Here is a 57,671-nt window from a genome sequence, read left to right on the forward strand (position 1 = left end):
GCGGGAGGGTATGCGTTGGATAAAGTTAGGAGATAGCGAACATTCGAAGCACCGAAAGAGGCATCTAACCGGATAAAATCAGGAGAACGCTAACCTACAGAATCCCGAAAGCCACCCTCGTTTAAATAAGCCGATCCAGTCACTTCACCGAAATACCCGCATCCCAAAATAAAAATACAATCTAGAAAATGCCCCAGCCCCATACTCATCCACCCACATCTAGCCTATACTTAATATCAAACACCAAATGAGAAGGGGGTTTAAACATGCAAAAAAGATTAAAAGATTATGGAATTCAAATCGGTACCATACCGACAGGTCCTTTCAATAAAATCACAGATGTAAAGGGAGTGAGAGTCGGTCACTCCACGATATCAAACGGAGAGATTCAAACTGGTGTGACAGCAATCATCCCACATGAGGATAATATTTTTAACAATAAAGTAGTTGCAGCCTCATATGCTATGAATGGGTTCGGTAAAACGATGGGGACCCTTCAAATCGATGAACTTGGGACGATCGAAACACCTATTCTCCTAACAAATACACTAAGTGTGGGGGTGGTTGCAAATCATCTTATCGGCTATAGCTTAGAGCAAAATAAAGAAATTGGCGACACTACTGGAACTGTAAATCCTGTTATTGGTGAATGTAATGATATGTTTTTAAATAATATCCGGAAACAGTCCATTACGGGAAATCATGTCCAAGAAGCCCTAGAAACAGCAACCACTAATTTTGAAGAGGGAAGTATCGGGGCAGGTACAGGAATGAAATGTTTTGGTTTAAAAGGAGGAATTGGTTCGTCATCGAGGATCCTCACATACCCATATGGTACTTATACTTTAGGGGTATTGGTGCTCTCGAACTTTGGAGAAATCGATCAGTTTCGTTTAAATGGAATTCAGGTGGGGCCGGTGATCAAATCCAAACTTCTTGAAACAAATCTAGATGGTGACAAAGGCTCCATAATGATTATTATTGCAACCGATTTGCCCGTGTCATCACGCCAATTAAAGCGAATCATCAAACGTGCTTCAGTCGGACTAAGCAGAACTGGATCTTTTATAGGAAATGGGAGTGGTGATATTTTCATTGGCTTTTCAACAGCAAATAAAATCAGTCATGAAAATAACAACACACTACAGACATTTAAAGCAGTCCATGAAGATGACCTTGATCAAGCGTTTTTAGCAACAGCCGATGCAACAGAGGAAGCCATTCTACAGTCATTACTAATGGCTAAATCAACTACAGGTCGTAATGGAAATACACTTTATTCTTTAGCGGATTATATGGATGAGATACTTTCAAAATGAGGAGGAATCGTCATGACTAAACCGATTATTGGTGTTACCTCACATGTTGAGTTAGATTCTAAACATACTTTGTCGAATGATTATATTCAAGCGGTTATTCAAGCAGGGGGAATTCCGGTTATTTTGCCAATCGGGATTGATGAAGATGTATCACAGCTTGCTAATAAAATAGATGGACTCCTTTTAACAGGAGGAGGGGATATTGACCCAACCCTATTCGGGGAGGAACCGCATCCAAAGCTTGGAACGATTTCCCCTGGAAGAGACCATTTGGAACCAGCTATTATAAAAGAGATGCTCGCCGCAAATAAGCCAATCCTCGCGATTTGTCGAGGTATTCAAATTTTGAATATTGCGCTTGGAGGGGATATGTATCAGGATATTTATTCACAGCATGAGACCCAATTGCTTCAGCATTCTCAAAGAGCAACAAGGCATCATCTTGCCCATTTTGTAAAAGCGAAGGAAGGTAGTTTACTAGCATCAGTTGCCGGGACTACCGAGTTTAAGGTAAACACGTATCATCATCAGGCTGTTCGCCATGTGCCATTTCCACTTGATGTGTCTGGGGTGGCTTCGGATGGAATAATTGAGGCTATTGAAAGTACGGGGCACTCTTTTGTACTGGGAGTTCAATGGCACCCTGAAGGATTGGCGGTTAACGGGGATGATATTTCAAAGCGTATTTTTTCTAGATTTGTAGAGAGTTGTTAAAAAAGGAGTTTAGCGTGGCTAAACTCCTATCTCCAGTACTCCAAATACTCATAATTGTCGGTGGGAACTTTTTTAATCACTTCGTTTGCTTCATTTCGGTAAATCTCAAATTCCCGGTAGACTTCAACCTTATTTCCGTTCACAATTTCCGTATCAACAAACTGCATCTCCAATTCAGGAATGAGTCCCTCTACCGAGTTTTTCTCTTCTGGATTTACAGAGACCTCCTCATCGGAAGGTAGACCAGAAACAGAAATCGCATTTTTGTATTCGAAGACATCATCCGCTTCAATTACACCGGTTACAAATATAATAAAAAGAATCCCAATTGCAGCCAAAAATTTATTCAATGCTACCAAACTCCTTTTTCAAAGTCTACTACTCATCTATATGCATCCTGAAAAAAGATTAGGACAACTAATCCTACATAAGCAAAAGGTAGTTTGGTAAATAAAACGAGGAGCCAGGAGAACCGTCCCCGCGGTCCCTAGCGGATGTTGGCTTTGCGGATTCCGTCAAAGATGTTGATGGCTGCAGAAACGATGAATGAGATGAGTAAAGTTGCAATGAACCATGTTTTAAATTGGTGATCCTGAGTGTCAAATAGGTTTGTCATCTGCTTGATAAAGTTTTGGTTTAAGATATTGGGATTTATGAAGATTACGATGAATACAAGGGTTGAAAAGACTTGAAGGACCGTATTGTAAATAGCCATTCTTTTCGTCCATTGTCCTTTGATAAATTTATATAGGGTCAATCCGATTTCAAAACCAATCACAACTAGAACAATCGGCCAAAATCTAAGCAATAACTCTTGATTTAAAGCGGGAGTTACAAATTCGAGACCATCATTTTCGCCTTTATAGATACCTAGAAGTTGATTGGCATAAAAATATAGGGTTGCCCAGATTGCAGTCCATAATAGAGCACCAAATACTTCACATTTTGAAATCGCCTTTTTCTTTGGGATATAGGTGATATTTTTTAAATCATCCGGAGTCCATTTTTTTAGGCCGGTGGTTAGTCGCTGATCATCTTTTCCTTTATCCATTCTTTCAATAATGGCGAACACTAGTGTAAACCAAAAGAATGTTTGCATCGAAACGTCAATCATTCTCCAAATCCCCAAACCAATTAAGTCCAACACCACATTAATGACGGCTTCTTCCCCTTGATACCCGATAAAAAATTCGGCAACCACGGAGATGAGTGCAACTACAGCGGCAATCGGTACAATCATTTTGAGTAAGCTTACATACACGTCAAAATAACGTGGACCAATAAGGTGCATGGGTCGGTCGCGATAATTATTAGCTAATTTTACAGGACTTCCTAATTTCTCTAGTACAGTTTTTACATCTTCTTCGTTGTAATCATCAGGCAACATATCCTCAATGGTCGACCGTAGTTCAAGTGCGATATCTTCACGCATTTTTTCAGGAAGTCGTCTCGTAACCTCCTTAATGTAGATGTCAAACAGATTCATAATCTTCCTCTCCCTCTAAAAGTCTGTATAGCTCTTTTGAATTTTGAATCCATTCCTTTTTTAGCTGTAGAAAGATCTCGAGCCCGTATTCACTTAATACATAGTACTTACGGGGTCTGCTTTCAGTTGTATCCCAGCTGCTTGTCACCAATTCTTGTTTTTCCAGTCGTCGAAGCAAGGGATATAAGGTGCTTTGGTCAATTGAAATTCCAGAACCCTCTAATAATTGAACAAGAGAATAACCATATTGTGGGGTTCGTAATTGACTTAAAACTGCTAGTGTCAACGTTCCTCTTCTAAGCTCTGTCATTAATGAGTTTAATAAGTTACTCATTCACCCACCTCATTTTTAATTACTATATGTCATACAGTATTTAGTCTATACTATGTGTCGTACACTATTGTTGTTCCGAAAGCAATGACCCATTTTAAAATAATGACAGAATTTTTTCGTATGGTATAATAAAGACAATTAAATATGAGTAGGGGAGCTCACACATGTGGGCTGAGAGTAAGCGAAATGTAGCTTAGACCCTTTAACCTGATTTGGATAATGCCAACGTAGGGAATTTGTGTAAGTATGTGCGTTCATGCGGTATATCTATTTTAGGTATACCGCATTTTTATTTTGGATAGGAGGATGAAGGATGTTTGAAAAGATTTTAGCTAATGTTAAGGAAAAAACACCGCTTGTACATAATATTACAAACTATGTGACGGTGAATGACGTTGCAAATATTGTTCTTGCTTGTGGGGGTTCACCAATTATGGCGGATGATCCTAAGGAAGTGGCAGATATTACAAGCATTTGTAACGCTCTTGTCATCAATATTGGAACATTAAACGAGCGTACGATTGAATCCATGATTTTAGCAGGAAAAGCTGCAAATAAAATAGGGAACCCGGTTATTTTAGACCCAGTTGGGGCGGGGGCATCAAGCTTACGAACCAATACGGTTTATCTCCTTTTAAAAGAAGTTGAGTTTGCTGTTATCAGAGGAAATTTATCAGAAATAAAGACCGTACATGCTGGCAGTGGAAATACAAAAGGTGTCGATGCAGCAGCAGAAGATGTCATCAACGAAGGAAATATCGCTGAAATGGTTCAATTTGCAAAAGAGGTAAGCAATCAGACAGGTGCCGTTATTGCTATCACGGGCGCGATTGATATCGTTGCAAATCAGGATGAAGCTTTTATAATCCGCAATGGCCACCCAATGATGTCAAAAATTACTGGAACCGGGTGCATGCTTTCAGCAGTTGTAGCTGCTTATTGTGGGGCAAACCCTCAGGACATGTTAAAAGGCACGGCCGCTGCGGTTAGTGCGATGGGGTTATGCGGTGAATTGGCATATCAAAAAGTAGAAAAATTAAATGAAGGAACGTCATCACTGCGCACGTATTTGATTGATGCGATGAGCAACTTAGACTTTATACAACTACAAGGTGGGATGAACATTGAAAATCGATAAAAATGCAATGCTTTTATACGCAGTAACCGATCGTGCTTGGACAGGCAATCAGACATTAGTTGAACAAGTAGAAGCTGCACTAAAGGGTGGAATTACGTTCCTACAGCTTAGAGAAAAAAATCTTGGATATGATGAATTTTTACAGGAAGCCATTGAACTTAAGATGCTAACCGCGTTCTATGATGTTCCATTTGTAATTAACGACAATGTCGAGATCGCACTAGCGTGTGATGCAGATGGCGTGCATGTTGGGCAAGAGGATATGTCGGTTGAAAAGGTCCGCGAATTGATTGGAACAGATAAAATTCTTGGTGTGTCTGCACAAAATGTGGAACAGGCTATTGCCGCTGAAAAAGCTGGAGCCGATTATCTTGGGATTGGTTCTGTTTTTCCAACAAGCACAAAGTCGGATGCAAAACCGATGGCATTTGAAACTGTTCAAGAAATATGTAAAAGCGTATCAATTCCAATTGTTGCAATTGGCGGAATTACAAAAGGGAATATTTTAGAGTTAGCGGGTAGCGGGGTGGACGGAGTAGCCGTTGTATCGGCAATCTTTGCGCAGTCAACTATCACCGCTGCAACCGCAGAATTAAAAGAACTTGCAACTGAAATGGTAAGGAGTGACAGAACATGAAAAAGGTACTGACAATTGCTGGCTCTGATTGCAGTGGGGGAGCGGGGATTCAAGCGGATATTAAAACAATTACCGCCCATAAAATGTATGCAATGAGTGCAATCACGGCTCTCACTGCTCAAAACACAACAGGTGTTTACGGGGTGCTTGATTCTACACCGGAATTTGTTGGCCAGCAGCTTGATTGCATCATGACTGATATTTTTCCTGATAGTGTAAAAATTGGGATGGTGTCCTCACCTGAAATTATTCATAAAATCGTAGAGAAGCTTGAAGAATATCAACCTCAAAATATTGTCGTGGATCCAGTCATGATTTCGACAAGTGGAAGTAGACTATTAAGTGAATCAGCGATGGATGCCCTAATTACTAAATTATTTCCACTGGCAACTGTGATTACACCAAATCTACATGAGGCTGAGGCGCTTTGTGGAATGGAGATTCACACAAAGGAAAACATGCAAGTGGCGGCCGGGAAATTGTCCGAAATGTATAAGGGTGCTATTTTAATCAAAGGGGGTCATCTTGAGGATACAGCGGATGATCTCTTATATAGCGATGGGGAATTTACATGGTTCCCGGGAGCACGTATTGATAATCCGAATACCCATGGCACAGGCTGCACACTTTCATCAGCCATTGCCTGTAATTTAGCTGAAGGGTTGGATATAAAATCAAGTATTCAAGAGGCCAAACGCTATATTACGGGAGCGCTAGAAGCGGGACTTGACCTAGGAAAGGGAAGCGGGCCGTTGAATCATTGTTATGCTTTATAAAGCGCAATTCTGACGGGCTAAAACGCAATTCTGCAAAATAAAGCGCAATTCCACCAGATTAAAACGCAATTCCATCACACACACCGCAATTTTGGTGTGCAATAAAGCTAAAACGCAATTCAATGACAAATGGGGCAGTGGATTTCAAGAGAAATTCACTGCTTTCTTTTTAAATGGTTCGCTTCTGAAATGATCGATTCGATTAGGGTATTGACGCTCTGATTTTTCGATAACCTTGGACTTTGTCCAGACCAAAGGGACATGAAGTTCTTGTTGTTTTGTGAACCTGAAGCTTTTCGGATATCCTGAGTAAGCGAATTTTGAATCGGAAAATCCGGTAAATCTTTTTCGTATTCCTGCATGTTTAAAATAAAGGGGTTAGCAAGTCCTCGTGCCCACTTCCCAGAAAATGAACGGGTTAAAACCGTTTCGTCTTCTGATGCATTAAGGATCGCATCTTTATGTATTTGATGTGCTCCACTCTCCATACAGGTTAAAAATGCAGTGCCCATTTGAACAGCCTGTGCTCCTAAGCAAATGGAAGCCATTAATCCTCTACCATCCATAATTCCACCAGCAGCAATTACGGGAATACTTACATTGTCAGCAACCTGTGGGATAAGTGACATTAACCCGACTAAGTTTTCCTGTTCTCCGTTGATAAAGCTCCCACGATGTCCACCAGCTTCACTACCTTGAACGACAACCATATCCATTCCTGCTTTTTCAACTTCAATAGCTTCTTTAACTGTTGTTGCAGTTCCCATTAAAATAATAGAATGTTGTTTTAATTCCGCGACAACGTTTTTAGAAGGAAGCCCAAATGTAAAAGAACAAATCGGGACCTTTTCTTCAATGACAACTTTGATTTGTTCAACATAATTTTCAAGTGCCTGATGAAAAGAAGGGATTTCAACATGATTGCTGGGAGGTAAATTCAGTTTTTCTCGAATCGGGTTAAGCAATTGATTAGCTGACGTAACTTCAACTTCTTTTGCCTCAAATTCAACTGGAACAAATAGATTAATTCCAAAAGAACCTGTTGTTAATTGCCTGATTTCCTTAATTTGTTCTCCTAATTGGGTAGGCGTCATATAGCCTGCACCAATCATTCCTAAACCACCGGAATTTGAAACAGCAGCAACCAATTCTGAAGTTGTAACACCTCCAGCCATTGGAGCTTGGATAATTGGATATTCAATTTTTAAAAACGTTGTTACTTCATTCTGAAACAAGACTATCACCTCCTGATAGATATGAAAAAAGTGGAGGAATCCCTCCACTTTAATCCTAAAGTTTTGTAGCCTTTAACACAACTGCTTCCCCTTGGAAGGATTTGATTTTATTATTCTCGATTTTAATCCGAAACTTTTGGTTGATTTTATCGGAAGCGTTAAGCATGTACTCGTTTAGTTCAGCCTTCTCTTGCTCTGACAAATGCATGCGGTTACACCAGCTCTCAAATTCAAACGTTTTTTCAAAACGATAGAGTTCTTGGATTTCGAAGCCTTCATTTTCTAGCATTTGGAGCCACTCCGTCTTTTTCCATGCACGGAAATGACTGTAGTCTCGCTTTTTTTCGACTGTATTATAAAAAACATCAAATTCATTGTTTTCAGGTGCAACATTATCATCTAAAAGGAACTGTCCGCCTTTTTTTAAGACACGTGATACTTCACTTACAAAGCTATTAATGTTAGGAAAATGGTGCGGTGCAATCCGACAAGTTACAATATCGAATGATTCATCTAAAAATGGTAGTTTTTCAGCATCACCTTCAACAAAATCAACATTTTCGTGGCCATTTCCTTTAATGAACTTTTCTGCAACAGCTAACATTTCAGGTGTTAAATCGAAAGCTGTAACCTTCCTTACTATAGGAGCAAGGGCATTCGCAGTATGTCCACCACCTGTTGCAATGTCAAGAGCTAGTTCCGTGCCATTGGCATCAGCCATTGCAACTAATGTTTGTAAATCTCCACCTTTTCGATGACCTTCGCTTGTTACATACGATGCAGCACTACGACCAAATTGTTTTTTAACATCATTTTTAATGTTCATCCTCTAACCCCCATTATGCTTGATACTTTTAATCTTATAGTAAATTTTTACATTAGGAAATGTTAAAAAGATTATGAAATGAGATAAGAAAAGGTTATGGACCTCTGAAATAAGAATATTTTTTTGTTTCCTTAATAAATTTAAATGAATACTTCTGAGGGGGTCAGCATGTGGCTGAAGGAAAAAAGATTTTTGTTGGGAATTACAAAGGAGGAGTCGGCAAGACTACGAGTATTTATCAGATTGCACTTCACCTAGCAGAAGCAAAAAAGAAAGTGCTCTTAATTGATTTAGATCCACAGTGTTCGCTGAGCGAAATTTGTCTAACCAGAATTGATAGAAACCTTGCACAGCTTGAATTCAATGAAAGTCTAAATTTTGTCTATGATTTATGGGAGCAATGTAAAGAATACCCATATTTAAAATATTTAATTGATACTTCAAGTTTGATAAAACAAACCTCAGAACAAATCCACTTCATTCCATCTAATCTTTTTCATACAAATGGTGGCCTCGACGAAATTGCTTCAAGATTAAGAGATGATTTCGAAGACCTGGCCGTGCTTCAGCAATTTTTCCAGAGTACGGGGCTCGAATGTCAATATGATTATATATTATTTGATTGTCCACCAAGTAATAATGTGATAACCCAAGGCGCATTTCTTCTCTCAGATTACTATGTGATTCCGTCGATTATTCAAACAATGAGTGTTCGCGGGGTAGTCCATTACACTAAATCGGTTGAAAAGATTTATAACATTTATTGTGTTGAACATAGAAAAGCACAGCTTGCTAGATTATTATTTGGCCCAAAACCAAAATTTATTGGAATTTTTGAAACGCTTAAAAAAGCCAATGTCAACAATGTTCAAGCGATTCAAAGTTTGAGATCAGACTTAGAAAGCGCAGGAATACAATCGATTTTATCAGATTTGGAAGAAGGTAATTATTTTTTCAAAACGGTGATCCAACACTATGAAGCGATTGCGCGTGATACAGCAGATGGCAAAAAACGTTCGGAATATGCAGAATTAACGGATGAAATTCTCTTTTGTATTGAACCTAATATTTTTAATAGTCTCTTATAAGTGGAGGACAAAAGAAATGAGTATATTAACCTATCAAAAGGTCGCAGTTCATTTAGAAAAATTGAAAACAATCTATGAAACACTTCAACTTCCGAAAAAAGAAATAATGGAAATTGAGAAAACAATTGAGATTTTTCATCGTTACGGTGATGTCTTGGTTGAGGAAACAGGAACAACAGCTAATACAGAAAAACAGTCCAACAAAAAACCAAAACCAACGTTTTCCGAAATTGTTGTTTCGTTATTTCAAGAAAACTACGACGGGTTGGTAGGAACGAAACTAAATTATGCTGAGTTTAGAACAGTGGATAAGATTATCGCCTATATTGATGATACCTCTAGAACAAAAGTCATGAAGGATGCTTCTGCAATAGATTTAAAGCTTCTGTATTGCCTACTTACCAAGGATAAACATGAATTAAAAGGAACAAAAAATGAAGTTTACGAGGCGATTAGAAGGGATATTCGCGCTAAAAAGCGTGGAAAGGCATTTTTAGAATTTGCATAATAGGAGCCCCACATTTCAAGCGTGGGGCTCATTAATGGAATGGGCGGAAGGAAATTGGAAGGTGAATTCGGTTCCTTCTCCAACTGTACTTGTAACACGAATCGTGCCCTTCATTGCTTTTACAATACTGTAGACGACCATCATGCCAAGACCGGTACCTTTTGATCCTTTTGTGGAGTAATAAGGCTCACCCAGCCGTTCAATCTGTTCTTTTGTCATCCCCAGTCCTGTGTCTCTTATAACAATTGATACATTTGAGCGGTCATAGCTGGTTTCGACTAATAGTTGACCACCACCTGGCATGGCCTCAATTGCATTTTTCATGACATTAATAAAGCATTGGTGGAACTTCTGACGATCTCCTTCCGTTGAACCAATTAACGCAAAATTCGTAATGATTTCCACGGAGTGCTGATTTGCAGTTGGCCTTAGAATGGAAATAACCTGTTGCAATTCGCGCTTGACTTGAATGGTTTCAATAGATTCTAATGCCGGTTTTGAAAAAGTCAAATAATCTTGAATGACCCTTTCAGCAGATCCTAGTTCTTCTTTAATAATGAATAGGTACTCCTTTTGTTTATGGCGGGGGAGGCTATTAGACATTAACAATTGTACAAATCCCATCGCTGCCGTTAAAGGGTTTCTAATTTCATGGGAAATCGCTGCTCCCAATTGTTCGACCGCATGAAGTTTTTCAGATTTTACAATTGTTTGACGCATTTGGATATTATTGCGGAAAAATTCCGTTAGATAGGATATTATACCTACTCCCATTGGTGGAATGACTAAATATGCAAACCAAGCATCGAAAATATGTATGGGTGGTTTTGAAATTGTCTGTACCCCCGCAGTTAAGGAAGATAAAATAATCGTCATTAGTACCGATATGCATACGCGTTTCATTGAATTCTGTTTCCAAAACCAAGGATATAGCTTCCACAAAATAATAGATAATGGAAGGTAAAGGACGATTGTTGTGTAAAATCCAAAGTTTATACCGTAGAAACCTCTTATTACAATGACAGTTAAGCATAATGCCGGACCAAGCCCAAGATAAAGACCTCCAATTAAAACAGGAATTATGCGAAGGCCAAAAAATTGAGTAGGGGTGGGTTGATAGGAAAATTTAAAGCATACCAATAGAAGCACAACGAACCCTATGTACGCTTCCCATTTTGAAAGGGTAAGATTTCTTTTTCGTTCAAACCATATTAAACCGATAAATGTAAGAATGATTAATAACGAAAGGTTAAATAACATGTGCTTTGTAATTTCCATAATTCACCTTCGACAAATAGTAATAAAGTTTTAAAATATACCAAATAGTTCGACAATATATGATTCTATTATAATACAGATTTAATTATTTTGTGTATAATAAGTGAAAATTTTGGAACAAACTGAAAAACTCTGAAAATAGATCGGTTCTTATTACCTATTTTTGCGTGTAATCATCCTTTTTTGACAACAGATAAAAACGCTACTATAAGAAAGAAAAAAAACTGCCCAGATCTGAGCAGTTTTGATTTACACCAATTGATGTTCTTTTACATAGCGGTTATGAGGATGGTCTTTGCATTCTTGGCTACAGGATCTATAATGCTTGTGCTCACATTCCTCACAAAGAAGCAAATGCTTGTTGCACTCTGGGTTTCCGCACTTCACATAACGTTCCTCAGGTTTTCCACAGTGATAACATTTCCCAACTACTGTTTCCTCACCCGTTCTGTTAACCGGTACCGAAATTCGTTCATCAAATACATAGCACTTTCCATCCCATAAAGCACCTTTCGCCTCTGGGTCATATCCGTAAGTAATGATGCCGCCTTCAAGCTGAGAAACATCCTTAAAGCCTTCTTTCACAAGGAATCCAGAGAATTTTTCACAACGAATGCCGCCTGTACAGTACGTTAATATCTTCTTATCCTTGTACTCACTTAAGTTTTCCTCCACCCATTTTGGCAGCTCACGGAAGGTTTCGATGTCTGGTCGAATCGCACCTTTAAAATGGCCAAGATCATACTCATACGTATTACGGGCATCAAGAATAATGACATCTTCCTGTTGCATTGTTTCAAGGAATTCCTTTGGAGGAAGATGCCTTCCAGTGATTTTATTTGGATTTAAATCGTCTTCAAGACTTAAATTGACAATCTCTGGCTTTACCTTAATTTTTAATTTTTTAAAAGCATGTCCTTCGCTTTTTTCAATTTTAAATACCATGTTTGAAAAACGAGAATCGCTACGCATGTGCTCCATGTATTTTTCGGTTTGCTCCACAGTACCTGAAACTGTACCGTTGATTCCTTCAGCTGCAACTAGGATTCTACCTTTTAATCCAAGATTAGAGCATAATTCAAAATGGGCATCTCGAAAGTCCTGTGGGTCATCGATTTCGATGTATTTGTAATAAAGTAAAACTTGATAATCCAATTTTTTCACCTGTTTCATCTAATGCATTTTCTTTTAGTATAATATCAAAAATTAAGGGTTATGTTAAAGTACTTTTTATTTCCTTATAGCAACGTTGGGTATTTAACACAAGTTGTTTTTTTAACTCTTGCTCATCTATTCCACGCAAAGTGGAAAGGTGACTCAATATACTGTGTAAAAATAATGGAGTAGTTGGTTGATTTTTAAATTCTTCCTCAAATGGCCACGGACCATCGGTTTCGATTAAAAGCTGGGAAAGTGGTACTTGTTTCACTAGCTTTTGATCCCGGATTCGGTAGCAAACTTCAGGTGTAACTGAAATATAATAGCCGGCCCCAATAATATTATTAACTACATCCAGAGGAGCCTTTAGCCAATGGAAATGTGCAGCAGTCATTTGTTTTTTCTGCATCAGGTCAAAAACTATTTTTGCTTTATCATGGATGGCATGCAGCGCAACAGGCAATAGTTGTTTTTTAGCTACTTCAAAGCAACGAGTTAAAAAATCACAATAGTGTTCCAATGTAAATGGAAGCTTTTCAAGATTGTAATGAGGTAGACCAATTTCACCAATCGCCACAATCTTTTCTCTTTCAACCTGTACTAATTGTTCCCATTCTAAAAAGTCCTTTTCAATTGGTAGCGGTTGTTCAGGATGAAATCCAACAGCAGCATGGACAAAGTTAGGAAATTTTTCTTGAAGTCCTAGTGTCCGGTAGGAGGAGGGGAGATCATTAGAAACTGCAATAACACCCTTAACTCCTGCTTCCTGCCATATTTCGATTTGTGCCGGAAGCTTTTTATCATCATATTGCTCAAGATGAATATGGGCGTCAAGCATGGTTTTCACCGTTTAAAGCCCTAATCTTTTGATAGGTCTCATGGCTAAATTCCTTATAAGGCGAGTCAGGTAGATGGTCAAACATATCAACTGCTTTTTTCGCTGCCAACAATGCCTCGTCTATTTTTCCAAGCTCAACTAGGCAAAGGGCTATATGCGTGTCTTTCAAATAAAATTGTGACAAATCAAAGGGATGACGGTGATAATCAGGGACCTCAACTTGTTCTAAATAATCGATTGCTTCCTGATATTGTCCAAGTCCACGTAATGCTTTTCCTTTTTCCAAATAAAACCATTCCTTAAATTGTTGTTGATGAAATTCTGGATTAGCTAAAAACTGATCTATGATTTCAAGAGCTGCACCGTATTCATGCTTCACAGAATTAAGCGATTCAATATAGAAAAGCTGTGACGTAATCTTAGACATTTTATCATCAGAAAACGCAGCGTACTGTTTTAATTTACTTAAATAGTGTTCATGTAATTCCTGATCATTAGCCATCATTGTATAAGCAGCAGCAAGCCTGTATAAATCATCAATTAAATAAAAAATTTTATTTTTTTGTGAAAAGGAAATCGCTTCATCCATAACACGCTTAGCGGATTTACTATCTCCTACTGCAAAATATAAAATCGCTTCTTGATAATCAAGGTCTAAACGTGAAACGGGATCGAGAAAAACATGATTTTTCTCAATTTCCTTACGTTCGTGGAGGATTGTAGCAAGAGCTTCCTCATAATGATAGTCCAAAAAATGAACAAGTCCTCGAAAGACGGCGATGCTCGTCCTTTTGGTTGTGACATTCATTTGGTCGTATAGGTTTGCGGCCTGCTCAAGTTGTTGTGCCCAATCACCTTGTTTTTCCCAATAAAGACTGTATCCGTATAATTCTAACAGCCTGGCAGCCACATATCCCTGATTTAATTGAGGAACATAAGACTCAATTAATGAAATAAGCTGTTTATATTTATCAGGAACTTCTTCCGCACTAACAACGAATATTTTTTCCGCTTGATCCAATACGTCCTGTAATTCATCATAATTTACTTCATTTAAAAGCTGTGACAGCTCAATCTCAAGTCTTTCTGCAATATAGGTTAAGCTCTCCATCGATGGATTAGCTTTATTATTTTCGATAAGGCTCAGCATGCCCTTTGTTAGTTTTGTACCTGCAAGCTCTTCTAGCGTTAATTTCTTTTGTTTGCGTAATTTTCGGATGCGTTCACCAAGCATGAGAAATAGGCACTCTCCCTATTTTTAGTATTTTGTTTAATTATATTAAACTTTTTGTTGAAAAGAAAGTATAATGATGATATGATTTGTTTAATCAAATTAAACTTTTCCGTTATTGGAGGAATTAGCATGAATGAACAACAAAAGCTTAAAAGAGCAACGTATCATTTATTTACATTCACAATCAGTAAAATCATTTCCTCATTTGGCGCACAAGTATACGCATTTGCAATCAGCTTTTATATACTGCAACTAACAGGATCGGCGACAAGCTTCGCTACAAATCTGATTTGTAATCTATTGCCGAGAGCCCTTGTCGCACCGCTTGCTGGATATGCGGCTGACAAATATTCTCGGAAAAAAATCGTCATCATCTCGCAACTCGTGACGACGTTAGCGATTGTCGGGCTATTTGTAGTGAGCATGACGTACGGTTTATCACTAATAGCAATTTACACAACAACGGTAGTATTATCCATCTCAACTTCATTTACAGGTGTAACATTTACGTCATCAGTTACCGGCTTGGTTGATGAAGACCGTATTCAACGTGCAACGTCACTTAATCAAATCTCGATGTCATTTGCAGCTATCGGTAGTCCTGCAGTTGGAGGACTTTTATATGGGACTGTATCGATGGAAATCTTTTTAGGAATGTATATCGTAGCTTCTGTAATTGCTGTTATTCTAGAATCAACAATGAACTTCAATCTGTTCTCAAAACGTAAGGCTACAGAAGAACAAGAATCGAAAGAAACGATGTGGCAAAGCATTAAGGAAGGAATCAGCTATTTAAAAACAAAGCAGGTTCTTATGATCATGATTTGGATTTCGTTAATAATTAACTTTTTATTTGGAGCATTTGAAGTTGGTTATTCATTTATTTTAATTGAAAAATTAAAAATGGCTTCACAGCATTTTGGCTTCACACAAGGCGCATTTGCTGTAGGAATGCTACTATTCTCGATTTACTTCTCGATTCGAAAAGAAGTGAAGTTCCCATTCCTTGTATCTAAGCGCGGAATTATTGGTTTAGGTGTAATCATGGGAGCGATGTCTGTTCCATTAATGATCTCGTTGTCTTATTGGTCAGTGTTTGCATTCTACTTTGTAGCCATGTTCACATTTGGTGCTACAATCATTGTTGTTAACACACCTATTCAAGTGATGATGCAAAAAATGATTGATGATGACTTCAAAGGGCGTGTATTCTCGATTTTGGAATCAATGGCTGTTGCTCTAATGCCACTTGGGATGATCATATTCGGATTTTTATATGATGTCCTACCAGGTCAATATATCCTTATTGTTTCAGCTATTGCATTAATAGGAGTAACTCTCGTCCTAGCAAGACCAAGCGTCATGCGAAAAGCACATCCGGAATTAATCGAGAAAAAAACAGTCGTGGAAAAAACAAGTACGGCTATATAACGCTATGGGCCTTTCTCAATGATGGGAAAGGCTTTTGTTGTGAACAAAATATGACAATGTGTCATTTTAAATTGACTTGTGACACTGTGTCATTTAAGATTTAAATAGTGAGGTGACACAACGTCATGTTAAAAGTTGATTCGAAAAATGAACTAAACAAACTGAAACTACGAAAGCTTGTGGAAAAACTACAAAAGCTTGGTGTCAAGGCTTCAATCATCAAGAAACCTGCAACTTTATTCAGGTAGCAAAACTATTTTAATCAGTTAAGAATATAGTTAAATAAGTTTCCAACTCGTTGGTGGTATAACCCCAACTGAATAAAGTTAAGCCTCCGGCGGATGCCACAGATTTTCAATGGAAATTTTTCGAGCAAAAGCTCAAAGACTAAGAACGCCACTTCCTGTGGCAACGTCTTTGTGACCCACATCGTGTGGGCCTAAAAAATCTGGGCGGCAAATATGCCAAGGCGTATTTGTTTCACACTAGAAGTAAGGAGACGAATGATGTCTGTAGGTATTAGAATTGATCAGCTAAAAGATGTGAAGGTGGAGTTACTACGATTTATGATGTCGTATAAGTTTGCACTTGAAGAAATGATGACGAAAATCAACATTTTAAAGCAGGAATTTAAGTATATACATGATTACAACCCAATCGAACACGTTTCATCTCGACTAAAATCACCGGAAAGTATCCTAAATAAAGTCCACCGTAAAGGATATGACTATTCGATTGAGTCCATTAAAGAAAACATCCGTGATATTGCGGGGATTCGTATCACTTGCTCATACATTTCGGATATTTATAAAATCAGTAAAATGCTGCAACAACAAAAGGATGTTACCGTAATTGAATGTAAGGATTATATTGAAAATCCAAAGCCAAATGGTTATCAAAGCTTGCATTTAATTGTGCAAATCCCCATCTTTATGTCCGACCGTGAGAATCATGTTTTCGTTGAAATTCAAATCCGAACCATCGCAATGGATTTCTGGGCAAGCTTGGAGCACAAAATTTACTATAAATACAATAAAGAAATCCCTCAGTATATGAAGGATGAATTAAAAGAAGCCGCCGTAACGGCATCTCAATTAGATAAAAAGATGGAAAAACTTCAACAAGAAATGAACAAACTAAAAGAGTCAGCAAAAGCAGAAGAGCTCTACAAAAATGATGAGCAAATCCTTCTTCCATACGACTTTCTATCGTTGGTCAAATAGCGGAATAGGTAGGGGTGGAAATGCCTAAACTTACTTTTTTTAATTTACCTGAGGATAAAAAACAAACATTAATTGAAGCGGCCAAAAAGGAATTTTCCAGCGTCCCCTTGTCCGAAGCTTCGATTTCAAATATTATCAAATCTGCTGGAATCCCACGTGGTAGCTTTTATCAATATTTTGAGGACAAGGAGGATGCCTTTTTCTTTTTATTAGGTGAGTTTGCAAAGGAAAAGAAGACAGCATTTCTTGCCATGCTCGACAAGTACGAGGGTGATATATTTAAAACATTTCTCGACTTTTTTGAGTTGTTCATAGATGAAGGTGAAAACCTGACATTTTTAAAAAATGCATTGCTTAATATGACCCATAAAATTGAACGTACATTTGATAAAATGACGAGTGAACATGAAATAAACGAAAATTTTAAGGTGCTATGCTCGCAAATGAACATAAGCAATTTAAATGTCTCAGACGAGGTGGAATTATTTCATGCCTTACAAATCATGACATCTGTTATGTTACGCAATCTAATCCACGCATTTGCTCATGATTTGCCTCGTAATACGGCATTGAAAAATTTTATGACGGAAATGAATTTATTGAAAAAAGGATTCGTCCGGTAGGGGTCACTTGTGATCCGCCGGGCTTTTTATTTTTCGAGCTTTTTTTTAATAAAAATGAAGTATAATAGAATGCATTAATATGGACTTCAGATTGGATGGGTGTATGTGCAAAAACATTACTTATATGGGCTTTTGTTATTTGTGATGATGGCGTGGGGGCTAAATATTGTCGCGATCAAAATATTGGTCGAAAATTTTCCTCCGTTTACCATTACCGGCCTACGAATTCTTGCAGCAGGCCTCGTGATTTTTGTCTTTTTGTATATAAAAAAAGACCTTCAAAAAATGAACCTACATGAGTTCGGGTATGTCGCACTTAGTGCTTTAACCGGGATATTTGGCCACCAAGCCCTATTATCCATCGGCTTAGTCAGCACAAGTGCCACTAATGGCGCATCCATACTAGCCTTAATACCACTTGTTACCAATATTTTAGCGGTGCTATTCCTAAAAGCTAAAATGACTATTTTAAAAGTGTGCGGTGTGTTACTTGGAATAATTGGTATTTACTTTATTTTGGTCCTCGGTGGTGGCTCTTTTACGAAGCTTTCAAGCGGGGATTTATATGTGTTTTTATCAGTCATTGCGCAGGGGCTAAGCTTCATTTTTATCCGAAAAGCTTCCTATACATTGAACCCAAAAACAATTACCTGCTACGCATTATTAATGGGGGCGGGATTTTTAGTCATGTTAAGCTTCGCCTTAGAAAGTCAATCTATCAATCAAATCGGAGATGCTCCTTCTTATGTGTGGATCATTTTTATTGCATCAGCCATTATCTCAACTGGAATCGGAAACCTGTGTTATAACTTTGCCATTTCACAGCTTGGTGCAGGTGAGACTGCCATTTTCCTTAATCTCTCGCCATTCTTTTCATTAATAGGGTCGGTGTTGTTTTTAAATGAACCATTTAAATTGATTCAGTTAGTTGGCTTTATTTTGATTGTAATGGGTGTATTATTAGGAACAGAATTATTTGAACGAAAACCACGGATCGATAAGCAAGTGGGGGTGTCAGTTTCAAAATAAATAAGTGTGGGTCAGCCTGTCTAAATAGGGCTGGCCTTTTTTTGCTTAGGGCACTATTATTTTAAGATAGGTCAGAAATAATCGAAGTTAGGGCGCAACCGTTGAAAGATAGGGAACAAATATTTGAAGTAGGGGTACAAATAATGTAAGTTAGGGCACAATTACCCGATACAGAACGAAAAAAGTAAGATAAAATTGAAGAAGAATAGACCAAATTTAAAGGAGTGGCATACATATGGATTTAAAGTTAGATGGAAAAACAGCAGTGGTAGTGGCATCTAGTCAGGGACTCGGAAAGGCAATCGCAACACAGCTAGTAAAAGAAGGCGCGAATGTCATGCTTGCAAGCCGCAGTGAAGAAAAATTAAAAGAAGTACAAGCTGAACTTTCCGCATTCAACAAAGGTAGAGTCTCATACCTTCAAACAGATATTACTAATAAAGAAGATATCGAGGCTCTAATAAACCATACAGTTGAAACGTTCGGAACAATTGATATTCTTGTCAACAACGCAGGAGGTCCCCCAGCGGGAACTTTTGATCAGTTAGATGATGAGGCTTGGCAGGGAGCGTTTGAATTAAATCTATTAAGCTATATTCGAATGATACGAGGAGCACTACCGCATATGAAAAAAAATGGTGGAAAAATCATCAATATTGCATCTTCCTCCATTAAAATGCCTCTTCCAGGGTTAATTCTTTCTAATACTTTTCGCCTAGGGATTGTCGGTTTAGCAAAAACATTAGCCGAAGAATTAGCACCGCATAATATCCTTATTAATACAGTTGCACCTGGACGAATTGCAACAGACCGTGTGACTCATTTGGATAGTGTCAATGCAGAAAAACTTGGGAAGCCGATAGAAGAAGTTGAAGAAATGTTCAAAGAAACAATTCCGTTAAAACGCTATGGCACACCTGAAGAATTTGCAAATTTCGTTACATTTTTAGTGTCGGATGCGAATAGCTATATGACTGGGCAAGCCTATCTGGTTGACGGCGGTATGGTGAAAGCAATCTAAAAAATGAAGCCTGTTTCCCAATAAAAAGGGGAACAGGCTTTTTTATTTTTTTACATATGGTTGGTAAGACGCAAAAAATGAAAAATTGACGCAAATCCGTTTCGGACGATGCAAAAAACCGAATAACGACGCAAATCTGTTTCGCAACGACGCAAAAAACTAAATATCGCCGCAAATCCAGTTCGTACAGGATTCATATCACCATGACAAAAGTCATAGTTCAAATAGAGGGATGGTTTTGCTTGAATTTTGTCGAATTGGTCGATAAGTATGAATTATACAAATAATTAGAAAGTTGGATTTACTATATTCTTCTGCGATGCTATGCTATTCCCATTAAAGTATACTAATATATTTTGTTTGCAATCTACTTCTATACTTTAATTTGAAAGGGGTTACATTAATTAAAAAAAGGGGGATAGTTGTCGAATACGATTAATGATCATTTAGAAAGAGAAAGGGAGAGTATGATGGCGAAATCGTCCAAATGGAGAAAGATCACGATTGTATTACTAGCTGCATTATTTTTCATTCCACTTGTCATTCCACAGGTGAGTGCGAAAGGGGATGAAACTGTAAAGAAGGATGAAATCCTTAAGGAAGTAGAAGCGAGAGCAAAAGAAGTTTTAACAGTAGATGGCAAAGAATTTAAGGATTTAAATTCAAATGGGCAACTAGATACATATGAAGACTGGAGACTACCAGTAGAAGATAGAGTAGAAGATTTACTAGGTCAAATGACGCTAGAAGAAAAAGCAGGGTTAATGCTAATTTCCTCTCAGTTTATGCAAGGCGGTGGCTTTGGGCCGGTTAAATGCCCTGCTGAAGAAGGTACCCTCCTTTGTGAAACAGATACATGGAGTGAAACAAATATGTGGGCACAGCCTGGTGACCCGAATTATTATTTCGATGAACCAGTATTAGATGCGTCTGGAGCGACAAAAGGAATTCTTGAACGAAACCTGCGCTATTTCATCATTCGCGATAATCCAAAGGCTAATGTATTAGCAGAATGGACGAATGAACTACAGGAAGTAGCTGAAAGCTCAAGATTAGGAATTCCGGTTGTGATGACGTCTAATCCACGTAACCATATAAACAATAACTTGGCATTTGGGTTTGCAGAAGCAAGTGGAGTATTTTCTGTATGGCCGGGTGAACTTGGTTTAGCAGCTACAAGAGACGCTGAGTTGGTTAAGCAATTCGGTCAAATTGCTGCAAAAGAGTGGAGAGCTTCAGGAATCCAGAAGGGTTATATGTATATGGCGGATATCATTACAGACCCAATCTGGGGTAGAACAAATGGAACATTTGGTGAACACCCTGAGCTTGCGGCCGATATGATTTATGCGATTGTTAAAGGCTTCCAAGGAGATCAATTAAGCTCAAGTAGTGTTTCTTTAACGACGAAGCATTTCCCAGGTGGCGGTGCACGTGATGACGGGAAAGATCCACATTACTTAGACGGGAATTTTAATCCATATCCAACAGAGGGAAGTTTACTTAAGTATCATATCCCTCCGTTCAAAGCTGCTATTGAAGCAGGCACGACATCTATCATGCCTTACTATGCGTACCCAAGTAATGAACATAGTGCACCGGATCAGCTAGGCACTGGTGAGCCATTTGAAGAAGTTGGTTTTGCATACAATAAAGCGATTATTGGTGATCTATTACGTGACCAACTTGGTTTCAAAGGCTATGTGAATACAGATACAGGTATTACAACAGGAATGCCTTGGGGTGTTGAAGAATTATCACGTGCTGAAAGAGTCGCTTATGCATTAAAAGCAGGAGTAAATATTTTCTCTGGTGAAGCGGATCCTCAATATATCATTCAGGCAATTGCGAATGAGCCAGAATTAATCACTTATGTGGATGATTCAGTCGAGTTTCTACTAAAAGAGATGATGCAGTTAGGTCTATTTGAAGATCCATATGTGGATCCTGAGAATGCAGTTGAAGTTGCATCTAACCCTGAATCTCAAAAGCTTGCAGATGAAGCACATCGTAAGTCAGTCGTACTATTACGAAATGATGAAAAACTTCTTCCAATAAATAATGGCCAAATCAAGAAGGTTAAGCTTTATGTGGAAGTGTTCACAAGAAATAATGCAGAAGGCAGTTCAGAAGCTTTAAGAGAAACGATTGCAAACTATGATAAATCGATTCAGGTTGTCAATAATCTGGAGGATGCAACACACGCATTGGTTTGGGTGCATCCAAACACTACAACAGCAAATCCTTCTATTAAATTAGGACCTGAAACAGGAATTGCAGATGTAAATCGCATCGTAGACATTCAAAAAACAGTTCCTACAATTACAGCAATAAACATGACGAACCCTTGGTTAATTGATGAAATTGAACCTAATGCTGCAGCAGTTATTAGTACATTTGGAGTAAAGGCAGAAGCATTGGTTGATGTGATTCGTGGTAAATTTAATCCAACAGGAAAGCTTCCATTCACAATTCCTGCTGACGAAGAGGCAGTAGCGAATGAAAATGGGGACATTCCTGGATATGAAGAAGACCCATCATATGTGTATAAAAACAAAGCTGGACATGAGTACTGGTTTGGATTTGGACTTTCCTACAATCAAGGAAAAGCACCGGACCATTCAAAAGAAACAGGAAAACCGGCACATGCAGATGAAACTGGGAAACCAGACCATGCTGGGAAGTAAAAAATGAAAAGATGAAGGGGATTTGTCCTGGGAGCCCAGGTAGTTTTCCTCTTCACCTGAATAGAGTTAACTCAAAATTAAAAAAGGTATCATTTTCTCCAAATATGTGAGATATGATACCTTTTTTACTTATAACAGCTATCAGTGCCCTAAAGGAGACAGTCCTTTTTTAATCTCTTTCCAACAATGATGAACCAGATATCCCTGGTTCTGTCATTTCGTAAGGGTTCAATATAAGATCTAATTCCTCTACGGTTAACACATCGTATTGTAAGCAAAGTTCACGTACTTGTTTACCATTTACAATCGCTTCTCTTGCAATGCGTGCTGCGACTTCATAGCCGATGTGTGGATTGACAGCCGTAATAATACCAACGCTTTTTTCTACATATTCCTTCATACGGTCCTCATTTGCTTTGATTCCTGTTAGACAGTATTCAGTAAATACATGAAAGGCATTTTTCATAATGCTAAGTGATTGTAGTAAATTAAATGCTAATACCGGTTCCATGACATTTAACTCTAATTGACCGGCTTCTGTAGCTAAGCAGATGGTATGATCATTTCCAATCACTTGAAATGCTACTTGGTTAATCATTTCAGGCATAACAGGGTTTACTTTTCCTGGCATGATGGAGGAGCCCGGTTGTCTAGCTGGTAGGATGATTTCTCCGAGTCCAGCACGGGGGCCAGATGCCATTAACCGTAAGTCATTTGCGATTTTAGACATATTCATCATACTTATTTTTAATGCAGCGGAAACTTCCGCATATGCATCGATATTTTGAGTTGCATCGACTAGATGTTCCGCACCTACTAAAGGAAGCCCACTAATTTCTGCTAAATGTTTGACGACATTTTCAATATAACGTGGTGAAGCGTTTAGCCCAGTTCCAACGGCAGTTGCCCCCATATTCACCTCATACAAATGCTGACGGGATTGTTGAATACGCTTTATATCACGTTCAACAGCTCGAGCATATGCAGCAAACTCTTGTCCAAGTCGAATTGGTACTGCGTCCTGAAGATGAGTTCTACCCATTTTTATAATATGGTCAAATTGCGTTGCTTTTTGCTGAAAAACATCTTTCATATGTTCCATTGTTTGAACCAATTTCTCAACTAAATTGAGTGTGGCAATATGAAGTGCTGTTGGAAAAGCATCATTTGTAGATTGAGACATATTTACATGGCTGTTTGGACTTAATTCGTAATATTTTCCTTTTTCATGTCCAAGTATTTCAAGTGCACGATTAGCAATGACTTCATTTGCATTCATATTAATCGATGTCCCTGCACCACCCTGGATTGGATCCACGATAAATTGGTCATGCATTTTCCCATTAATAATTTCGTCCGCTGCTTGTACAATTGGATTACCAAGCCCCTCATATAAATGCTTCACATCCATGTTTGCCAATGCCGCAGCTTTCTTAACCATTGCTAATGCGATAATTAATTCCTCATGAATCCGGTAACCGGTTAGTGGGAAATTTTCAACTGCACGTATGGTTTGAACGCCATAATAGGCATCAACCGGTACCTCTTTTTCTCCGAGAAAATCTTTTTCAATCCGAAATTGACCCATGACTGTCTCTCCCTTATCCAAATACATTCTAGTAAGCTATCGTTCTTTATCTTACAAGATGAATCCATTTTACCCACCCATTATATCATTTGTTTTTATAAAATAAACCGCTTTCATAATATTAAATTTTTAGTAATAGGGCGGAAAGTCAGTTGATAAAATCAGTTTATAAATATTGGTTTATTTAAAATAATTAGATAAATATGAAGGGTTGCATGGTAAAATTAGGTTAATTTTCCTGTTTTATGAATGAGGGGAGGGAACTAGTTTATGAAGTTAACGATTTTGCATATAGAAGATGATCAAGAAATTGGCTCTTGGGTAAGTAATTTTTTAACAGAATGTGGATATGAAGTCATTTGGATTACATCTGGTCATGAGGCAATGAACCATATGGAGCGGGTGGATCTCGTTATTTTGGATATTATGCTGCAGGGTTTAGATGGATATACAGTCGGTCAACGTCTGAAGCAGAAGTATCCGAATACGCCTGTTTTGATGCTATCGGCAAGAACTGCAATGGAAGATAAGTTACAAGAACTCACGTTTGCGGATGATTACATGACAAAGCCGTACCATCCTGATGAGTTAGTGGCACGTATTCAAGTATTAGTAAGGAGACTAGGAGTTTTCTCACCGGAAATTATTCAGGTATTGCATTTACGTATTGATAAGCAGGCTAACCGTATTTTGAATACAAATACGAAAGCAGAAATCATTTTGACAGGGAAACAGTTTCATATTTTTATGTATTTAGTAGACCATTTGAATCAAATATTGACGAAAAAACAAATCTACGAAGCGGTTTGGGGAGATCCATATATTGAAGGGGATAAAACATTAATGGTCCACATCCGCCATTTGCGTGAAAAAATAGAGTTGGACACGAGCAATCCTCAAATCATTGAAACAATCCGTGGGATTGGATATAGGATGAGATCATGAATATCATTCAATCATTAATGACGAGATATTTGTTTCTTATTTTATTAGCTTTCGTTCTTTTTCCTCTTATTCCAGCCATTTATTATTCTCCGCTTCTGTTCAATGAAGAATTGTACAATCCAGAGGAAATTGAGGAGATATGGAAACGAGAGGCAGTTGATCTAGATGGACAGGAAGAGGAGGTAATTAATCTCCGTCTTAAGTCTATTAAAAATAAATATCCAAAGGCTGAAGTTTTCTGGATAAATGGAAGCGGCAAGTCCAGATTCATCGGAAATCGGAATGAAATGATTCCAGAAAAATGGACATTTATCGATTCCTTAGTATTTATGGAAGAAAGCAAATTTCATGTAAATACTTTTTTACAGAGCAATAACCCTCAAAAAATATACACCATTACAGCATTAATAGGAAACGATCCTAGGCAAGGTGTCATGGTTTTTCAAGTTCCGATTACAGACACAAATCTTGCCAGTATTTCTTTATACGAAGACTTTCCATTCCTGATATTTTTTATCTCCATTAGTGGAGCTTTTCTATTAATCTCTTGGTTTTTCTTCTTTAAAATACGAAAACGGCTTGTTAAGCTTCAATTGGCGATGACGGGAAACGAAGGTATTCCTGATGAAGTTGTGATTAGAAAAGTGGATGAGATTGGAAGGCTGGAAGGTGCGTTTAATGAGATGATAAGTCAATTGAAGCGTAGCCGGGAGAGGGAGAAAGAGGAGGAGAGTTTTAGAAAACAGCTGATTGCTAATATATCTCATGACTTACGAACACCTTTAACAGTCATCAGGCAGCATGTATATTCTGTAAAGAAGCATCGAGAATCATCTGCGGAAATGGAATCACTTCAAATTGTTGAAAATAAACTAGATGATATGGACAAGATGATCAACAACCTACTTTCCTATAATCTGCTTTCAGTTGGTAAACTTCCAATTGATATGCGTGATACCGATATATTGGATGAAATTAGGAAAGGTATAGCGGAATGGTATCCTATATTCGAACGGCTTAGCTTTGAAATAGATATTGATTTACCGGAAAAATCGCTGATATGGAAGGTTGATCCGATTTGGTTTAAAAGTATTTTGGATAACTTATTTCAAAATGTCACACGACATGCTCGTTCAGGGCGTTATATTGGAATTCAAATCGTGGAACAGTATGGGACAACATTCATTGTTATTAAGGACAAGGGGCCAGGATTAGACCAGGAATCTGAAGATAAAGGCGCTGGAATTGGACTATCTATCGTAACCTTAATGCTTAAGGAAATGAAAGTAGAGTGGCATATTTCTACTTCTTCAGAGGGAACCAGTGTTTATTTGGGTTTGCAAACTTAAACAAATTTTAAACTTGGGGTCATCTTATTTACTACCATTGCAGTTTATCCTTTTTATAAGTGACAAATAGAAAGGATAGTGTTCAAATGGAGCTTGTTACTCAAAAGTTAGAGGATAATCGGGGGAAACGCTTGATAAAATGGTATTCCTGGATTGGTTACGCAGCATCTTTGTGGTCATTACTTTATGGATTGATCCATTTTTACTGGTTACTGGGAGGGGAAGGTTATCCTTTTTATCAGGAACCAGGAACGGGAGTCTTTTCAGCATTAATTACGTATCTGCCAGTTCAAGCGGGCAGTTTAGTCTTTTGTGTTCTTTGTTTTCTAGGATTATTTATTAGTTTAGCTATGAATCGCCCATGGGGGAAAATGGTCCCTCACTGGTTTATTGTCATTTTTTCTTGGGCATTTGCTGTTTTCTTACTCCTTCTTATTACAGACTTTCGATTTATTGCTACGATTGCTTATGCATTTTTGTTCAAATTTTTATTCACTTGGCAAATGGTAAATCAAATTATTTGCATGTTTGGTGCATTATTGTGGATTTTTTCAGCTGTTTCCTTTCAACGAAAAATACGAAACGCTTGCAGGCATTGTGGTAGAAAAGAAAATGGACCGCCGTTTGTTTTAATTAAGTGGGCAAGTTGGATTACAGTTATAGCTGCCCTTGCTCCATTGCCATATGCTGTAACAAGGTTTGCCTGGGCATTAGGGATCCCTCTTGGTGTCGGGGATCAATTCTTAGAAGAAAGTGTAAAAGTGAATCCAGCAGCAACCTTAACTGAATGGGTCTTTGGAGGGTTATGTATTGGAGGGGGACTTTTAACAATTGGATTAATTCAGAAGTGGGGAGAAGTTTTGCCAAGTTGGGTTCCGTTCATTGGGGGCAAGAGAGTACCGGTTCTAATGGCTGTTATTCCGGCTTCAATAATGGCAATTGCTTTGACATCAGCTGGTTTTATTTTTACCATTGGCTTTTTCGCGCTAACGTTACAGTTCGTTCCAGCCGAGGGGATTGTATTAAGTGAACTTGGAGGGACAATAGGACCGATGCTGACATGGATACCTTGGGGAGTAGCTCTAGGACTTGCAACTATTTCCTACTATTATCGACGTCGTGGCCAATGTAAATATTGTAATATAGGTGAATAAAAACCTATTTTTTCATGTCCGGACTAAATGATAATGAAGTTGAATAGTATGATACAAGGTACTCCGAAACTTTTCTCAATCTCATTCGTATGTAATGGTATCAGCAGTTTGGGGAAGGGGGGATGAACAATGGTACGACACATGACATTTGCGCTTCTAATTACTGCCGTAGAGGTAGCGATCCTGTTTGGAATTTCTGTGTATTTAGATGCAAATATGTTAACTACCATGTTTTTCGGCTCTTGTTTCTTTATCCTAGTCGCATTCCTGATGGGCTCCTCGGGCGATGTTTTTACAAAAAGCTCAGAGGTTGCTGTTTTTAATACATTTCTAGGAAGCTACAAACCAAGACATGAAAAAGCATTACTCAAGATTAGTCCATTTTTAACCGGATCCATCTTTTGTTTAATTGTGTATTTTGTGATGGAGTATTTTTTATAGATTAAGATAAACGCTAGCACCTGTCCATTTGGATGGGTGCTTTTTTGCGTGAATCGAACCTTCCCCATTGCAACCTTCCATTTCTAAATGGATAATTTATTTAGAAAATATAAATCCTTTTATAAATCTTTTCGTCTTAATGAATGAGGTGATAAAAATGCCCGAGGATCAGGAACTAATTGAGGAAATTCTGAAAGGTAGCCAGGCCGCGATGGAGGTTTTAACGAGGAAGTATTATAAACTCATCTACGCATTTGTTTATCGAAAAGTGGGAAACAAGGAAATGGCATATGATCTGACACAGGAAATTTTTATAAAAATGATGCAGCGAATTAAGTCGTATTCAAATAAAGGTAGTTTTAAAAGCTGGCTCTATACAATCGCCGTCAATCATTGTCGCGATTACTGGAGAAGTGCCGATTACAAGCAAACTGCAAAGCATACAGAGCTTCAGGAAACGATTAAAAGTGAAAATAGCAATATTACCTACATATTTGAGCGTAAGGAAACAAGGGAGCAGGTGAAGGCGGCGATTAATAGTCTACCAGATATTCAACGAGAAGCCGTAATCCTGAAATACTATCATGACATGAAAATCAAGGAGATTGCAGGTATCACTGAGACGAATGTGTCGACTGTTAAATCAAGGCTGAAACAAGGCTTAGGAAAACTCGCAGCAGCTTTAGAAAGAGGTGAGGGATATGAACAACAAAAAACAAAACGATAATTTCGATGAAGAAATTTTTGAATTGGAACAGGAATTAGGAATGTCACTCGATGAATTTGATGTGGAGTTTCCAAGTGAATCTGAAATCATGATGACCATTGATACGATGAGACCATATGTGCCTGTAAAAGAAAACAAATGGGAATCACTTGTAGCCGGTGTAACAAATGTCCTAAGACATTCAACAAGGGAAGTTTTTTATTTCTCATCATTGTTTTGGGGATTAAATCTATTATTTTTACTTCTAGGTGTGTTATCGGTCGCCTTCTATAAAATAGATCCCTATCTCCTCATGTTGTATGTTGCACCACTGCCAACGATTGTCGGGTTTATAGAGGTGTTTAAAAGTACGAATACTGAAATGGCTGAATTAGAGTTGTCATTCAAATTTAGTTTGCAAGAAATTATTTTTTCAAGAATGGTCGTCGTAGGAGCTTTTAATGTTGCATTAAATGTTCTTTTCACCATTAGCTTCGCGAGTCTATTACCTGAGGTTATGCTTGGAAAGTTAATTCTTTATTGGGCTACACCTTTAACCGTGATTGCAGCGATCATGTTAGTTGTAGCCACGAAGTTTCGCAGGGCATACACTTTTACTGGTGGGTTCGTCCTTTGGACTGCAGCTGCAATTGCCATTACACATCAAGATGTCATTGAAAGAATCGAAACCGTCTCCGCATTGGCTTATATTTTGGTAACTGTTGCTGCAGCGATTTTTATCGTTGTAAAAATGATGAATATTTACAAAAGGGGTATTTCTTATGAATTTAACAATTGAGAATGTATCGAAAGTCTTTGATGATAAAAAGGCCTTGGACTCCATTCATTTAGAATTTACAACTGGGGTTTACGGGATTTTAGGAGCAAATGGTTCAGGAAAGACAACATTAATGCGGATTCTCGCAAGTGTGATGAAGCCGAGCTCGGGAAGGATTTTACTAGATGGCCAGGATATTGCAATGCTGGATTACCGATATCGAGATGTCATCGGGTATCTACCGCAGCATGTTGGACTATATAAAAATTTTACGGCTGAAAAATTTCTACTCTATATTGCAACTTTAAAAGGGTTAACGAAAGAGCAGGCAAAAGTAAAGGTTGCGGAAACGTTGGAATTGGTGGGCCTAGGTGATCAAGCGAAGAAAAAAGTAGGGAAGTTTTCAGGTGGGATGAAGCGTCGTGTTGGCATTGCACAGGCACTGTTGAATGACCCGAAGATTTTAATCGTGGATGAACCAACAGCGGGCCTAGATCCAAAAGAGAGAATCCGCTTCCGAAATCTATTATCACAAATCTCAACAAATCGGATTGTTCTGTTATCCACACATATTGTTTCAGATATAGAGTTCATTGCGAAGGAGGTATTGATTTTAAAAGCTGGAAAATTGATACAAAAGCAGACACCACAAGCATTATTAAAAGGTATCGAAGACAAGGTGTGGTCGGTGACAGTTAAAAATGAGTCTGAAATTACGAGATTACAATCAATTTACAAGGTTGGCAATATCGCACGAATCGGGGACACCGTCCAGCTTCGTATTTTAAGTGATGTCAAACCTCATCTAAGTGCCGCACATGAACATCCAAACTTAGAGGACTTATATCTCTACTACTTTGATGAGGAGGTGGCGTAAATGGAGCTGTTGAAATTTGAATTATATAAAATTCTTAAACAAAGAATGGTCTTTATTGCGTTCCTGCTATTGATTGTGTTCTCGACGGGATTTACCTACTATCCGGGGGCTCATGAAGAGCAAGAACTGTATAAGCCGTGGGAAGGGACGCTTACGGAGGAAAAACTCGAGCTGGCTGCCAAGGAAAATGAAGTATTGGTGAAAAAACAAGAAGAAACGATGGAAAATGAGCAGTGGTTAACTGACGAAGAATGGACATTGATGGGTATTTACGAAACGATTGCATGGGGTAACCAGGTAGAGACGAATGCCCAGGAAAAAATCAAAGAGCTTGCGGGTCAAAGTAAATATAATAGCGAACTTCAAACAGCCATGTTAAAGGAAATCGATACTTCCTATTTCGCCTATAATAAAGCACCAAAAGAAATCATTGATTATGCGAGTTTCTTCTCGATTCTGATTACTGGGGCCATGCTGTTGGTGGGTCTATCTACCATATACACACAGGAATATAGCAGTGGAGTAGATAACTATATTCTTAGCGCAAAAAAGGGAAGAAGAGCATTACTCCGTGCAAAAATTGGAGCTGCTTTAATTTATACTGTGCTGGTCGTGATAGGTTGGGAAATCTTTAACCTGGCGTGGAATCTATTCCAGTACGGGAATGGTGGTTGGGATACGTCCATCCAGTATATGTTTAAATTCTATTTTTCACCATATGGCTTTACAATGCTAGAGTACCATTTTCTTCAGCTTGGATTCCATTTGCTGGGGGCATGTAGTTTTGCAGTTATGATAGTTCTTATTTCGTCTGTATGTAAAAACGCATTGGTATCACTGATTGTCAATGGAGCTATTTTTGCAGTACCATACTTCTTAGTTGAATCACTTCAACTTCCAAATTGGGTGGAGGATATTTTCAAATTTTCCTTTTTATATTTCATGAAAGTTGAGCGGTTCTTTGATGACTATAAGACAATCAATTTCTTTGGACTTCCTGTCCTATATTCAATTGTCGCAGTCGTTGTGATGATTGCCATTATAATCGTTGTACCATTACTAACATCACGGGTTGTAAAAAATAAAGAGGTAACGTCTTGAATGTGATCACCTGTCCTATGGGGCAGGTGATTTTTATTGCAAAAAAGAGACCCCAACGTTAGCTGGGATTCTTAAACCATACTAATCTTCGTAGCTTTGAATGAGATTTGCAATATGGGCATACGCACCGCCAGCCCGAAGCGCAGCTGTTACAATGATTGCTTCTGCTAGCTCCTCACTCGTCGCTCCAAGTTTAACAGCATTTTTTGAGTGAACATCAATGCAGTATGGACATTGCGTTGCGTTTGCAACTGCAACAGCGATGATTTCTTTAAACTTAGCACTTAATTTCCCTTCTTTTGTTGCTGCAGCACTAAATGCTCCGTAGGACTTAAAACCATCAGGTGCAAACTTTCCAAGGTGACCAAGGTGTTTTAAATTAGAACGCGCATAAAGGGTATCAGAAGCATCTTGACTTTTTGCATTATGTACATGCGTACTATGGGTTACAGCGCCTCCAGCTTCGATCGCAGCCACAACAAAAACGGCTTCGGTTAACTCTTCTAATGTTGCACCAGCTTTTTTCGCACCTTTTGTATGCGCATCTATACAATAAGGACATTCCGTAACGTGTGCAATTGCTACCGCAATAATTTCCTTTTCCTTTCTGGATAAGGTTCCTTCTTGCATAGCCGCCTTACCAAACGCATTATAGGCTTGTAACTGTTCCGGAGCAAGCTCCTTAATTTTCGCAAAATGTTTCAGATTTTCTTTTGGATAAAAGCTTGTCGACATATGAAAACCCCCTTCCATTCACGTTAGTTTTAACATCAAATTTGAAAAACATTCAAAGTGTTGTACTTGTTGAGTTTGGGCGGATAGACGGAAAAAATTCGCTTAAAAATAAATTATTAATAAAAGAAGCATAATTAGCCGGAGAGATTCCGCCTATTGTCTCAAAAAATTAGAAAATGGGAGATTTTCCTTTGTTTAACCGGAAAACCTTCCCTTATTTACTCCGAAATGGGCTCCATCATGCATTTAATCGGAAAATCTCCGCCTATTTACTTTTGCTGGTTACTCGATCATGTATGATACCCAAATTACTGGAAAACCTAATGGCAAACTTACTTAATTAGGAAATGAGGGTTTATTGTGGCAAATGAGAAAAAGCTTCCTGAGACACCTGAGCCATTATGGAGGGTCGATGTTGACATTCCAGAATTTCCTCCACTCGAGGAAGACCTTGAAGTAGATGTTGTAATTGTTGGTGGGGGGATTACTGGACTAACCTCTGCTTATGTTTTAGTGAACGAGGGATTGAAGGTTGCGGTATTAGAGGCAGATCAATTACTCAATGGTACTACCGGACATACGACAGCTAAGCTGACTGCGCAGCACGGGCTCATCTATGATGAATTCATAACAAATTTCGGAAGAAGCACAGCTAGGCTTTATTATGAAGCGAACACAGATGCCATAAAATTCGTCCGAAAAACGGTAGAAGAGCACCAGATCGATTGTGATTTTACGGAACAAGATGCCATTATTTACTCCACAACAGATGAATACAAACAAAAGCTTGAGAACGAAGCCCAAGCCTATGAAAAAATAGGCATTGAGGGCGGACTGGAAGACAAAATACCTTTTAAAATTGATACTAAAAACGCACTGGTCATGAAAAATCAAGCTCAGTTCCATCCAGTAAAATATTTATCCCACCTTGTTCAAATTATTAAAGAAAAAGGTGGACTCATTTTTGAACATACGGTTGCAGTGAATGTTGAAACCGGGGAAAAACCTACTGTTTTAACCCGTGAAGGGAAACGGGTGACCGGCGGTTTCGTCCTCGCTTGTTCTCATTTTCCATTTTATGAGGGAACGGGCTTATATTCTGCAAGAATGAAAGCAACGCGATCTTACATAATTGCTACTAAAGTGAAGGAAAGCTTCCCAGGTGGAATGTACATAAGTGCAGATAAACCAACCCGTTCACTACGATCAATGACACACAATGGCGAAGAATACGTTTTAGTTGTTGGTGGGAGTCATCAGACGGGTGAACGAAACGAAACATTGGAAGAATACAAAGCATTAGGCACTTTTGGAGAACAAGTTTTTGATTTAGAGAATATTGACTACCGTTGGTCCGCTCAAGACCTTCAAACATTGGATAAAATGCCGTATATCGGGGAGCTGACGACTGGAGAACCAAATATTTTGGTTGCAACCGGATTTCGTAAATGGGGCATGACAAACGGTACGGCAGCTGCATTACTTTTCCGAGATATTATCCTGAAAAGGAATAATCCTTATCGGGATATGTATTCGCCTGCTCGATTCAATCCACATCCGACGTTGAAAAATTTCTTTGTCAACAATGCAAAGGTCGTTAAACACTTAATCCAAGGAAAAATGGAAATCCCGCAAAAAAATGTGGCTGATATTCCGAATGGAGAAGGTGCGGTCATTTCCATTGATGGCCATCGAAAAGGCGCCTATAAAGATGAAAATGGAAAAGTGTATATTGTCGACACAACCTGTACCCATGTAGGCTGTGAAGTCCATTGGAATAACGGCGAAAAATCATGGGACTGCCCATGTCACGGATCCAGATTCTCCTATACGGGTGAGGTTCTAGAAGGTCCAGCAGAAAAGCCATTACAGCAATACGATTATACAATGCTCGATAACCTCACATCAGAGGATTCAGGTTATTAAAATGTCACCAACCGATATTTTTTATAAAATTTTTGAGTAAGAGCAGGGATGCCCCCCCTGCTTTTTATTTACTTTACTTAAGTAAACAAGTAAACCGATAAAACATAGTTGACATCTCGGAATTGTGGGATTAAAATGAAGTGGAAGTTTTTGATTCGAATAGAAATGAGGGTTGGGTATGAGTCAGACACTGAAAAATGAAAGTTTATCAGCTATTTTTGCTGAGTTAGATAATAGTTTTGAAGATATGAAAAGCTGGAGAAGATATATGCATCAGCATCCTGAGCTTTCATTCGAAGAAGTACATACTGCCAAATATATTGAGGAGAAGTTGATGAGTTTTGGCTTAGAGGTACAGACACAAATTGGTGGAAATGGGATTGTAGCTATCTTAAAAGGGAATGAACCGGGGAAAACCATTGCCCTTAGAGCTGATTTTGATGCCCTACCCATTGAAGATGAGAAGGATGTAACCTATAAATCTACGAAACCTGGTGTGATGCATGCTTGTGGACATGATGGCCATACCTCCGCTTTATTAGGTACTGCACGGACCCTTAGTAAATACCGTGAAAAAATAAAAGGGAAGATTGTTTTTGTCTTCCAACCAGCTGAGGAGAAACCACCTGGTGGGGCGAAGTTTATGATTGAGGAAGGTATCCTAGAAGAGGTAGATTATGTGTTTGGTGCCCATCTTGCTTCTGATATCCCACTAGGAAAAGTAGCAGTTGGGGAAGGATACCAAATGGCTGCGGTCGATAAATTCGAAATTACCATCAAAGGCCGTGGAGGTCATGGTGCAAGACCGCATCAAACTGTCGATTCTCTTGTAATTGGAAGCAGTGTCGTGGAAGGACTGCAAAAAATTGTAAGCCGAAGCATTGATCCACTTAAATCGGCTGTTGTTACAATCGGTGTCTTTCATGCTGGTAGTGCGTTTAACGTTATTCCTGATACAGCGAAAATTGAAGGAACGGTCCGTACGTTTGATGGGGATGTTCGTGATCAGGTAGAGGCGGAAATCAACTCCATTGTAAAAGGAATTACGAGTGCTTATCATGCAAACTATGAAATTGATTATTTACGCGGATATCCTGCTCTTTATAATCATAAAGAAGAAACAGATGTAGCGAGGGAACTTTTCGCAGAGGTATTTTCTGAACAGAATGTTGTGGAGAAAACACCAACGATGGGGGCAGAGGATTTTGCTTATTATCTAAAGGAAAGACCGGGGACATTTTTTAATGTCGGATCCCAGAACGAAGATGAAGCTACTCATTATCCGCATCATCATCCAAGATTTGATTTTGATGAGAAAGCATTGGTTAACATCTCTAAATCCTTTGTTAAAATCGTGTCGCATTACTTATTTTAAAAACAAGCAAACTACTAAACTACAAACGGAGAGGGAAATAGACAGATGAAAAGAAGCTTTCAATTATTAATTGCTTTATTATTTACGGTACTGTTATTCGGCTGTGGTAATCAGGACGATGCGGGAAGTGATAAAAATACTGGTGGTAATGACAAAGCCACTGCAGAACCCGTAAAAGGTGGGACATTGAATGTTGCATATGCCTCTGACCCGGACACTCTTGACTGGATGTCAACAGGTGCATCGCCAACAAGAGATGTTGCTTGGCATATTTTTGAAAACTTATTTGCGCTCGATAAAGATTACCAAGTAAAACCAATGGTCGCAGAAGACTATAAGGTGAGTGAAGATCAAAAGGTATATACCATCAAAATTCGCGAAGGTGTTAACTTCCATGATGGATCAACAGTGGCTGCTGAAGATGTTGTCGCATCATTCGAACGCTGGGGGAAAGTTTCTTCTGTCGGGAAGAATGCCTATAACTACATTGAATCTGTTAAGGCATTAGATGAGTTAACGATAGAAGTAACACTAAACCAAGTATACAGCTCTTTAATGTCTGATATGGCAGCACCGAAATCAGCACTAATGATTATTCCAAAAGAAATTGCAGAAGCAGCTGGTGAAAAGCCACTGACAACAGAACAGTACATTGGAACAGGACCTTACCAATTTGAAAAGTGGGAGCGCGGAAAAGAAATTGTTCTGACTCGCTTTGAAGATTACTCTGCACGTGAGGAAGAAGATTGGGGCGGAGTAACAGGCAAAAAGATCGCATATTTTGATGAAATTAAGTTTTTAATTGTAAAAGACCCACAGGTCATGATAAATGGATTAAAAACTGAAGTTTATGATTATGCACAATCTATTCCTACTGATTTATATGAAGTAGTTGAAGCAGCTCCAAATATTGATCCGGTAACGTATATTAATGGATATACGGTTACGACTCCGGATGAATCGGAACCACCATTTGATGACTTGAAAGTACGACAGGCATTAAATCTTGTACTAGATAAAAAAGCGATTGCAGAATCAACCTATGGCAATGCAGACTTTTACCAGCTAGATGGTGCATTATTTGATCCGGAACAAACAGAACTTTACAGTGATAAAGGTTCAGATGACTACTTAGCATATGACAAAGAAAAAGCAAAGCAATTACTAGAAGAGTCTGATTACAATGGAGAACCAGTTAAAATCATGTTCTCAAATGATTCAGATACGTATAAGCGAATCTCACAAATGATGAAACAACAAATGGAAGAAATAGGTTTTATCGTAGAGTTAGTACCATATGAATGGGCAACATATTTGGAAAAATGGCAAGACCCTGCAAACTGGGATTTAGTCGTTGTTGGATGGTCTACACGTTTCTCACCAAATGAATTAGGAATGCTAGTAATGGATACAGCCAGCAGTGGTTGGTACAACAGTGAGCGTTGGGGTAATCTAATCAACCAATGGGGTGTAACAGCATCTCCAGAGGAAAGAAAAGAGATTTTAGCTGACATGAACCAAACTGTAAATGATGAGCTTCCATTTATTAAAATTGCAAATGAAACAAAATTAGATATCAAGAGTGAAAAAATTCCAGTCTACGATAATTGGGTTGGCCAACGATTCTGGAATACATGGAAGAATCAATAACATAAAGTCAAAGTGGGAAGTCGTGTCAGGGAATGTTATGACGTGACTTCCCTTTTTAAGTTTTCTAAACGAATTTGAGGAGGGAAAAACAATGCTGCAATACACAATACGCAGATTTATCTCAATCATCCCCGTTATGTTCATTGTAAGTGTAATTGTCTTTCTGATTGTCCACCTTACTCCAGGTAACCCAGCCTATCTTATCCTGGGTGAAGACAGCTCACCAGAAGCGGTTGCGCAGCTGGAAGCACAGATGGGGTTAAATAAACCAATGGCCTTGCAATTTGTTGATTGGATTAAAAATATTTTTATGGGGGATCTTGGACAGTCCATCTATTCTTCAGAACCGGTTACCGACGTAATTATGGACCGAATTGGCCCAACTTTTAGTTTAATGATAACGTCCATGGCTCTAGCCTTAATAATCGCAATTCCGACTGCTATTTTTGTAGTTTGGCGCCGAAATACATTTCTAGATCCTTTGTTTACTTCTTTTTCACTTGTTGGAACATCCATTCCAGAATTTTGGTTCGCGATGTTGCTGGTACTTGGACTTGGAGTAGCAGTACCGATTTTTCCGGTTGCTGGATATGTTCCGATTGCCGAAGGGGTAGGTACCTGGATTCATCATTTAATATTACCGGCATTTGTTCTTGCAGCAGTTGAAATTGGGCTCATCGCGAGGATGCTTCGTGATGGCATGTTGGAATCCGTTAATCAGGATTATACGAAAACCGCCCGTGCGAAAGGTGTAAGGGAAAGTATTGTTTTAATGAAGCATGTCTTTTCCAATGCACTCATTCCAACAACAACGGTTATCGGTGTAACGGTTGCTGGTTTGCTAGGGGGAACGGTTATCATCGAAACAATGTTTACCATCCCTGGGATTGGTCAGCTTTTAATAGATTCCATATACAGAAGAGATTACCCGGTCATACAAGGGGTTGTCCTGTTCATTGCCGTAGTCTATGTTGTTGTGAACCTACTTATCGACCTTTTATATGCATTCTTAGATCCAAGAATTCGATATGACTGAGCTTGCAAGAATTAAAAATGAAAAAAGGGGATTTTCGTATGTTTAAGAAAAAACGAAATCTAATCGCTTTAGGGATACTGCTTCTGCTTACGGTTGGGACAATCACAGCTTCTTGGTGGCTACCTGTTTCTCCATCTAAAATGGATTCCGCGCAGCGGTTACTAGGTCCATCTGGGGCGCATTGGTTTGGTACGGATCATTTTGGGAGAGATATTTTTGGGCAAACCGTGGTTGCTGCACAGGTATCCTTACTTGTTGGTTTAATCGTGGCACTGATTTCAACCGTATTAGGAACACTTACCGGCTTGATTGCTGGATATTATAAAAAAGCTGATTTTTTGATTATGCGTATTATTGATGGAATGCTCGCATTTCCTTCCTTACTGTTAGCACTGGCGTTAGTGGCAGCACTTGGTGGAAGTGTAACGAATATCATCATTGCGTTATCGTTCTCATTTTGGCCAGTTATGACACGGATTGTCCGTTCAGCAGTTTTACAAGTTAATTCAATTCAATACATTGAGGCGGCTAAAACATCGGGAGTTAGTGACCCTGTAATCTTGACACGCTATGTATTGCCAAATGTCCTTTCACCTATCATTGTGCAAGGAACGTTTATTTTCGCTAAAGCCATTTTGGCAGAAGCAGCATTGAGCTTTTTAGGTGTAGGTGTTGAACCTTCTACACCAACATGGGGGAATATGCTTCAAGAATCGCAAATCTATATTTCGATTGCCCCTTGGTTCTCTATTTTCCCTGGGATATCTATCGTTATCACTGTCCTTGCCTTAAATATGCTTGGTGATGGATTAAGAGATGCCTTTGACCCACATGCAAAAGGGATGGGAAAAAGGAAGAAACGTCGATTGAACAAACAGATTGAAGCAGCCTAGAGGAAAAGGAGGATACTTAACCATGCTGGAAATAAAAAACCTAAAAACGCAAATTGATACCGATGCAGGAATTGTTCGTGCAGTGGATGGAGTTTCATTTACAGTAGAGGCTGGAGAAACGGTTGCAATTGTTGGGGAATCAGGAAGCGGGAAGAGTGTATTAGCCCATTCAATCATGCAATTAAACCCAAAGCCACCTGTTTTTTATCCAGAAGGAGAGATTTTATTTGAAGGAAAAAACCTGCTAAAGCTTTCGGAAAAGGAGCTTCGAAAAATTCGCGGAAATGACATTGCCATGATTTTTCAGGATCCGATGTCTAGTTTAAACCCTGTATTTAAAATTGGTGATCAACTGGTAGAAGCCATTTTGACTCATCAAAAGATGTCTCGGTCTAAAGCGAAGGCTCGTGCGATTGAGTTATTAAAGGATGTTGGAATTCCGGATGCGGAAACGAGGATGTATGATTATCCTCATCAGTTTTCTGGAGGTATGAGACAGCGTGTGCTTATTGCCATTGCCCTGGCTTGTAATCCTAAGCTATTAATTGCAGATGAACCGACAACAGCATTGGATGTAACCATTCAAGCACAAATTTTGGAATTAATGCGAGATATCCAAAAGAAATACGGGACGGCAATCATCATCATTACTCATGATTTAGGGGTCGTTTCACAGATGGCTGATAACGTTTTAGTCATGTATTCGGGCCGAATTGTCGAGAAAGGTTCCGTAAACGATATTTTCTACCGTTCGTCAATGCCTTACACTTGGTCACTTTTACGCTCTTTGCCTCGTCTAGATGCGACAGCTCATGAGCGCCTCATCAACATTGAAGGACAGCCACCAAATCTAGTGTCACCTCCAAAAGGATGCAATTTCCATCCGCGTTGTCCATTTGCGACCGAAACATGTTTGGAAGTAGATCCAGAGTTAACAGTAAGAGGGGAAGATCACTGGGCGGCTTGTATTTTCTCGCAACAGGAATTTGAAGAAAAGAAGGAACAATTCAGAATATCCAAAGACGAAAGGAGTGTTCTGATTCATGACTAAACCATTACTTGAAATACGAGATTTGAACATGCATTTTCCTGTTAAGGGAGGAATGTTCAGTCGAAAGAAAAATGATATCAAGGCAGTTAATGGAGTAAATTTAACAGTAAATCAAGGGGAGACTCTTGGAATTGTTGGCGAGTCTGGTTGTGGTAAGAGTACCCTTGCTCGAACGATCCTTGGACTTCTTAAACCAACGTCTGGCGATATTTTGTTCAAGGGTGAAAGCATTCTTAACTATAACCACAAGCAAATGCATCAGCTTAGACGAGATATTCAAATGGTGTTTCAGGATCCATTTACCAGCCTAAACCCTAGAATGAAAGCCGGCGAGATCATTGCAGCCCCACTAAAAGCATATCGAATGACCGATAATTTGGAACGTCGAGTAGTAGAATTGATGGATCTCGTTGGGTTAAAGGCAGAAGACTACAATAAGTTGCCACATCAGTTCTCCGGTGGTCAGCGTCAGCGAATTGGGATTGCTCGCGCGCTTGCGCTTAACCCAAAATTGATGGTCCTTGATGAGCCAGTCAGTGCCCTAGATGTATCGGTGCAAGCACAGGTTATCAATTTGCTGGAAGATTTACAGGAAGAACTCGGATTGACATATGTCTTTATTGCCCATGATTTATCAGTCATAAAGCATATTGCTGATAAAGTTGCAGTCATGTACTTAGGAAAAGTGATGGAAATATCCGATAGTGAATCTTTTTACAAAGATGCACGACATCCGTACACAAATGCATTGCTATCGGCGATTCCATTGCCAGATCCTGAAAAAGAAAAAGTGCGTCAGCGAATCGTGTTAAAGGGAGAACTTCCATCTCCTAGTAATCCACCAACAGGTTGTGTTTTCCATACAAGATGTCCAATCTCTACCGACGCTTGTAAAAAAGACGTACCAGCCTTGGAAGCGACTGATGGAGACAACAGACATCTAGTCTCATGTTTCTATCCAATGAACATTGAAAACAAACAACTTGTCGCAAATAAATAAGGGGCGGAGGGACAGGTTCCCTGTCCCAATGGTGAGTTTAAAAGTAAATGAGACATGGGGGAATTCTAGTGGAACTACAAAAAATAACATTAATGGATGCATATATGATTGAAACCCTCCGCAGTAACGGTATTTCTGATCAGGAAATACTTGCTCAGATTAAGCGGGGCAATGTGGATGGATGGCAGGTTTTGCATGAGCATTTCGATTTTAATGAATTACTAAAACTTGCCAAGCAGGATGGAGAGGTATTTCAATCAATTCTGTTGGATGGCTACAAAGTAAAATATGTAACGTTTAAAGGGCTACAAAACCTAATCAAGCTCCGATTTGGAAAAGAGCAAGACAAAGACTATCAACTAACAGAAACAAGTATTGAAAACCTAACACTCAACGAAGACCAAGCTCTCACCCTAAACCAAATGCTCTCCCAAAACTGGATTTTCAACTGGGACGGAGGGACAGGTTCTCTGATCCACAAATAGAGGGAATTACAAATACAATTGTTCTTATTAAGCTGTAATTAAGTTAAAACAGGTGCTTCTTTTATGGGGAGTAGCTGTTTTTTTACTATTACCGCGCCAAAGCGGTGAATGCGTGTGAAAGACTATTAGACTAGCGAATTTAGATATTTTGGCTTGTATGGATTTGCGGTGAAAAAAACTTTGTGGTTATAAATGACTGAATATTGTAAAAGATATTGACTAGTCTATTTGAAAAATTGTAGTGTAATGAAGGGCAGGGAACATTTATCATTCTCAAAATTCATCCACTCAACGATTCCTCGAAAACTAACTTCCCAATTACATAATTCCCGACAGTCGAAGTAAAAAAGTTCGCGAGTCGTCTTTTTTACTTTTTAACTGTAGATACGATACATAGAAGGGAGCGTGCAATTGACTAATTCCGTTTTACCAAACTAAAAATGGAGGTATGTGAATGAAGAAATTAGTTAGTTTTTCGATTGTTCTTTTACTCGTATTAACCATGTTTGCAGGAATATCCTTTGCCGATCAGACAGACAATGTAGGGAAAGGGAACCAACATTTTATTGAAGGTGAACTGATTGTTTCGGTTGAGCCGAAGCAAAAGGGAAATACTGACTTTACCATTCAAAGTGCAGATAGTCTTAAGGGACAGGAAGATGTGCTAAAAGCGAAAGGTTTCACAATCATTGATACACTCCATGTAGAAGATACTTCAATTAACCCACTCCTAAGTAAAAATTTTAATAAAAAAGTAGTCGAGAAAATGGGCTTAGTCTATTTAGTTAAGTACTCTCCAGACAATTTCAAAACTAGTAATCTTGCAAAAAATGAATTGCGTCAAGAGTTAATGAATCTTGGTTTCAAAGTAAGGTATATTTCAGAAAACGAGAAAATGATGGCAATCGAAGGAACGGCGACGATCGAAGCGGTTCACCAAAATCAAAAATGGCATTACGATATGATTAAGGCACCACAAGCCTGGACAGTTACAAACGGATCTAGTGCTGTTAAGGTTGCCGTGTTGGATACAGGCATTGATCATAACCACCCTAGTCTAACGAATTTTGTGAACACTAGCTTAGGCAGAAGCTTTGTAGGTGGAACAACGATGGATGTTCAAGGCCATGGAACTCATGTTTCAGGAACGATTGCGAGTTATGGATCTGTTTCTGGTGTAATGCAGAATGCGACTCTAATTCCAGTGAAAGTACTAGGTGATGATGGATCTGGTTCTTTATATGGAATCACACAGGGAATTCTGTATGCAGCTGATATTGATGCAGATGTAATTAATATGTCTCTTGGTGGCGGTGGATATAACCAAAGCATGGATGAGGCAGTTCAAACAGCGACTGCACAAGGAACGATTGTGGTAGCCGCCTCAGGTAATGATGGCGCATCTAGTATTTCCTATCCAGCCGCATATAGTAGTGTAATCGCGGTTGGATCAGTAACATCTAGCAGAACACGTTCAAGCTTCTCAAACTACGGATCTGGATTAGAGCTAATGGCACCAGGCTCAAATATTTACAGTACTTATCCAAATAGTCGCTATACAACATTATCGGGAACATCAATGGCGACGCCACATGTTGCCGGGGTAGCGGGCCTAATAAGAGCGGCCAATCCGAATATTACTGTCTCACAAGCTAGACAAATTTTACGTGATACAGCCCAAGCGGCTGGTAGTTTTACCCAATATGGGTATGGGATCGTTGATGCCCATGCAGCAGTTGTTGCAGCTTCTGGAGGCGGTGGAACAACACCTCCACCACCATCATCAACCGATACTGTTACAACAGTTTCAACGAATTACAGTTATTATTATCGCGGGGAAACCATCTATGTTACGAGCACAGTTAAAGATTCCAACGGGGCTGCAGTTGCTAATGCAACAGTAAACTTTAAAATTACACGACCTAACGGCACAACCGTGACATCTTCTGCAACAACGAACACTTCAGGCGTGGCTACTTGGTCAATCGGAACTAGCTATTCGACCGCGACTGGAACATACCGTCTAGACGCAACTGCATCAAAAAGTGGTTATACAAGTAGTACTGCTTCAACTACGTTTCGGGTTTACTAAATGATTAGTCTACACCACCCGCATTCTTAATTTGAGTAGGGGAAGCCTTTAATTTTAAGGCTTCTCTTTTTTTAAAAGACCGAAAAACTAATTTTTGTTGCTATTTTCTTTTATATCTGTTATTCTAAATAAGAATTATCTTTGTTCTTTTTCAGATTAAGAATGTTTTCTTGTTTTTCGTCTAAGGTATTTGAACACTGATAGTAACATATGTGTGGATCGTCACACTAGGAGGCAAATTATTATGGAACAAGGTAAAGTTAAGTGGTTTAATGCAGAAAAAGGTTTTGGATTCATCGAGCGTGAAGGTGGAGAAGACGTATTCGTACATTTCTCAGCTATCCAAGGCGAAGGCTTCAAATCTTTAGACGAAGGTCAAAGTGTAACATTTGATGTAGAACAAGGACAACGTGGTCCACAAGCATCTAACGTTCGTAAAGCTTAATAATAACCATTAACAACTAAGGGGTGTACCGATTTCGGTACACCTCTTTTTATTTTGTAGGGAACCAGAGGCACGGTTCTTGTGGTCCCTCAAAGTTAAGAATTAGAGGAACCGTCCCCGTGTTCTAGTGTTCTTAATCGTCAATTACAGCTTTTCCTTGTTCACGTAACTTTTTTAAAGAGGCAATCATATGATTTATTTCTTCATCGGAATGTCTTTCCCATGAACTTAATTCAGCTATTATTTTCAAAGGAGATTTAGACCTATAGGAACGTGTCGGGTTACCAGGAAATCTTTTGTCAGTTAAGTTCGGATCATTTTCAAATTCACCTAATGGTTCCACTATATAAATCCTTTCTTTTGATTTAGACATTGCTAATTCAGCACCCCATTTAGCAGCATCTAATGTTGCAGTAAAGTATATATAGTTAGATTTCTTATCTTGGTAATTTGATAAGTGTTGCGGTTCTAACAAATCTCCAATTTTTAGTTCTGCTTTAGTACCATGAAAAAAAGGACCATTATCTAAGATAGCTTTTTTGTCATTCATATTGATACACCCCATATATTTTTAGATTTGCATATAACACTATAGTATAGGAATTACGAAAAGAATAGCCTATAAATAACTTTTTAATAGTAGTATAATGTAAGTAGAGAGAATGATATCGAACGACACATTTTTAATTGTTGAGTTTTTTGACTGACATTTTTTTAACAAACGGATGCTTTATTTGCAGAGGAAACATTCTAAATTACATACAAAAAGCTTGAGGTTTAAAAAATTCCTCAAGCTTTTTTTGTGCTATTTGCATTGTTATTAATTAATTCATATGCGATTTAACATGTGACTTTGGATTTTCTCCACGTTAACTGAACAACTTAACTAATATTGTCCTGTTTTTCTTAAAACCACCGTTTGCGCTGGTGCAAGTCTGGCACCTGCCAAAATAGAAAGTTCGTATTGAACCCCATCAATCAGGAGTTCCGCAACTTTGGTGCTTGTTACAGATTTAACGATTGATAAAGTCTCTACTTTTTTCCCTCGCTGAGTTAGATAGTCAACAACTGCATCATGAAACTTCTCTGGTTCCTTGTACCATTTGTACCAATCATCTAACTCGAAGCGAATTTCATTCCCACGTTCAACAAATGAGTTTACAAACCTCTTAAACATTTAAGATCTCCCCATTCCAAAGACAGGTTTCAATATGTATATAATTTTAATATAATAGATTTTGGAATATATGAAAAGGAAGTACATGATGAAAAGAAAATTAGTAATTAGTGGTTTAGTGCTCTTAATCATTTTTTTTATGTTATTCGGAACCTATAAATTAATGAATTCAAGGTCTTTCCAGTTATTTGGCGGACTCACTCAACAGGTAGAAATGGACCAAAAGGTGGTTGCTTTGACATTTGATGACGGTCCTTCTGAAAACGTGAACGAAATCCTACCGTTATTGGATACATATGATGTGAAGGCTACCTTCTTTTTAATTGGACAAGATATCGAGAAATTTCCAGGAGAAGCAAAGAAAATCGTGGAAGCGGGGCATCAGATTGGGAATCACACGTATTCCCATAATCGCATGGTCTTTAAATCGCCCTTCTATATAAAAGAAGAAATTGAAAAAACAGATCTACTCATTCGTGAAGCAGGGTATGAGGGTGAAATTGATTTCCGTCCACCAAACGGGAAAAAGCTCGTCGGCTTACCATACTATCTAAACAAGCAGAACAAAGACACAATCACCTGGAATATTGAGCCTGATAGCTACTTTAAAACACCTGAAGATAAAATTAAGTATGTGAGAGACACAATACATCCAGGATCAATCATCCTGCTGCATCCAATGTATGATGATATTAATAAGGTCTTAGAAGAAATTGAGGGGATTATCCAATCCCTTCAAAAAGAGGGGTACACTTTCGTAACGGTAAATGAGCTTCAAAGACCTTAGCTAAATATTATAATGTTTTCATTTTGTAAGATTGGGACACACCTTAAGAGTAGTAAGGAAATAGAATATGGTAAAGCAAGAATTGGGGTGTAGTTCTGGAAACAATTGAGATACATGGTTTCAGCCAATTTTCCAAGGGCGAGCTTGCATCAGTCATCATGGCTCATATAAAAGGGTCAATTCATGATTTAGATATTGAAATCAAAAAGGTTGCCATCATCGGTAGTCGTCTATATGCTGATTTTCATGCTGAAAGTGATTTGGATGTCGCGATTGAGTACAGTGGCACAGAAAGAGAAGTCGATGTCTTTCAACATTTAATGGAAGAAATTTTTTATATTGATTTTATAAAAGTTGATTTTTTGCCGTATTGGGATTTGAAGGGTCATGGAATCGGGAATCGCAAGCATTTTGTTCTTTTTAATGCTTCAGATCATTTCTAGAAAATCTCGTTTATTTATAGGTGTTATAAGACTGTAAAAAAATACCTCGAAACCTTTTCCGTTCTAAACCGTAAATAAGTTATGCCAAAAAACGGAGGGGATTTTTTGAAGAAACGCTTTTTAGTCTTTTCGCTAGTTGGGATGCTTTTTCTTGGAGCTTGTTCCATCCTTGAGGATGTTAATAATACGTTAACGTATGTGAATGAGGCAACGGATTATGTCAATGAGGTGAGCACTTTTATCAATGAGGCTCCCACTCTAGCAGAACAGGCTGTTACTGATGAACAGGCTAGAGCCGACCTAGAGACCATGCTTACTGAAATGCAGGATGATATGGCAGCATTTAACTCACTCCAGCCACCAGAAGTAGCGGCGGACCTTCATCAGCAAATCGTTGATAATAACCAAAAAGCAGAAGAAGGTATTAATCTATATCTGGATAATATCGAGAACGGACAAATAGATCCAGCACTATTTGAAAATAGTGAGGTTTTTCAAACCTTACAGAACGTAACCAATACAATTGACCAACTCCAACAACTAGGGGAATAACCAAAACCAGGCGCATCTTTTCATAATAAGATGCGCCTGGTTTTTTAGTCTTAAAAAGGATATTTTCGATCCTGCGTTTGAATAGAAACCCATTTCGTTATGGTATATTCTTCAATCATCCACGGATTTCCGAATCTACCTAAACCACTTGCTTTATTACCACCGAATGGGATGTTTGGCGCATCGTTAACGGTTTGGTCATTGAGATGTGTCATGCCACTGTCAATTTGCAAGGCCAATTCTTCTCCATGGGCAAGATCACTAGTGAATATCGCCGAGCTTAGACCGTATTCCGTATCATTCGCTATTTCGATTGCCTCATCGTCCGTTCCCGCCTTAATAATAGTGGCGATTGGAGCAAATAATTCAGTTTGTGCTAGTTTGCTAGAGCGATCTACATCGATAAACACATATGGTGTTAATACATTGCCGATACGTTGCCCCTCAAGAGCCAGTGTCGCACCATCATTTTTTGCAACTTCAATATAGTTCATCGCTTTTTCAAGCTGTGTTTCGTTAATGAGTGGTCCAATAATGGTCTTTGGATCACGTTGATCCCCATAAGGAACGGCTTTCGCTCTTTCTACAAACTTTTCCACAAACTCATCATGTACATCCTTGTGAACAATCATGCGGTTGATAATCATACAAATTTGTCCCTGATGAATAAACTTTCCGAAGATGGCAGCATTAACAGCTTGGTCAACATCAGCATCAGAAAGCACAACAAGTGGGCTGTTTCCACCTAATTCAAGGGCAACTCGCTTTAAATGCTGCCCAGCAATTCCGCCAATATGACGACCTACCGCAGACGAACCCGTAAAGCTAATTAGCTTAGCGTGCTTATTAGTTAGCATCGCATCACCGATTTCATTAATATCAGTTAAGACAACATTTAATACACCCTTCGGAAGACCAGCATATTCAAATGCTTTGGCTATGATTGAACCACCTGAAAGACCGACCTGAATATCTGGTTTGTGAACGACACTGTTCCCAAGTGCTATAGCTGGTACAATCGCCCTCAATGATAGATTCAGAGGGAAATTAAAAGGGGAGATGGTGGAAATAACCCCTAATGGTAACCTGTAAATATGGTTGAGCTTATCGGGTGAACCAGGGATTTCCTTTACCTTATAGATTTCATCTGCATATTTAATAGATTCCTCTAAGATTTCCAACGCAAGGTGATGTTCAACATTGCATTTTAAAATACTTCCACCTGTTTCGAGATTAAGGATTTCTACAATTTCATCGCGATTATTCTTTAGGAAATCTGTGGCTTTTTGGAGAACCTCTCTGCGTTGTTCGACAGTGGATTTAGCCCATTCTTTTTGTGCATTTTTAGCAATTTCAAATGTCTCTTCGACCTGACCTTTCGACGCCAATTTGACCGTTGTAATAACGGAGCGATCGAAAGGATTTAGAATATCATATGACTGGTCACTGTTACCTTCAATCCACTCACCATTAATAAAACTCCTACTGGTTTCTGCATTGATTAGACTATTCGTCACTTCTTTAAATTGCTGCATGTAAAAACCCCTTTCTTATTTAAAAAAATGATAGCGTTTACATGGTGCTTTATAGCAAGTATATCAGCTTTAAAAAATAAGAAAAGCCTGTTGTTGCTCTATGTGGAACACTGGATAAAACTTTCAGAACTTAAACTATGAAAAGGTAATCTTTTTAAGGTCTGATTGTTGAACATATTCAGTTACGGTATGATAAAAGATATTCCAACAATAAAGAGGTAGATAGAATGATATTTCTCGAAAACACACCCAATTTAACTGGAGTTTCGGTATATGGGGATCAATTTGATTTAGATAAATTGTACGACTCCCTACATACGATTGTAGGGGAAGAGGGAGAATATCCTGCTTATGAAAGTGCGCGTTTACGCGTGTTAGGGGTATGCTACGATATTCGTCACGCCATAATGGGCGATAGAAAAATCAGTTTAATCGACAATGGGATAACACCAGAAATAATGAAATTTCATTCTGTTATCGCACCGAAACATAATGCATATTTAGGCTTTAACGTCCTTTGGCCGGAGCTATTGTTTGTAACGATGGCATTAAATGATTTTATTAAGCTCTATGCCAGAAAGGTTTCAAAAGGTAATTACTATGAAACCCTCGATCATCGTGCAATCTGGGATTCTTCCATAGCGTCCGTTCGAAGTTTTCAAGCTGCAATTGCAACTCACCTGTTGAATTCGATACCCGAAACATCGCATGTCCGAATCCTACGATTAATGAATCCAACTTACAATACATTCGGTTCCTATGCAACGCAATACTTAGACAAACTCAACGGTAAATTCATTAGGATGACAAAAGAAAAACGTGAAAAAAACATTACCGTCATGGCAAAGCGAATTGCTGAACAAGGGGACGACTACCAGGATGTTAAGTCTGATGTGCTAGAGGCTGCGAGAGAATATAACTGCTCAATTACCGAAATACAACCAATAAAAGATGAGTATCCAGACGATTTTGATTGGTAAAACAGGAGGAAATCATGTCCATACACTTTAGGTAGTCGGTGGAAATGCACGGCCCTAAAATACATTAAAAGGGAAAACCCCATTATCAGGATTTTCCCTCCATAACCAATGTCAGCGACAGCTATTTAATATGCTATGCAATCCCAGCCTTCATTAGCATTCCATCTAGTGAACGTTCCATTTGTTGTTCCATCCATCACGCAGTCTGAATTAATTTTTCTAGATTTTGTATTGGTTTCAATCGTTTCGTTTTTATTCATTATTGCCTCTGTACTAAGCGTGGACCTATTCCTGTCTTTTCTTTTTTCTAAGGAGGAACCACACAATGAAAATAATAGCAATTGGAATAATCACTGGTGATAATCCAACCACGAATACTACTAAACCGGATAAAACGGAGATGATTCCGTTAATCGTATCGACAAATAGACTTTTTGCTTTTTGCCAGGTATTTAAAGAGCTGTTGTCCCTGATAGAATCAATTTTAACTAATTGCTCTTCTAGATGAATCGTAACAGTTGAATAATCAACATTATTTTGTAAAAAGTTCATTCTTCCTAAAATTTGTTCTTTCTCTTCTTGGACCTTTGCAAGATCATTTGATATTTTTAAAAGGTCCTCTGTTTTCTCGGCTTGATCCATTAAAGTTAGCAGCCTTTTTTCGACTGCTTCTTTTGCCTTTAATCGTGATTCTAGGTCCACAAATTCCTCTGTTACATCGTTACCCGAAATATTTTTCTCTACCACTTTTATACTGTTTTTTTCTATATCCTGTATATAGGATTGAAAATGTGACTGCGGTATTTTAATAATAATGGTGCCATTAATCGATTCCGTTCCATCATATGTCGACGATTCCACCACATATCCACCTAGCTCAATTGCATGTTGTTGGATTTTTGCTTCCACTGAACGAAATTCTTTTACCTGTATGGACAGATTTGCATTGTAAATAAACATGCGGTCATTTTCAATGCTATCGCTTCCATTATTACTTACCTTATTTTCAGTATCAGCTGTTATTTGAGGTTCCATCATTTCTTCTTCTTTGCTAAAATCTTTATTCATTTCTGTTCGCGGTCCATCCATAGTGGCGCCACCCGCTTTGCTTTCGGAACTCTGATTACTGCACCCAGTTAATAATAATAGAAACAACACGAGCAATTTTAAGAAAAGATTTCCTCTTTTCATTCATTTTCCCCCTTAGGTCTTTACCTATTAGACGGATTATAAAAGAATTTGTTTCATGACTTGTCGGGAGGTTAAGGTTTGCGTATTATTAATACAAAAGAATGACCTTGCAAGTACTTTTCGCAAGGCCATTTCATTATTAGAAAAGTGTATTTAATACCATGAAAAAACAAAAGAAGCTTGTGGATTAATAACGGGTTCGGTTGTTGAGTACAAAATGTAAAAAGGTAATACAAATGGGAGTTCAATTCGCAAATGAATTGGACTCCCATTGTTTATCGGTATATCAATATTTTTATAAAAATATCCTCCATAATAGCATTAGAATTAACACAATAATTAGCAATTGACTGCTGACTAACAATCAGTATACCAATTCCCATTTCGACGGCTGAAATAGGAGAAAGAACGAAAGATTACGAATTGTTAACGCCAAAGCAGTACCGAACAAAATACAAAGATCTATTGTTCAATCCAACTGAATTTACTTGGAACGGTAATATCTATAAAATTCAGTACAATCATTGTTCCAATCCGTAGCAGTAAGTCGAGCAGTTTAGCTCGATTTATTTATTTAACAAGGCGTTTGGGATATTATGTTAAAATATGTAAAAGGGGGTTGCATATGAATAGATTAAAAGGAAAGGTAATCCTATGTTTTATCTTAATAATTCTAACAGTAGCTCTAACGGCCTGTACTTCAAGCCCAAATTTCGAGCTGTATGAAGGACATTCTTTAAGAATAGCAGTGGTTGGGGAATCACCGGAAGTAAAAGAGGAACAAGTGAGATTTACAGAAATTTCATTTGATGAAATGACAAGTGAAGAATTGAAGTCTTATGATGCAGTCTTTATCCGGGAAGATAATCTTTCAGAGGCTGCTGAAAGCCAATATGCGGATGTTTACTTAAATTCAACAATTCCATTTTTCTTTATTGGAACTGATAATTTTGTTCCTTTTACTGAAAAGGATTTGGAGTATGACAAGACTTCGAATTGGACTGGTAGTTATGCTACTGGCGTTCTTAAATCACAAGAAGATGATAGGTTAAAAAAATGGGAATATGGTTTGTATAATGATGAAAAGACCGATGAACACATTAAAGAAATGTATTCAAGAATTTTCAAGACAATTGATGAACTAAATAAATAGTGAAAAAGGGAGCATAACGAATATGCTCCTTATTACTGCTAATTTTGTTGCTATTTAAGGTACTAATATGCAACTAAATGACTATCTTTTTTTACTGTTATTTATCAGTTTGTACTTCTGAACCGAACCCGTTAGTGGATTAACTAGCTCTTTTTAATACACAAAATAAATCAAAATCGAAGTAACAATCCCAATCCAAATTGCTAGCAAGATACAATATCCCATAATATGGCGAATATGGAGACCGACGATACTTAAGATTGGCAATGCCCAGAATGGTTGAATGAGATTTGTCCACGCATCTCCCCATCCCACTACCATTGCAATAACGCCCGGATTTACTCCTAGCTCCATTCCAGCCGGAACGGATAGCGGTCCTTGAAGTGCCCATTGACCACCACCAGATGGTGCCAGCATGTTGACAAGTCCGGCAGTCCAATAGGTAAAGACCCCAAATGACTCCGTGCTTGCAACAGAGGTCATGCCTTTAATAATGATATCGGCAAGCCCTGAGCTTCCAAGGAGTGCGATGATACCTGCATAAAAAGGAAATTGGAGAATGATAGGTGAAATGGAACCAGCCGCTTCCTGAAATGCTTTACCGTATTGACTAAGGGAACGGTGAAAAATTAATCCTAATGATAAAAATAAGATATTAATGAGATTTAGATTGATATCCGTTCCGTTTGCAAATTGTAAAACTGTATAAATAACACCAACTAATCCAATTAAAATTCCTAATATAGGAGTATTTTCTAAGCGAAGGGCAGGTGTATTTTTTTCAGTGACTTCAGTACTGCCAGTCTGTTGTTCCTTTTCTTTTAGGGTAAATGGAATGATATTCTTTGTAGGAGCCATTAATAGAATGAATATTGGCATCGTGATCACGAGGGTTAATAGGATAATGACGGTACCTGGATGAAAAATTGTTTCAGAGGTTGGGATGACGCCCATTACATCGGCTAGAAAATGGTTTTCCGTTGCGACAGTTAATCCAATAGAACTTGAAAGTCCTGCTGTGTAAAGCGCGGTGGGTGCATATGCACATGCAACTAACAATGGAAAATGAGCATTTTGATTTCGTTTTCCAACCTCACGAGCAACAATGGCTCCAACGATTACAGCTAACCCCCAGTTAATATAATAGGCTGCGGACGTGATTAAGAATGTGAAAAGATAGGCTTTCTTTGCCGTGTTAGCTTTAGCTGAGATTGCCTCTAAGCCTCTCCGAATAAAAGGGACCGAAGCAAGTACCATTCCCGTCATAAGCAAAAGCACCATCTGCATCGTGAAAGCTAAATATGTCCAAAACCCATCTCCATACGACGTAAACAAATTCATTGGATCAGCAGGAGTCGTAAAAAAGGCCAAGACAAACACAAACAAAGTCATCAACACAGCAATAACAAACGCATCTGGCAAATACCGCTGAATCACACGCGAAAAACGTTCTGACACTCTGTTTAACATATTTTCCCCTCCTTTTTACTACCAAAGGTATGAGGGGGAAGGTTCTAATATGACAAGTGTATAGGAGGATAAAAATAATAGGAAAGAGGACCTAATGGTCAGGTATTTCCATTGGGGAAATCCGGTACATATGAATTGATATGCCAGTACCATGTAAAGGAAGGATAGGTTAGAGGAATAATCCTTAACAAACAAGCAGAGCCAAATGACCCTGCCTGTCGTTTATTGAGTATTATTTATTTCTCATTTTAAAAATTGCTCATGATATAACTCAGGGTCTGCTTTGACTTTAGGTCCTTTTTTAGGCTTTGGTCCCATATTGTCAAAACGAGCTTGATCATAGATGGCAGATCCGACGATTTCAGCAACGTCTTGGAGTTTTTCTTTACTAATTTTGTCTATTGAGTCTTCTGGTGTATGATACCAAGGCTCTGATGGACTATGAATGAATAATGCAGCTGGGATTCCAGCTTCCGCAAATGGAACATGGTCACTTCTGCCACCAGCATAAAATGGAGTAGGCTCCCCATTTAGCCTTGTACTTGATGCTTGGGCAAGCTCCGTTACTAGATTTGGTTTGCCATCAAGTGTGGCCATTACTAAATTACCTGCATCACGACTTCCTACCATATCTAAATTGAAATTTGCAATAATACGGTCAAGTTCGTTCTCTGGTAGGTTTGAAACATAATGTGCAGAACCCAGTAGTCCAAGCTCCTCAGCACCAAACGTGATGAAACGAATTTCTGTATCTGTTGGAATGTCTTTAAATACACGGGCTAACTCAAGTGTCATAGCTGTACCCGATGCATCGTCATTTGCTCCAGGTGCACCCGCCACGGAATCATGGTGCGACCCAACAACAATTACATCATTTGTATCTTTTTTCTTATTCGTTGGCTTCTTTGTTGCAATAACATTATGGGAAATACTTTCACCAGCTCTTGCACCTTCAACCTGAAGGGAAGCTTGAAGAACCTCTCCGCTTACTAGCGCCTCATAAAGTGCATCACCTTCTGCTTTCGTTAAAGCAACAGCAGGCACATATTTATCATTCGCTTCTCCAAGTGTCCCATTTAAAGCTCCTGAAGTATTGTTGAAAATAATGACTCCTAAAGCTCCTTTATCTGCAGCATTCAAGACTTTCTCGGAAAATGAAATCTCGCCACGCTTAATAAGAGCAATTTTTCCAGTAAGGTCAGTGTCTTGAAGTTCTGCAACTGTCCCTAATCCTGCATAAACAAGATCCCCTGATACATCCCCGTTTACTGTGTAAGTGAAGGAACTTGGGTGGAGGGTACCGTCATAATTATTTACCGAAAGTTCGATTGAACTAGGGGGTGTATAGCCATAGAAGGTAAATGGTTGAATTTCAGTTTCATATCCGTAGGATTCGAATTGTTCTTTTATGTATTGAACAGCATTGTGTTCTGCTTCTGTCCCGGCGACACGTGGTGTTTCAGAAAGGTAGGCAATATTGTTATAAATATTGTCTACATTAAGCTCATTGATCACCTTGTGATCAAAGAACTTCTCCTTCTGGGATTGTGTTACTTCGATTGGTTTTGCAAACACAGCAGGTGTTGCAATGGCCCCAAAAGCAAGGGTTGTGGTAAGTCCAAATGATATTACTAGTTTTTTCATAAAATGCCTCCTCTTACTAGATTTATAGTATACGATAAAAGTGTATATCATTTGGAAAATTCTGATAAGTGAGCTTGTCCTTAGAAAAACATAGGTCAAAACTCATGTTTGCAAGGAATAACGATGCAACCGGGACGATAATCCTGTGAGGAAAATACTTCCAGAAGTGAAGAGGATATATTGAGGTGTGGGTATTGTCCACTTAGAATTTAATTCGTTTTGTCGAAAATAAGGACTAAACAAAAATGCAAAGGCTGCCCACCGCAAAGAGTTTAAGCGTGGCTGGCAGCCTTTTCATCTATTTCGTTTTATGATTTATTTTTATATCATGTTTTTTCACATATTCATAGATTTCGTGATTTGTTTGATCGTCATATTTTTTTACCCATTCTTTATTCGATAAATCAACAATCTCATTTCGGAGGGAGTGGTATTCTTCTTTCGCTTTTTCTTTTAGATCAAAGGTAAATTTTGAAGTGAAGTATAGCACTGCCCCGAAAAATAAGTCCCGAGCGATATGCTTATTCGTAAACAGCATATCGAAAATTGCAGAATTACCAAATGCTAATGGGGTGTATAAGAAATATTTAATAATTGAGTAGAAGGCATATCCAATTAACGTATACAAGAAAAAACGATGCATCGTTTTTTTGCGATTATGCTTTTCGTTAAATTTAAGTAAACGATCCAGTGAATCTCCATCAGCCCTTGAGATACTAGTTCCTTCCTGATGCCAAGGTGCTGCAAAACTGTTATCTGTCATTGTACTCCCCCTAACTTCCATTCACGATTCTATTCGTTTGGTATATATTATTTTTTGTTTAGGAGGAATATGACAAGCTTCCGGTGAAAAATTGTATTAGCTGGATTTTGCAATCAAATAAGCATCTACTAATAAAGATTATTGTTGAGGTGAAATCGAGTTAAAGCAGACAGGGATTATGACGAAATCATTTCTCAAAATTAAAAGGTGATCTTGCAATATTATCATGTGTAGTTGTCTTAAAATTTTCATGGTAGAATTAAAAGGAGTAACGGCTGAAGGATTAGTGTTTATTTGCGGACCTGACACTTTGCCAGATATAATTACAATAACTTGAACACTTACAACAAACTAGTCTAATGAAGCAGCTGAAATCAAAAGGTAGAAAAATTACTTAATTTTAGTGGGGGGAAATTAGCTTTGGCTAAAAATTATAGGGTGAAAGATATAATTTGGGAAGAACTTTTTGAACAATACAATATTCAAAAATATATCGATTCCTTTGGTTTTGCTAAAATTACTTCCGAACAGATTAATTCGTTAAAACCAGGTGTTCAGGCTCGACTTCAAGCAAAGTTCGATAATTCATCTCAATTACCTCCTATTTTTAAAAGACAGGGACTTGGAATACTACCTGTTAGTAATGGAGTATATCATATAGGAAAATTTGATATTTTTAAGGAATTTGAAATTGATTTGGAGGATGTACCTTTAACATATCTTTATCCAGAGATGGAATTTGAAACTATTTCGTTACAAGGAGAAAAATCTGAAGCAAATGCCTTACATATTGCTAGGGTATCAGGTGTTTTTAAGCACTTTTTCAATAATCGTGCAGAGTTAACACAGTCTGGAAGAATGAAAGTTGTAAAGCCTTTTGTTTTTAATATTAATAACATTTCACTCGAGGTATTGGGAAATCAACAGGTCGAAATTGATGCATTACTTGAGACAGAAAATGAAGTGATTATAGTAGAAGCAAAAAATGGTAAACCAAAAGATTTTTGTGTGCGTCAATTGTATTACCCCTTAAGGGTAATACAAAATAGATATGCTATTTCAAAGCCGATAAAGCCACTTTATTATCTGTATTCAGGAGAAACACATTATTTATTGGAATATAAATTTAATAATCCTGTCAACTATAATTCAATCGAATTCATAGGAGCACAAGCATATAGAGTTGATTTGGAAACAATAAGTGAATCAAGAATTCGTCACATAATACAAAAAACTAAGGTAATTGCTGAAGATAAGAGTAAGATCTTCCCTCAAGCTAATTCTATGACTAAAATTATTGACTTAGTTGAATGGATGTATAGGATTGAAACAGATACTCTTGAAGAATTTGAAGAAGAGGATTCAATATATAAGGATAATGGAGTAGACCATAAAGCTGTAGCATTAAGATATGGAATTGATATCAGGCAAGGACAGTACTATGCTACGTCTCTGGATTATTTAGGATTTGCAAGTAGAGCTAAGGTGAAAAATACATTTAAGTATAAATTAACAAAAATGGCTTATGAGTATTTGGGTGCAACACAAAACCAGAAAATAGATATAATGCTCTCAACTTGGTTTAGACACAGACCTATTAGAGCGGTAATTCTTGAATGCCTAAAAAATAAAGGACCGATCCCTAAAGACCAGGCTTTAAGTATTATTATAGAAAATGGGGCTATCTTGAATCAAGAAAAATCAACAGCACCAAGGAGAACTGAGGGAGTACTAGGATGGTATAAATGGCTTTCTAATTTAATGCA

56 protein-coding genes and 1 riboswitch (1 of these 57 running past the window's edge) are annotated in these 57,671 nt (G+C 38.3%); of the genes, 38 read left to right on the forward strand and 18 right to left on the reverse strand.

Annotated elements, in window-relative coordinates; genetic code table 11:
- Positions 1 to 266 precede the first annotated feature (266 nt).
- Positions 267 to 1,319: a DmpA family aminopeptidase gene (locus V7112_RS19160; protein WP_335422843.1), complete on the forward strand. Its 1,053-nt coding sequence runs from the start codon at positions 267 to 269 to the stop codon at positions 1,317 to 1,319.
- A gap of 12 nt (positions 1,320 to 1,331) precedes the next feature.
- Positions 1,332 to 2,033 (forward strand): gamma-glutamyl-gamma-aminobutyrate hydrolase family protein, encoded by a 702-nt coding sequence (locus tag V7112_RS19165; protein ID WP_335422845.1) that lies wholly within the window; start codon positions 1,332 to 1,334, stop codon positions 2,031 to 2,033.
- 26 nt (positions 2,034 to 2,059) lie between these two features.
- On the opposite strand, the gene V7112_RS19170 is transcribed toward V7112_RS19165, so the two are convergent.
- From V7112_RS19170 to V7112_RS19180, 3 genes are all read right to left on the reverse strand, one after another.
- Positions 2,060 to 2,383 carry a hypothetical protein gene (locus V7112_RS19170; protein ID WP_335422847.1) on the reverse strand — a complete coding sequence of 108 codons (324 nt, stop codon included), beginning with the start codon at positions 2,381 to 2,383 and terminating at the stop codon, positions 2,060 to 2,062.
- Positions 2,384 to 2,520: 137 nt separating this feature from the next.
- The gene (locus tag V7112_RS19175) at positions 2,521 to 3,519 is read right to left on the reverse strand and encodes an HAAS signaling domain-containing protein (protein WP_335422848.1); all 999 of its coding nucleotides are present in this window, start codon (positions 3,517 to 3,519) and stop codon (positions 2,521 to 2,523) included.
- A complete protein-coding gene (locus V7112_RS19180; protein ID WP_335422850.1) occupies positions 3,506 to 3,853 on the reverse strand; it encodes a PadR family transcriptional regulator in 348 nt (115 codons plus the stop codon). The genes V7112_RS19175 and V7112_RS19180 overlap by 14 nt, the downstream gene beginning before the upstream one ends.
- A gap of 140 nt (positions 3,854 to 3,993) precedes the next feature.
- A riboswitch (TPP riboswitch) is annotated at positions 3,994 to 4,104 on the forward strand.
- Between the two features lie 62 nt (positions 4,105 to 4,166).
- Between V7112_RS19180 and thiM the strand changes: the two genes are divergently transcribed.
- Genes thiM through thiD form a run of 3 tightly spaced genes read left to right on the forward strand, consistent with a single transcriptional unit; the run spans position 4,167 to position 6,404 of the window.
- Positions 4,167 to 4,991: a hydroxyethylthiazole kinase gene (gene thiM / locus V7112_RS19185; RefSeq protein WP_335422852.1), complete on the forward strand. Its 825-nt coding sequence runs from the start codon at positions 4,167 to 4,169 to the stop codon at positions 4,989 to 4,991.
- A complete protein-coding gene (gene thiE, locus V7112_RS19190; RefSeq protein WP_335422854.1) occupies positions 4,978 to 5,628 on the forward strand; it encodes a thiamine phosphate synthase in 651 nt (216 codons plus the stop codon). The genes thiM and thiE overlap by 14 nt, the downstream gene beginning before the upstream one ends.
- A complete protein-coding gene (gene thiD, locus V7112_RS19195) occupies positions 5,625 to 6,404 on the forward strand; it encodes a bifunctional hydroxymethylpyrimidine kinase/phosphomethylpyrimidine kinase (RefSeq protein WP_335422856.1) in 780 nt (259 codons plus the stop codon). Before thiE ends, thiD begins: the two co-directional genes overlap by 4 nt.
- A 155-nt stretch (positions 6,405 to 6,559) precedes the next feature.
- On the opposite strand, the gene V7112_RS19200 is transcribed toward thiD, so the two are convergent.
- Positions 6,560 to 7,639 carry an NAD(P)H-dependent flavin oxidoreductase gene (locus V7112_RS19200; protein ID WP_335422858.1) on the reverse strand — a complete coding sequence of 360 codons (1,080 nt, stop codon included), beginning with the start codon at positions 7,637 to 7,639 and terminating at the stop codon, positions 6,560 to 6,562.
- A gap of 55 nt (positions 7,640 to 7,694) precedes the next feature.
- Complete coding sequence (locus V7112_RS19205; protein ID WP_335422860.1) at positions 7,695 to 8,465, reverse strand: class I SAM-dependent methyltransferase; 771 nt, start codon at positions 8,463 to 8,465, stop codon at positions 7,695 to 7,697.
- A 170-nt stretch (positions 8,466 to 8,635) separates the two neighbouring features.
- On the opposite strand from V7112_RS19205, the gene V7112_RS19210 reads away from it, so the two are divergent.
- Both V7112_RS19210 and V7112_RS19215 read left to right on the forward strand, forming a co-directional pair.
- Entirely contained in the window at positions 8,636 to 9,553 is a 918-nt protein-coding gene (locus V7112_RS19210; RefSeq protein WP_335422861.1) for a ParA family protein, read from the forward strand.
- Positions 9,554 to 9,569: 16 nt separating this feature from the next.
- A complete protein-coding gene (locus tag V7112_RS19215) occupies positions 9,570 to 10,061 on the forward strand; it encodes a hypothetical protein (protein WP_335422864.1) in 492 nt (163 codons plus the stop codon).
- 15 nt (positions 10,062 to 10,076) lie between these two features.
- Here the strand turns inward: V7112_RS19215 and V7112_RS19220 are convergent, their stop codons facing one another.
- The 4 genes from V7112_RS19220 to V7112_RS19235 all read right to left on the reverse strand — a co-directional run bounded on the left by V7112_RS19220 (position 10,077) and on the right by V7112_RS19235 (position 14,569).
- Entirely contained in the window at positions 10,077 to 11,339 is a 1,263-nt protein-coding gene (locus V7112_RS19220) for a HAMP domain-containing sensor histidine kinase (RefSeq protein ID WP_335422867.1), read from the reverse strand.
- Between the two features lie 249 nt (positions 11,340 to 11,588).
- Positions 11,589 to 12,512 (reverse strand): oxygen-dependent tRNA uridine(34) hydroxylase TrhO, encoded by a 924-nt coding sequence (gene trhO, locus V7112_RS19225; RefSeq protein ID WP_335422869.1) that lies wholly within the window; start codon positions 12,510 to 12,512, stop codon positions 11,589 to 11,591.
- Between the two features lie 40 nt (positions 12,513 to 12,552).
- Positions 12,553 to 13,335 carry a TatD family hydrolase gene (locus tag V7112_RS19230; RefSeq protein WP_335422950.1) on the reverse strand — a complete coding sequence of 261 codons (783 nt, stop codon included), beginning with the start codon at positions 13,333 to 13,335 and terminating at the stop codon, positions 12,553 to 12,555.
- Positions 13,328 to 14,569: a helix-turn-helix domain-containing protein gene (locus V7112_RS19235; protein WP_335422871.1), complete on the reverse strand. Its 1,242-nt coding sequence runs from the start codon at positions 14,567 to 14,569 to the stop codon at positions 13,328 to 13,330. Before V7112_RS19235 ends, V7112_RS19230 begins: the two co-directional genes overlap by 8 nt.
- A gap of 129 nt (positions 14,570 to 14,698) precedes the next feature.
- Here V7112_RS19235 and V7112_RS19240 point away from each other — a divergent pair, with 129 nt between their 5' ends.
- The 7 genes from V7112_RS19240 (at position 14,699) to V7112_RS19270 (ending at position 22,583) form a co-directional block, all read left to right on the forward strand.
- Positions 14,699 to 16,000 (forward strand): MFS transporter, encoded by a 1,302-nt coding sequence (locus tag V7112_RS19240; RefSeq protein ID WP_335422873.1) that lies wholly within the window; start codon positions 14,699 to 14,701, stop codon positions 15,998 to 16,000.
- A gap of 125 nt (positions 16,001 to 16,125) precedes the next feature.
- On the forward strand, positions 16,126 to 16,248 hold the full coding sequence (locus V7112_RS19245) for a hypothetical protein (RefSeq protein WP_335422875.1): 123 nt from the start codon (positions 16,126 to 16,128) through the stop codon (positions 16,246 to 16,248).
- A 258-nt stretch (positions 16,249 to 16,506) separates the two neighbouring features.
- On the forward strand, positions 16,507 to 17,223 hold the full coding sequence (locus V7112_RS19250) for a GTP pyrophosphokinase (RefSeq protein ID WP_335422877.1): 717 nt from the start codon (positions 16,507 to 16,509) through the stop codon (positions 17,221 to 17,223).
- Positions 17,224 to 17,243: 20 nt separating this feature from the next.
- A complete protein-coding gene (locus V7112_RS19255; protein ID WP_335422879.1) occupies positions 17,244 to 17,846 on the forward strand; it encodes a TetR/AcrR family transcriptional regulator in 603 nt (200 codons plus the stop codon).
- Positions 17,847 to 17,951: 105 nt separating this feature from the next.
- Positions 17,952 to 18,875, forward strand: coding sequence for a DMT family transporter (locus V7112_RS19260; protein ID WP_335422881.1), 924 nt, complete (start codon positions 17,952 to 17,954; stop codon positions 18,873 to 18,875).
- A 235-nt stretch (positions 18,876 to 19,110) separates the two neighbouring features.
- Positions 19,111 to 19,896: an SDR family oxidoreductase gene (locus tag V7112_RS19265; RefSeq protein WP_335422883.1), complete on the forward strand. Its 786-nt coding sequence runs from the start codon at positions 19,111 to 19,113 to the stop codon at positions 19,894 to 19,896.
- A gap of 422 nt (positions 19,897 to 20,318) precedes the next feature.
- Positions 20,319 to 22,583, forward strand: coding sequence for a glycoside hydrolase family 3 protein (locus tag V7112_RS19270; protein ID WP_335422885.1), 2,265 nt, complete (start codon positions 20,319 to 20,321; stop codon positions 22,581 to 22,583).
- Between the two features lie 169 nt (positions 22,584 to 22,752).
- Here V7112_RS19270 and aspA read toward each other — a convergent pair whose 3' ends face one another.
- A complete protein-coding gene (aspA, locus tag V7112_RS19275) occupies positions 22,753 to 24,171 on the reverse strand; it encodes an aspartate ammonia-lyase (protein WP_438823923.1) in 1,419 nt (472 codons plus the stop codon).
- Positions 24,172 to 24,441: 270 nt separating this feature from the next.
- Here aspA and V7112_RS19280 point away from each other — a divergent pair, with 270 nt between their 5' ends.
- The 8 genes from V7112_RS19280 (at position 24,442) to V7112_RS19315 (ending at position 31,522) form a co-directional block, all read left to right on the forward strand.
- Positions 24,442 to 25,116, forward strand: coding sequence for a response regulator transcription factor (locus V7112_RS19280; RefSeq protein ID WP_335422889.1), 675 nt, complete (start codon positions 24,442 to 24,444; stop codon positions 25,114 to 25,116).
- Entirely contained in the window at positions 25,113 to 26,465 is a 1,353-nt protein-coding gene (locus tag V7112_RS19285) for a HAMP domain-containing sensor histidine kinase (protein WP_335422891.1), read from the forward strand. Before V7112_RS19280 ends, V7112_RS19285 begins: the two co-directional genes overlap by 4 nt.
- A gap of 86 nt (positions 26,466 to 26,551) precedes the next feature.
- Entirely contained in the window at positions 26,552 to 27,619 is a 1,068-nt protein-coding gene (locus tag V7112_RS19290) for a hypothetical protein (protein WP_335422893.1), read from the forward strand.
- Positions 27,620 to 27,748: 129 nt separating this feature from the next.
- On the forward strand, positions 27,749 to 28,060 hold the full coding sequence (locus tag V7112_RS19295; protein ID WP_335422895.1) for a hypothetical protein: 312 nt from the start codon (positions 27,749 to 27,751) through the stop codon (positions 28,058 to 28,060).
- A 157-nt stretch (positions 28,061 to 28,217) separates the two neighbouring features.
- Entirely contained in the window at positions 28,218 to 28,787 is a 570-nt protein-coding gene (locus V7112_RS19300) for an RNA polymerase sigma factor (protein WP_335422897.1), read from the forward strand.
- Positions 28,762 to 29,565 (forward strand): hypothetical protein, encoded by an 804-nt coding sequence (locus tag V7112_RS19305; RefSeq protein WP_335422899.1) that lies wholly within the window; start codon positions 28,762 to 28,764, stop codon positions 29,563 to 29,565. Before V7112_RS19300 ends, V7112_RS19305 begins: the two co-directional genes overlap by 26 nt.
- Positions 29,549 to 30,421, forward strand: coding sequence for an ABC transporter ATP-binding protein (locus tag V7112_RS19310; RefSeq protein ID WP_335422902.1), 873 nt, complete (start codon positions 29,549 to 29,551; stop codon positions 30,419 to 30,421). The genes V7112_RS19305 and V7112_RS19310 overlap by 17 nt, the downstream gene beginning before the upstream one ends.
- Positions 30,422 to 31,522, forward strand: coding sequence for a hypothetical protein (locus V7112_RS19315; protein WP_335422904.1), 1,101 nt, complete (start codon positions 30,422 to 30,424; stop codon positions 31,520 to 31,522).
- Positions 31,523 to 31,603: 81 nt separating this feature from the next.
- Here V7112_RS19315 and V7112_RS19320 read toward each other — a convergent pair whose 3' ends face one another.
- Positions 31,604 to 32,257: a carboxymuconolactone decarboxylase family protein gene (locus V7112_RS19320; RefSeq protein WP_335422906.1), complete on the reverse strand. Its 654-nt coding sequence runs from the start codon at positions 32,255 to 32,257 to the stop codon at positions 31,604 to 31,606.
- A gap of 360 nt (positions 32,258 to 32,617) precedes the next feature.
- On the opposite strand from V7112_RS19320, the gene V7112_RS19325 reads away from it, so the two are divergent.
- The 10 genes from V7112_RS19325 (at position 32,618) to V7112_RS19370 (ending at position 44,210) form a co-directional block, all read left to right on the forward strand.
- Positions 32,618 to 34,183 (forward strand): FAD-dependent oxidoreductase, encoded by a 1,566-nt coding sequence (locus V7112_RS19325; protein WP_335422908.1) that lies wholly within the window; start codon positions 32,618 to 32,620, stop codon positions 34,181 to 34,183.
- Positions 34,184 to 34,361: 178 nt separating this feature from the next.
- Complete coding sequence (locus V7112_RS19330; protein WP_335422910.1) at positions 34,362 to 35,558, forward strand: M20 metallopeptidase family protein; 1,197 nt, start codon at positions 34,362 to 34,364, stop codon at positions 35,556 to 35,558.
- A 45-nt stretch (positions 35,559 to 35,603) separates the two neighbouring features.
- Positions 35,604 to 37,208, forward strand: coding sequence for an ABC transporter substrate-binding protein (locus tag V7112_RS19335; RefSeq protein ID WP_335422911.1), 1,605 nt, complete (start codon positions 35,604 to 35,606; stop codon positions 37,206 to 37,208).
- A 91-nt stretch (positions 37,209 to 37,299) separates the two neighbouring features.
- A complete protein-coding gene (locus tag V7112_RS19340; protein ID WP_335422913.1) occupies positions 37,300 to 38,244 on the forward strand; it encodes an ABC transporter permease in 945 nt (314 codons plus the stop codon).
- A 38-nt stretch (positions 38,245 to 38,282) separates the two neighbouring features.
- Positions 38,283 to 39,137: an ABC transporter permease gene (locus tag V7112_RS19345; RefSeq protein WP_335422915.1), complete on the forward strand. Its 855-nt coding sequence runs from the start codon at positions 38,283 to 38,285 to the stop codon at positions 39,135 to 39,137.
- 22 nt (positions 39,138 to 39,159) lie between these two features.
- Positions 39,160 to 40,188, forward strand: a complete 1,029-nt coding sequence (locus tag V7112_RS19350) for an ABC transporter ATP-binding protein (RefSeq protein WP_335422917.1) — start codon at positions 39,160 to 39,162, stop codon at positions 40,186 to 40,188.
- Positions 40,181 to 41,188 (forward strand): ABC transporter ATP-binding protein, encoded by a 1,008-nt coding sequence (locus V7112_RS19355; protein WP_335422919.1) that lies wholly within the window; start codon positions 40,181 to 40,183, stop codon positions 41,186 to 41,188. The genes V7112_RS19350 and V7112_RS19355 overlap by 8 nt, the downstream gene beginning before the upstream one ends.
- Before the next feature lie 68 nt (positions 41,189 to 41,256).
- Positions 41,257 to 41,673, forward strand: coding sequence for a hypothetical protein (locus tag V7112_RS19360; protein WP_335422921.1), 417 nt, complete (start codon positions 41,257 to 41,259; stop codon positions 41,671 to 41,673).
- 454 nt (positions 41,674 to 42,127) lie between these two features.
- Positions 42,128 to 43,765, forward strand: coding sequence for a S8 family peptidase (locus V7112_RS19365; RefSeq protein ID WP_335422922.1), 1,638 nt, complete (start codon positions 42,128 to 42,130; stop codon positions 43,763 to 43,765).
- Positions 43,766 to 44,009: 244 nt separating this feature from the next.
- Positions 44,010 to 44,210: a cold-shock protein gene (locus tag V7112_RS19370; RefSeq protein WP_136381765.1), complete on the forward strand. Its 201-nt coding sequence runs from the start codon at positions 44,010 to 44,012 to the stop codon at positions 44,208 to 44,210.
- Between the two features lie 133 nt (positions 44,211 to 44,343).
- Here V7112_RS19370 and arr read toward each other — a convergent pair whose 3' ends face one another.
- Both arr and V7112_RS19380 read right to left on the reverse strand, forming a co-directional pair.
- Positions 44,344 to 44,760 (reverse strand): NAD(+)--rifampin ADP-ribosyltransferase, encoded by a 417-nt coding sequence (gene arr, locus V7112_RS19375; RefSeq protein WP_335422926.1) that lies wholly within the window; start codon positions 44,758 to 44,760, stop codon positions 44,344 to 44,346.
- 336 nt (positions 44,761 to 45,096) lie between these two features.
- On the reverse strand, positions 45,097 to 45,387 hold the full coding sequence (locus V7112_RS19380) for a hypothetical protein (RefSeq protein ID WP_335422928.1): 291 nt from the start codon (positions 45,385 to 45,387) through the stop codon (positions 45,097 to 45,099).
- Positions 45,388 to 45,475: 88 nt separating this feature from the next.
- Between V7112_RS19380 and V7112_RS19385 the strand changes: the two genes are divergently transcribed.
- The 3 genes from V7112_RS19385 to V7112_RS19395 all read left to right on the forward strand — a co-directional run bounded on the left by V7112_RS19385 (position 45,476) and on the right by V7112_RS19395 (position 47,169).
- A complete protein-coding gene (locus V7112_RS19385) occupies positions 45,476 to 46,174 on the forward strand; it encodes a polysaccharide deacetylase family protein (protein WP_335422929.1) in 699 nt (232 codons plus the stop codon).
- Positions 46,175 to 46,332: 158 nt separating this feature from the next.
- Positions 46,333 to 46,617 (forward strand): nucleotidyltransferase domain-containing protein, encoded by a 285-nt coding sequence (locus V7112_RS19390; protein WP_335422931.1) that lies wholly within the window; start codon positions 46,333 to 46,335, stop codon positions 46,615 to 46,617.
- A gap of 105 nt (positions 46,618 to 46,722) precedes the next feature.
- Positions 46,723 to 47,169: a DUF6376 family protein gene (locus V7112_RS19395; protein ID WP_335422933.1), complete on the forward strand. Its 447-nt coding sequence runs from the start codon at positions 46,723 to 46,725 to the stop codon at positions 47,167 to 47,169.
- Between the two features lie 50 nt (positions 47,170 to 47,219).
- Here the strand turns inward: V7112_RS19395 and V7112_RS19400 are convergent, their stop codons facing one another.
- Positions 47,220 to 48,704: an aldehyde dehydrogenase family protein gene (locus tag V7112_RS19400; protein WP_438823924.1), complete on the reverse strand. Its 1,485-nt coding sequence runs from the start codon at positions 48,702 to 48,704 to the stop codon at positions 47,220 to 47,222.
- Between the two features lie 227 nt (positions 48,705 to 48,931).
- On the opposite strand from V7112_RS19400, the gene V7112_RS19405 reads away from it, so the two are divergent.
- Positions 48,932 to 49,684 (forward strand): DUF6904 family protein, encoded by a 753-nt coding sequence (locus V7112_RS19405; protein ID WP_335422935.1) that lies wholly within the window; start codon positions 48,932 to 48,934, stop codon positions 49,682 to 49,684.
- 285 nt (positions 49,685 to 49,969) lie between these two features.
- On the opposite strand, the gene V7112_RS19410 is transcribed toward V7112_RS19405, so the two are convergent.
- Positions 49,970 to 50,875 (reverse strand): DUF4349 domain-containing protein, encoded by a 906-nt coding sequence (locus tag V7112_RS19410; RefSeq protein ID WP_335422937.1) that lies wholly within the window; start codon positions 50,873 to 50,875, stop codon positions 49,970 to 49,972.
- A 625-nt stretch (positions 50,876 to 51,500) separates the two neighbouring features.
- Between V7112_RS19410 and V7112_RS19415 the strand changes: the two genes are divergently transcribed.
- Positions 51,501 to 52,028, forward strand: a complete 528-nt coding sequence (locus V7112_RS19415; protein ID WP_335422939.1) for a hypothetical protein — start codon at positions 51,501 to 51,503, stop codon at positions 52,026 to 52,028.
- Between the two features lie 153 nt (positions 52,029 to 52,181).
- Here the strand turns inward: V7112_RS19415 and V7112_RS19420 are convergent, their stop codons facing one another.
- From V7112_RS19420 to V7112_RS19430, 3 genes are all read right to left on the reverse strand, one after another.
- Positions 52,182 to 53,498: a short-chain fatty acid transporter gene (locus V7112_RS19420; protein WP_335422940.1), complete on the reverse strand. Its 1,317-nt coding sequence runs from the start codon at positions 53,496 to 53,498 to the stop codon at positions 52,182 to 52,184.
- Positions 53,499 to 53,741: 243 nt separating this feature from the next.
- Positions 53,742 to 55,142 carry a M28 family peptidase gene (locus tag V7112_RS19425; RefSeq protein WP_335422942.1) on the reverse strand — a complete coding sequence of 467 codons (1,401 nt, stop codon included), beginning with the start codon at positions 55,140 to 55,142 and terminating at the stop codon, positions 53,742 to 53,744.
- A gap of 298 nt (positions 55,143 to 55,440) precedes the next feature.
- Positions 55,441 to 55,905, reverse strand: coding sequence for a DUF2663 family protein (locus tag V7112_RS19430; protein WP_335422944.1), 465 nt, complete (start codon positions 55,903 to 55,905; stop codon positions 55,441 to 55,443).
- A 420-nt stretch (positions 55,906 to 56,325) separates the two neighbouring features.
- Here V7112_RS19430 and V7112_RS19435 point away from each other — a divergent pair, with 420 nt between their 5' ends.
- A protein-coding gene (locus V7112_RS19435; RefSeq protein WP_335422945.1) for a type II restriction enzyme crosses the window boundary here: on the forward strand, positions 56,326 to 57,671 show its 5' portion. 4 nt of this gene lie beyond the right edge of the window; 1,346 of the gene's 1,350 nt are visible here — the first part of the coding sequence; it begins with the start codon at positions 56,326 to 56,328; its stop codon lies beyond the right edge, outside the window.

The sequence above is a fragment of the Bacillus sp. JJ1566 genome (genome assembly GCF_036962685.1).
In the GTDB taxonomy this organism is placed as follows: Bacteria; Bacillota; Bacilli; order Bacillales; family Bacillaceae_L; genus Ferdinandcohnia.

Excerpts from the sequence above, each read along its gene's own strand:
- V7112_RS19215 (WP_335422864.1), top strand. The coding sequence starts at position 9,570 with ATGAGTATATTAACCTATCAAAAGGTCGCAGTTCATTTAGAAAAATTG.
- V7112_RS19180 (WP_335422850.1), bottom strand. The coding sequence starts at position 3,853 with ATGAGTAACTTATTAAACTCATTAATGACAGAGCTTAGAAGAGGAACG.
- V7112_RS19430 (WP_335422944.1), bottom strand. The coding sequence starts at position 55,905 with ATGACAGATAACAGTTTTGCAGCACCTTGGCATCAGGAAGGAACTAGT.
- V7112_RS19330 (WP_335422910.1), top strand. The coding sequence starts at position 34,362 with ATGAGTCAGACACTGAAAAATGAAAGTTTATCAGCTATTTTTGCTGAG.
- trhO (WP_335422869.1), bottom strand. The coding sequence starts at position 12,512 with ATGAAACAGGTGAAAAAATTGGATTATCAAGTTTTACTTTATTACAAA.
- V7112_RS19350 (WP_335422917.1), top strand. The coding sequence starts at position 39,160 with ATGCTGGAAATAAAAAACCTAAAAACGCAAATTGATACCGATGCAGGA.
- thiD (WP_335422856.1), top strand. The coding sequence starts at position 5,625 with ATGAAAAAGGTACTGACAATTGCTGGCTCTGATTGCAGTGGGGGAGCG.
- V7112_RS19265 (WP_335422883.1), top strand. The coding sequence starts at position 19,111 with ATGGATTTAAAGTTAGATGGAAAAACAGCAGTGGTAGTGGCATCTAGT.
- V7112_RS19235 (WP_335422871.1), bottom strand. The coding sequence starts at position 14,569 with ATGCTTGGTGAACGCATCCGAAAATTACGCAAACAAAAGAAATTAACG.
- V7112_RS19320 (WP_335422906.1), bottom strand. The coding sequence starts at position 32,257 with ATGTCGACAAGCTTTTATCCAAAAGAAAATCTGAAACATTTTGCGAAA.
- V7112_RS19420 (WP_335422940.1), bottom strand. The coding sequence starts at position 53,498 with ATGTTAAACAGAGTGTCAGAACGTTTTTCGCGTGTGATTCAGCGGTAT.
- V7112_RS19220 (WP_335422867.1), bottom strand. The coding sequence starts at position 11,339 with ATGGAAATTACAAAGCACATGTTATTTAACCTTTCGTTATTAATCATT.
- V7112_RS19250 (WP_335422877.1), top strand. The coding sequence starts at position 16,507 with ATGTCTGTAGGTATTAGAATTGATCAGCTAAAAGATGTGAAGGTGGAG.
- V7112_RS19280 (WP_335422889.1), top strand. The coding sequence starts at position 24,442 with ATGAAGTTAACGATTTTGCATATAGAAGATGATCAAGAAATTGGCTCT.
- V7112_RS19310 (WP_335422902.1), top strand. The coding sequence starts at position 29,549 with ATGAATTTAACAATTGAGAATGTATCGAAAGTCTTTGATGATAAAAAG.
- V7112_RS19415 (WP_335422939.1), top strand. The coding sequence starts at position 51,501 with ATGAATAGATTAAAAGGAAAGGTAATCCTATGTTTTATCTTAATAATT.
- V7112_RS19400 (WP_438823924.1), bottom strand. The coding sequence starts at position 48,704 with ATGCAGCAATTTAAAGAAGTGACGAATAGTCTAATCAATGCAGAAACC.
- V7112_RS19240 (WP_335422873.1), top strand. The coding sequence starts at position 14,699 with ATGAATGAACAACAAAAGCTTAAAAGAGCAACGTATCATTTATTTACA.
- V7112_RS19335 (WP_335422911.1), top strand. The coding sequence starts at position 35,604 with ATGAAAAGAAGCTTTCAATTATTAATTGCTTTATTATTTACGGTACTG.
- V7112_RS19385 (WP_335422929.1), top strand. The coding sequence starts at position 45,476 with ATGAAAAGAAAATTAGTAATTAGTGGTTTAGTGCTCTTAATCATTTTT.
- V7112_RS19370 (WP_136381765.1), top strand. The coding sequence starts at position 44,010 with ATGGAACAAGGTAAAGTTAAGTGGTTTAATGCAGAAAAAGGTTTTGGA.
- V7112_RS19345 (WP_335422915.1), top strand. The coding sequence starts at position 38,283 with ATGTTTAAGAAAAAACGAAATCTAATCGCTTTAGGGATACTGCTTCTG.
- V7112_RS19255 (WP_335422879.1), top strand. The coding sequence starts at position 17,244 with ATGCCTAAACTTACTTTTTTTAATTTACCTGAGGATAAAAAACAAACA.
- V7112_RS19165 (WP_335422845.1), top strand. The coding sequence starts at position 1,332 with ATGACTAAACCGATTATTGGTGTTACCTCACATGTTGAGTTAGATTCT.
- V7112_RS19160 (WP_335422843.1), top strand. The coding sequence starts at position 267 with ATGCAAAAAAGATTAAAAGATTATGGAATTCAAATCGGTACCATACCG.
- V7112_RS19365 (WP_335422922.1), top strand. The coding sequence starts at position 42,128 with ATGAAGAAATTAGTTAGTTTTTCGATTGTTCTTTTACTCGTATTAACC.
- V7112_RS19380 (WP_335422928.1), bottom strand. The coding sequence starts at position 45,387 with ATGTTTAAGAGGTTTGTAAACTCATTTGTTGAACGTGGGAATGAAATT.
- V7112_RS19290 (WP_335422893.1), top strand. The coding sequence starts at position 26,552 with ATGGAGCTTGTTACTCAAAAGTTAGAGGATAATCGGGGGAAACGCTTG.
- V7112_RS19300 (WP_335422897.1), top strand. The coding sequence starts at position 28,218 with ATGCCCGAGGATCAGGAACTAATTGAGGAAATTCTGAAAGGTAGCCAG.
- V7112_RS19285 (WP_335422891.1), top strand. The coding sequence starts at position 25,113 with ATGAATATCATTCAATCATTAATGACGAGATATTTGTTTCTTATTTTA.
- V7112_RS19230 (WP_335422950.1), bottom strand. The coding sequence starts at position 13,335 with ATGCTTGACGCCCATATTCATCTTGAGCAATATGATGATAAAAAGCTT.
- V7112_RS19410 (WP_335422937.1), bottom strand. The coding sequence starts at position 50,875 with ATGAAAAGAGGAAATCTTTTCTTAAAATTGCTCGTGTTGTTTCTATTA.
- V7112_RS19305 (WP_335422899.1), top strand. The coding sequence starts at position 28,762 with ATGAACAACAAAAAACAAAACGATAATTTCGATGAAGAAATTTTTGAA.
- V7112_RS19205 (WP_335422860.1), bottom strand. The coding sequence starts at position 8,465 with ATGAACATTAAAAATGATGTTAAAAAACAATTTGGTCGTAGTGCTGCA.
- V7112_RS19175 (WP_335422848.1), bottom strand. The coding sequence starts at position 3,519 with ATGAATCTGTTTGACATCTACATTAAGGAGGTTACGAGACGACTTCCT.
- V7112_RS19295 (WP_335422895.1), top strand. The coding sequence starts at position 27,749 with ATGGTACGACACATGACATTTGCGCTTCTAATTACTGCCGTAGAGGTA.
- V7112_RS19405 (WP_335422935.1), top strand. The coding sequence starts at position 48,932 with ATGATATTTCTCGAAAACACACCCAATTTAACTGGAGTTTCGGTATAT.
- V7112_RS19390 (WP_335422931.1), top strand. The coding sequence starts at position 46,333 with ATGGCTCATATAAAAGGGTCAATTCATGATTTAGATATTGAAATCAAA.
- arr (WP_335422926.1), bottom strand. The coding sequence starts at position 44,760 with ATGAATGACAAAAAAGCTATCTTAGATAATGGTCCTTTTTTTCATGGT.
- V7112_RS19425 (WP_335422942.1), bottom strand. The coding sequence starts at position 55,142 with ATGAAAAAACTAGTAATATCATTTGGACTTACCACAACCCTTGCTTTT.
- aspA (WP_438823923.1), bottom strand. The coding sequence starts at position 24,171 with ATGGGTCAATTTCGGATTGAAAAAGATTTTCTCGGAGAAAAAGAGGTA.
- V7112_RS19340 (WP_335422913.1), top strand. The coding sequence starts at position 37,300 with ATGCTGCAATACACAATACGCAGATTTATCTCAATCATCCCCGTTATG.
- V7112_RS19355 (WP_335422919.1), top strand. The coding sequence starts at position 40,181 with ATGACTAAACCATTACTTGAAATACGAGATTTGAACATGCATTTTCCT.
- V7112_RS19245 (WP_335422875.1), top strand. The coding sequence starts at position 16,126 with ATGTTAAAAGTTGATTCGAAAAATGAACTAAACAAACTGAAACTACGA.
- thiM (WP_335422852.1), top strand. The coding sequence starts at position 4,167 with ATGTTTGAAAAGATTTTAGCTAATGTTAAGGAAAAAACACCGCTTGTA.
- V7112_RS19315 (WP_335422904.1), top strand. The coding sequence starts at position 30,422 with ATGGAGCTGTTGAAATTTGAATTATATAAAATTCTTAAACAAAGAATG.